The organism is Brucella anthropi (assembly GCF_046630315.1).
Taxonomy (GTDB): domain Bacteria; phylum Pseudomonadota; class Alphaproteobacteria; order Rhizobiales; family Rhizobiaceae; genus Brucella; species Brucella anthropi_A.
Genome location: NZ_LQBD01000024.1, coordinates 1 through 55238, shown reverse-complemented (window position 1 = coordinate 55238; position 55238 = coordinate 1). Strand labels below are relative to the sequence as shown.

Below are 55238 nucleotides of genomic sequence, written 5' to 3'. Positions count from 1 at the left end.
ATTCTTGAGCCTTGCGCCGGAGGAAAAGGTTGCCGGGTGCGTCTTCCATCTTGCCGAGCCGCAGCCGCGCTCCACAAGAGAGCTTGTCACAAAGCTGCGCGCCGCCCTTGGAAAGCCGCCGCGCCTTCTGCCCGTTCCGCCGGTCTTCATGCGGTTCCTGCTGTCCGCGGCAGGCAAAAGCGGCCTTTACGACCAGCTTTATGGCGATCTGGTCGCGGACAGTTCATCGCTTGTCGAGGCGGGGTTCGACTATCTGCCGGGCGACCGGCAGCTGGAAGCCATGGCGCGTGGGCAGGATTAATTTTTCTGGCCGACAGCTTTCGGCGGCTCCATGCGTGAATGCGCCGGATGCGGAGCCTGTTTGGGCGGCGTCATGGTCGCTGTTTGCGGCTTTTTGGCAATGGAGCCGGTGATCAGGCTGGCGCTGTCCGGCTTGTTGCGTCCGCCGACAAGCTGGTCTTCATGCACCCAGCCGATCATGTTGGTCTTGGGGACGATCACGCGATGCCAGCGCCCGGTCTTGCCATAGGACCGCATCTCGCGGCCCTTTTCCACCACGCCGATGGAGGGGGACTTGTCCCAGGCATTCTTGTGGATGGTGAGCCGTGTCCTGGCGTAGATCACCGAAGGCGAGCTTGCCGGTGTGTTGACGCCGCGCGGCGGCATTGCGCGCGGCGTGGCGGTGGCTGCGGATGCGACGACCTGATTTGCCGAAACCTGATTTGTGGGGCGGGGCTGGATTGCCGCCTGCTGCACCGGCTTTTGCGGGGCTGCGACGGGCGCCGACGGACGCGGCACAGGGCCGACCGCCGCGCCATAATCCTTCGATGGCGATCTGGTTTCAGACGCCTTGCCGGTGACTGTCGCCTTTGGTTCGGTTCTGGCCGCAGGCGTGTCGGGCCGGGCAGCGGGACGCTGGAACAGGGCGGTTATCGCGGCCTGCGGGCTCTTGTGCTGGGCGGTCGCCCACAGGCTGAAAGCGCCGAGCCCCAGAATTACGGCCAGCGCGAGCACGGGAGTGGACGAGCCGGAAGACTTGGCCGAACGCTTTGTGGAGCGCCTGGGCGAGCGGGTGGTGCGTTTGCGTGCAGCCATCGTCTGTCTCCTGTTCGAATCGCGATGGAGAGACGCTACCAGTTGTTCCTTCGCATTTGGTTACCGCTGCGGCCCGGATAGGGCGGGAAAACACAAACAAAAAACGCCGCTTTCGCGGCGTTTCAAGGTTCATCGGTAGAGACTTAACCGTGCCCAGACGTCTTGTCCTCGCAGGCGGTCTGGCCTGAAGCCTTTTCCTGCTGCCGTTGGTTGGCTTCGCTTGCCTCAACTGCGTTGCGCAGCTCCGCCCATTCGCGTTCATGACGACGATAAAGCTCGTCGGAAACAGTCTGGATACCCATTTCGATCCTCCGTTTTATCTGGTGCCCCAAATAACATAACGGCGCCGAAAATGCTGCATCACAAAGCGTAAGCGTTTGAAATCTTAATCGGTTTATATGTTTATAACTTCGTTTCGATCTCAGTTTTCCTGAATGGAAACGCCGTCTTCTCCGATTTTCATCTCGATGCCGGCGGGTTTGGTTTCTTCGCGATAGACATAGACCGCAAGTCCCGCAGCCACGACAATCAGCGCGCCAATAATCAGATAAAGCCCGTTTCTGTTCACATTCAGCCTCCAGCTGGTTGGTGGTGAAGTGAGAACGCGGGCACTTGCGATTTGGTTCCGCAGGACCGGATGACCACAAAATACGCCATCCTGTTTTTATTGAAGAGAAAAACACGAACTGGCAAATTTGCCTCTTGCTTTATTTCTTTCGATTATCTAGTGAAGCCGCACCGCTTGAAAGCGACGGAGCGTAGCGCAGTCTGGTAGCGCACCTGATTTGGGATCAGGGGGTCGCAGGTTCGAATCCTGCCGCTCCGACCATCTTCCCCGGAATTTGATTTGAACGATATGGGAACGCACCGGCACGGGCTGTGGCGTGCGCCTTTATCGCGTTGACATGCATTCACGTGTAAACTATTGGCTTGGTGGATTTTCAGCTCCCGCATGGGGCAAGAGAGCAATTCAGGGTTCTTCAAATGGTTGCACGTATTTATCGTCCAGCGAAGACTGCAATGCAGTCCGGTCAGGCTAAAACAGACCAGTGGCTTCTGGAATATGAGCCGGAAAGCCCGCGCATGGTCGAGCCTTTGATGGGCTACACCTCTTCCGGCGACATGAAGAGCCAGATTCGCCTGTTCTTCGCCACGCAGGAAGAAGCCATCGCCTATGCAACGCGCAACGGCATCGCCTATCGCGTGATCGAGCCGAACGAGCCGAAGCGCCGCAAGGTTTCCTATTCGGACAATTTCCGCTTCGACCGGACGATGCCCTGGACGCATTGAGCCGACTGTCCGGCCTGACACTTGCGTCAGGCCCGGTTCAGCGGTAATTCGGCGGGGCTTTGCTGGCAAAGCCCTGCTTTCATTGAAATATCTTCGACTTTTTCGAAAGGCGAGGTCCCGTAGCTCAGCTGGATAGAGCACCGGCCTTCTAAGCCGATGGTCACAGGTTCGAATCCTGTCGGGATCGCCATTTTTCAATCACTTAGTTAGTTTTGGAACCTGACCGGTTTACAGGGTTTTTGTGGGTGGTTTACAGAACTGTTCACTTTTCGCCTCGTTCCATTTTCAAGATCACCCCATTTTCAAGATCACCGCATCATTCATCTCTTCAATGCTCGTCTCATTTCGCTGCGCTATTCTTGTGGTGCGGCGAAAAGCTACACGATCTTGCAACCTGAAATATGCTTCATTCCCGAAATTAGGGGGCAGGCATGGACGACTTATCAAATCCAGCGGTTCATACGCGCAAGAAAAGAGTGATCGTCATCGATACGGAAACGACGGGGCTATTCCCGTATGACAGGATCGTGACGATCGGAGCGGTCAAGATTGAAGGACACGAGCTCCTTCGCCAATCTCTCTATCTGATATTTGATCCACGGAAAGACAGTCATCCGCAGGCCGAGGCTGTTCACGGATACGATAACTGGATGACGAGATATCAGGATTTGTTCGCTGATCTCGCAGTGCCGTTGCGCCAATGGTTCGACTGGGCTGACGAGATTGTGGCGCACAATGCCGAATTCGACATGCGGTATGTTCAAAGGGAGTTTCGCAAGGCGGAAGTGGAAATGCTGCCGCATCCGGTGTTCTGCACCATGGAGCGTTCAAGGGAAATTTGGTTGGGCCAATCTGCCCGGCTTGATGATTGCCTGGCCAGAATAGGATTGTCGCGGGTAGGGCCACGGCACGGCGCATTGGAGGATGCATACTTGACGGCTGGCCTTTACCTTCATCAGCAAGGTGTGAAAAGTGCGCTCCCGAAGGTTAATTCATGGCCACTGCCCAAAAATCTAAAACCCTATCCGCCTCGGCCGGCTGGTGAGTTGCCAAGGCGGGCTCTGAAGCGGAAACAGGCAAGCTGAAGAAATGGCAGCCCTATGTCCGGGCGTGATCCTCTTTGAGTTTCACTGCTGTTCCATTTGCTGCAACGAATAGAATTCCCCCAGAGCTTGACGTGGCAATCAGGGCATTGCTGTCGTCCCGCCCGCACTCAATCACGAGAAATTCGCGCCGTTAAGTGAGTTGACCGCTGCCGGAGGAACCGTCAGGGGGACTGTTGGTTAATCCCCACGGCGGGGCGCGAAGCAAAGGTGGATGAAGGCCATGTACAAGTTTTCTGCAATTGCGGCGGTCGTGTTGGCGTCGCTGATTTCAGTTGCTCCCGCAAATGCGCAAAGCATCGAGATTGGTCCGAACGGCATTCAGGTCAACCCGGACGGGGATCGCGATCACAGGCCGATGCGCCGCCATGAAATCAGCGAGAGACAGGCCGCGCGCATAGCCTATCGGGAAGGAATGCGTGACGTTGACGACGTGTCTCGGCGCAGAAACGTAATCGTCGTGCGCGGCGCAGACAGGCGCGGCGACGATATGCGCGTGGTTATCGACCGTCGCACCGGCGACGTGCTGGAAGTGGAATAAAACGCCAGATGGGCCCTCGCCAAATCGGCGCGGGGGCTTTTCTGCGGGACACCGCCTGCGCCTGCTGCCGGAAACGCGCACCCTGTTTTCGGTGTAACTCTTCCCGTCCTTCATGATGATTGCCAGCGTCTGGCCTGGATATGGCGGGGCCCGATTGACGGTCAGTCGGATCGAAATATGCCCTGAAGAGGAAAATGAAAGAACGCCGCGAAACATTCCGCGGCGTTTTGGGTTTTCGGCGATTACTGTCCGTGCGGACCATCCGGAACACGGTGTCTCATATGGACCCGTGGCCGATAATAGCCGGGGCGGTCGCGCCATCCACCGCGGTTCCAGTGCCGGTGCCGGTAGTACCGGTCGCGACGCCAGTGATCGTCACGGTCGTTGAGTGCGGCGCCAATCGCAACGCCAGCGATCAGCGGAATGCCGATCAGCGCGGCGTTGCGGCCGAAATCATCGGAATAACCGCGGGATCCGCCCTCCCGGAATGCCAGATAACGCGACGATGCCCAGCCGAAGGTTGGGCCATAGCTGACCTGGCACCAGCCATAGCCGGATGTGCAGCCGCGCACGGTGACGGGCGCGCCGCTGGGAATAGAGCCCAGCGTAGCATAGCGCGTGCCGGGGCCGGTGCGGATGTTGAGGTTGGCGGTGGATATGGCGTTCGCTGCCTGCGCCGCGCCCGCCGCAAATACGCCCAAGGCTACGAGGGCGGCTTTGAGAGCAAGCTTCATCGGAGTTCTCCCTGAATTGTCCCTATTGCTTCCAAAACGAAATCGGCGAATGAAGGTTCCAGCCGGGGCAGGCCGGGCGAGGGGGCGAACACGAAAAAGCGCCGGAGAACCGGCGCTTTCTTCAGGCTTCATCCGGGGCTATCGCCTGCAACGGGCCACATAGATGCGGCCATGGCGATCGCGATATTGGCAATTGCCGTTGCGCAGCTCACGCACGAGCAGGCCACCCAAGGCGCCCGCACCCGCGCCGATCAGCGCGCCGCGTCCACCGCCTGCGATGCCGCCGATGATGGCGCCGGCGCCTGTGCCGATGGAAAGGTCCTTTTCCGTCGTCGTACAACCGGTGACCGCGAGCAAGGCCACCAGTCCAAGTGCTACTTTCCTCATCCCTGTCTCCTCTCCCTGGTAATGTGCGATAAGGCTTAAACGATTGGTTCCAAATTCGGTTGCGTCGACCCCGGCCCAATTCTGCAAAAATATCGCAGGGCCGGGACAGCGTCAGTGACGGCGGTGACGCAGGATGACCGCAACGGCAAGCACAGCCAGGCCGACTGCGATAACGCCTTGCAGAATGAATACCCAGTTCATCATGATCTCGTCCTCTGGCATTGCCCGGCTTCGGGGAAATTCGGCTCTTCCTAGCGCATTTTAGCCCGAGGGGAAATGCATGTGCGCCGTTTCCGGCTATGGCGCTGAAAGCATTACAATTATTTAATGGGAGCATTCACTTGGCATTCATATGGGCGGGCGCATTGTTGCCGCATCGAACATGACAAAGGAAGTCGATATGAAGCCGATCGTTATTGCGCTTACCGCCTTTTCCCTTCTTGCGGCGTCGGCTGCGATGGCGCAGCCCTATCCCGCGCATCAGGGCAAGCCGTCGCATGGCCAGATGCACAAGGGCGGCCCGAAATATGACGCGCGCAAATATGACAATCGCCGTCACCAGAGCTGGAAGAAGGGCAATCGCCTGCCGCCGAACTATCGCGGTCATGTGGTAAACAACTATTCGAGCTACCGGCTGCGCAAGCCGCCACGCGGCTATCACTGGGTCAAGGTCAACAATGATTATATGCTGATCGGCATCGCCACCGGCATCATCTCGTCCATCGTGGCGGGCCGGTAGAATCATACGCAGATAAAAAGGCGACCGGTGGCCGCCTTTTTTCATCTTTTCCGCGTCTGGCGCATCAGTTTTCGGGGCCGAAATATCTGGCTTTCAGCCGGGCGATCTCTTCATCCTCGTGCGCGCTGAGAATGGCGACCGAGGCGGGTTTGACAAGCTCGCTCTGGCGTGGAAAGGCAAAGCCATATTTATCGGGGCTGAATATATTGCCGACCAGATCGACCGGCTGGTCGGCGTGCTGGTGGGCATAATATTCCAGAACCGGCCCATCGCCGACGATGGCTGCAATCTCATCATTGACGAGCGCGCCGACGGCTTCCGGCATATGGTCGAAGGGAACCGTCGCGATGGAGCGGGATTTCAGGAACTGTTCGGCGACGCTGCCCGCGCGCACGCCGACGGATTTTCCTTGCAGGTCGGACAGGTTCGAAATGTTGTTGCTGATATGCGCGGCGGTCATGACGCTTGTGATCGACGAGGTCAGGTAGGCGATGATCGCAATGCCGAACACCATCCAGAATGTCTGCCAGATGCGCCCCATCCAGCCGAACAGGTTCTTGCGCGAGGTCTTGCCTGAGGTGGCAATCGAGACGACGTGATAGAAGTTCTCCGCCAGCCCCTCGCGCCAGCGCTTCGGAAAAGCCTCGTCGAACCGTCTGTCGAAAATGGTCAGCACAATGGTGGAGGCAAGGAGAATGCCCAGAATCCAGGCATAAGTCACCAGATGCCCGGCATCGTCGAGACGGTTGATAAGGTCGTCCCAGCCGGTTCCGGCCTGTGTGTGCACCATGATGCGCAGGCCCGCATCGAACCAGGGATGGGTGAAATCCACGATCTGGGCGCGCTGTTCCGTGATCGTCAGGTTGGTGACGGCGGCATCCACCTTGTTTTCCGAAACGGCTTTCACCAGTTCGGCATAGTTGGGATACTCCACATATTGCGAGGCCAGGTTCATGCGCGCGGCAATATCCTGCCAGATATCGATCGCCATGCCGGAATAGGCATCGCCCTGCTTGTTGACGAATGGCTCGCTGACATAGACGCCCACCTGCACGGGCCGGGGCGTTTGCTGGGCATGTGCGACGGATGCAACCGCCACCAGAAGGAGAGCGAGGACAGATGCGCATAATCTGCGATTGATGAAGTTTTTTACTGGCGTCAAAGACAAGGCCGTTCCCCATGAATTCCAGTCTTTACCGTGATCGAAACAGTGTAGCTATTTCGATTATATTAATAATTACTTCCATGGGGCTTAAATATTGGCGGCAATATTATTATTAGTATTTTCTAATTATAACATGATCCGGCCTGCGTGAAACGGGGCCGGCCGGACCATGCCGAAAGTAAAGGTCTTCAGAGCCTGAATCAAAAAGCGGCATGTGTGTGCGAAAATGGTGATTTTCGAGTACCGGAGCGCAACGTACTTCCAAGCATAGTCCCGAAAAGTTGCAGACTTTTCGGATAAGACTATGCGTCTGAGAAAGCTACATGAGCACCGGAACGCAAAAAATTGCCATTTGCAGCCACACAGGGCGACTTTTGGAACAGGCTCTCAGATTGCGGCAAAGCCTTTTTCGAGGTCGGCGATCAGGTCCGCCACGTCTTCCAGGCCGATCTGGAGCCGGATCACAGGTCCGGGATAGTCGCCCTTGGCGACGGTCCGGTCATCGAGGCGGACATGGACCGCGAGGCTCTCATAACCGCCCCAGGAATAGCCAAGGCCGAAAATCTCCAGCGCATCGAGGAAGGCATGGGCTTCCTTCTGCCCGCCGCCTGCGAGCACGATGGAGAAAATGCCCGACGAGCCGGAGAAATCCCGCTTCCAGATTGCATGGCCCGGATGGCTTTCCAGTGCCGGATGCAGAACGCGGCCGACGGCCGGATGGCTTTCCAGCCAGCGGGCGATTTCCAGCGCGCTTTTGCGGTGATGCTCCAGCCGCACGCCCATGGTGCGCAGGCCGCGCAGGATCTGGTATGTGTCGTCAGCCGAGGTGCACAGGCCAAGCGTGCCGTGCGTTTCCAGAAGCTGCGGCCAGCATTTTTCATTGGCCGAAACCGTGCCGAACAGAATATCGGCGTGGCCGGACGGATATTTGGTCGCGGCATGGATGGAAATATCCACGCCGAAATCGAGCGCCCTGAAGTAAAGCGGCGTCGCCCAGGTATTGTCCATCATGACGATGGCGCCACCCTTGTGCGCTTCTTCGGCAATGGCCGGAATATCCTGCATCTCGAATGTGTTCGACGCTGGCGATTCCGTGAACACGACCCTGGTGTTCGGGCGCATCAGCGCCGCGATGCCGGAGCCGATCTCGGGATCGTAATATTCCACCTCCACGCCCATGCGCTTGAGGATCGTATCGGCAAAATGGCGGGTGGGATTATAGATCGAATCGACGAACAGCGCATGATCGCCCGGCGACAGGAAGGCGAGCAGCGGAACCGTGACCGCCGCAAGCCCGGACGGCACGCAGACCGTTCCCGCAGAGCCTTCCAGCGCATCGATGGCCTTGCAAAGCGCATCGCTGGTCGGCGTGCCGCGCGTGCCATAGGTGTATTTCTGGTTGCCGGTCGCCATCGTTTCCGCATCCGGGAAAAGCACGGTCGAGGCGCGCACAACCGGCGGATTGACGAAACCATGATAATCGCGCGGCTGATAACCGTCGTGAGCGAGCCGTGTGTTCATGCCCAGCTCCCCCTGCTGCGTCTTGCCCTGCTGCTTAGTCACGAAAATGCCTCCAGATCATGTTGCATGCTATCCCACTGATTCTCGTCCGCCGCTTCTCGAAAGAGGGGATTTTGCCCGGTCGCGCCAAGGTCGGCTGCGGCAAAAAGATCTGCGATTCCGTTTGCGGCGAAAACTTTGAATAATTGGATAGGATGCGCGCGTGCCGGATGCAACCTCGCGCGATCCGGGATGTTTGTGAAGGGATATTTCCATTATGGCGGCGTCAAATACGGGAAGCATTCTTCTTTATCCCTTTCGCGCCGCGCTGGAACTCCTGCGGGCGCTCCTGCGCCCGGCCTGCAAGGGCGCGCCATCCTCCTGGACGCTGGAAATGACGGCAATCGTCGTGCTTTTGCCATTCGTCCTTCTGGTGCTGCATCTGTGGGATGCCGATATCGTTCGCGTCACGGCTAAGAGCACCAGTTTCATCATGGAATTCCTGCGCACGGTGACGGATGCGATTCGCACCGTGGTCTGGCTGGCAATCGGCCTGCTCGTCTGGCTCGTCACCGCGATATTGCTCTCGCCGCAATTGCGCGCCCGTGCCCGATCATGGTGCGTGACGCTGCATGGCTGGGCGACGCTCGTGCTGACCTCGATCGTTGTCGCAAGCATCCCGGTCGAAATCGGCAAGCTTGCCATAGGCCGTGCGCGTCCGTTTCTCCTCGATGCGGTGGGCGCGGCTTCGTTCTCGCCCTTCAAGGGCGAGTTCCTTTATGAAAGCTTCCCGTCCGGCCATTCCATGATGGCGGGCATCATGATGGTCTCGCTGTGGATATTCCTGCCGCGCTGGCGCATCCTGACAGTCCTCATCGGCCTTCTCTTCGGCATCAGCAGGCTTGCCGCCGGCGCGCATTATCCGACCGACGTGGTTGCGGGGCTGACCATCGGTATCGTGGTGACATGGTGGGTCGCCCGCTACATGGCGACGCGAAATATTATTTTTTCTTTGGATGAAGAAAGCGCTATGCCCCGCATTTGATTTCCATCAACGGTTGTCTTCAGCTGTACATATCTGGTATGGTAGTATGGCGTAAATCATTGTATTAATTGAATTATATTCATTTTCCCGCCTGGTCCGTCCCATAGGCGGCGCGAAAGATAATCGCTACCCAGAAATCGGGAAACCGTGTAAATTTTTGAATATTTCTCCCTCATCCTTTGGAAAAGCCTGTTTGCCGGGCTGCGTTAAAGCCTTGACCAAAGGCAAAAATTCGCCTTCGATAAGACGTGTGAAGGCGACAGGTTGTCACTGTGCTCAAAAAACAATCGAAGACCGGCTTCAAGGTCTCGGGCGAGGGGCAGCCTGCTGTACGGCATGGGCTTGGGAGGTCACGCGGCTTTTCCAACGGGTTTATGCAAAAACAAAGCAACAAGAGGCGCTGCGGGCCGACGGCTCCGCGCTCTCCAGGGAACAAAAAAGGTTGCAGGCCAGATGAAAAAAACTCTTATGACGGGTGTATTGGGTGCGGCGGCGCTGTTTGGCGTCGCTTCGGGAGCATCCGCAGACACGCTTTCGGATGTGAAGGCGAAAGGTTTTCTGCAATGCGGCGTGAATACGGGCCTGCTGGGCTTTGCTTCGCCGAACGACAAGGGGGAGTGGTCCGGCTTCGACGTGGATTATTGCCGCGCCGTGGCGTCTGCGATTTTCGGCGATCCGACCAAGGTGAAGTTCACCCCGCTGAACGCCAAGGAGCGTTTTACGGCGCTTCAGTCCGGTGAAGTGGATGTCCTCATCCGCAACACGACCTGGACCATCAGCCGCGATACCGCGCTCGGCCTCGATTTTGCCGGCATCAACTATTTCGACGGCCAGGGCTTCATGATCAATTCGAAGAAGCTGTCGGGCATCAATTCCGCATTGCAGCTTTCCGGCGCATCCATCTGCGTTCAGGCCGGCACGACGACCGAGCTGAACATGGCCGACTATTTCCGCGCCAACAAGATGGAGTACAATCCGGTCGTCTTCGAGAAGATCGAGGAAGCCAATGCCGCATATGATTCCGGCCGTTGCGATGCCTATACGACCGACCAGTCCAGCCTCTACGGGGTTCGTCTGGCGCTTGCCAACCCGGATGACCACGTCATCCTGCCGGAAATCATCTCCAAGGAGCCGTTTGGTCTGACCGTTCGCCAGGGCGACGCCAAATGGGCGGATGTCGTCCGCTGGACGCACAATGCGCTGCTCAATGCCGAGGAATACGGCATCACGCAGGCCAATGTCGACGAGATGAAGAAGTCCGACAATCCGGACATCAAGCGTCTTCTCGGCGTGGAAGCGGACACCAAGATCGGCACCGATCTCGGCCTCGACAAGGACTGGGTGGTGAAGATCGTCAAGGGCGTCGGCAATTACGGTGAAATTTTCGAGCGCAATATCGGCTCCGGCAGCCCGCTCAAGATTGCACGCGGCCTCAACGCCCAATGGAACAAGGGCGGCCTGCAATATGGCATCCCCGTGCGTTAACGGGCCTTGCTCTTCAGACTGACTATCGGGCGGGTGCAGCAGCATCCGCCGGATTTGTCGACTCCGCAGTTTGTCCGTTTACCGCCGACCCTGCATTCGGGTCTTGTCGCTGGCAGGCTGCTCTTTGGAATTCACCCGCGTCTTGCAGGCCGCAGGCTCGAAACGAGCCCGAACAGGCCGACAGCAGGACCGAACGGTTCGGCATCCGATGCCACGCTTTCAGAAAATGCCTCGCCATGCGGGCCGCTTTTTCTGTTCGGGGACGATGGCGCCAGCCGAGAGGCACAGGAAACATATGGCTTCCTATTCTGCAACTGAACGTCGCCAGGACAGCGGCGGAACTTCGCTCCTGTACGATCCGCGTGTTCGCGGCATCTTTTATCAGGTGATTGTCTTTGGCGCGGTCATTGCCGCAATCTACTGGATCGTGGGCAATACGATCACCAATCTGCAGCGCGCGAATATCGCGTCCGGCTTCGGCTTCCTCAATGGGCGCGCCGGGTTTGACATCAGCCAGACGCTCATTCAGTACAACAGCGATTCAACCTATGGCCGGGCCTTTCTGGTCGGGCTTCTGAATACGCTCTATGTCGCGGCACTCGGTGTCGTCACGGCGTCGATCATCGGATTTCTGGTCGGTATCGGACGGCTTTCGCGCAACTGGCTGATCCGAAAGATCTGCACGGTCTATGTGGAAGTCTTCCGCAATATCCCGCCGCTGCTCGTCATCTTCTTCTGGTATTTCGGCGTCCTGTCGGTCCTGCCGCAGGCGCGCGACAGTTTCGCACTGCCGCTTGGCACCTATCTCAACAATCGCGGCTTCTTCATGCCGAAGCCGGTATGGGGCGAGGGGGCATGGCTTCTAGCCGTGTCGCTTGTGGTCGCCATCGTGGCATCGGTCGTCATTGCGCGCTGGGCAAAACGCCGCCAGATGGCGACGGGACAGCCTTTCCACACGATACGCGCATCGGCCGCCCTGATCATCGGACTGCCGCTCTTGACGCTGATCGCGACCGGCTTTCCGGTTTCGTTCGATTTGCCGAAGCTTGGAACCTTCAATCTGACCGGCGGCGCACAGGTCAAGCCGGAATTTCTGGCCCTGTTTCTGGCGCTCTCCTTCTATACGGCGTCCTTCATTGCCGAAACCGTTCGCGCCGGTGTTCTGGGCGTCAACAAGGGGCAGACCGAGGCGGCTTATGCGGTGGGTCTGCGCTCCGGCCAGACGATGCGGCTCATCATCGTGCCGCAGGCGCTGCGCATCATCATTCCGCCGCTGTCGAGCCAATATCTCAACCTCATCAAGAACTCGTCGCTGGCCATTGCCATCGGCTATCCCGATCTTGTCGCCGTCGGCGGCACGATCCTCAACCAGACCGGCCAATCGGTCGAGGTCGTGGCAATCTGGATGGTGATCTATCTGGGCATCAGCCTGATCGTCTCCGGCCTGATGAACTGGTTCAATGCCAAGATGGCGCTGGTGGAGAGATGACAATGGAAAACGCCGATCTCCAATATGTCCGCACGCAGATGGCGGATGGTGAAGCGCCGCCGCGCTCCGTGCAGGGCATTTCCCACTGGCTGCGCGTCAACCTGTTCGCAACGCCGGTCGATGCGGCGCTGACCGTTTTCGGGCTGGCTCTGGTCGTCTGGTTTGTGCCGCCCATCTTCGAATGGCTGTTCATCAATGCAGCGTGGACGGGAACCAGCCGCGCCGCCTGCCTGACGGTCGCACAAGGGGGAACGCAGCCCGACGGCTGGTCCGGTGCCTGCTGGGCCTTCGTGAATGCGAAATATGAGCAGTTCCTCTATGGCCGCTATCCGATTTCCGAGCGCTGGCGCGTCAACCTGACGGCGCTGATCTTCGTCGTGCTGCTGGTGCCGCTTCTGATTCCGAAGGTTCCGAAGAAGGGGCTCAACGCGATCCTGTTCTTCTTCGTGTTTCCGATCGTGGCCTTCTTCCTGCTGGTTGGCGGCTGGTTCGAGCTCCCTTATGTGGAAACCCCGCTCTGGGGCGGCCTTCTGGTCACGCTGGTCCTTTCCTTCGTGGGCATCGCCGTCTCGCTACCGCTCGGCATCGTGCTGGCGCTCGGGCGCCGGTCGAGATTGCCGGTCATCAAGACATTCTCGATCATCTTCATCGAGATGGTGCGCGGCGTTCCGCTGGTGACGGTGCTGTTCATGGCCAGCGTCATGCTGCCGCTGTTCCTGCCGCCGGGCGTGACTTTCGACAAGCTGCTGCGGGCGCTGATCGGCGTGGCGCTTTTTGCCTCGGCCTATATGGCGGAAGTGGTGCGCGGCGGTTTGCAGGCCATTCCGCGCGGGCAGTATGAAGGCGCGGATGCGCTTGGCCTCAGCTACTGGCAGAAGACGGGCCTGATCATCCTGCCGCAGGCGTTGAAGCTGGTCATTCCGGGCATCGTCAACACCTTCATCGGGCTCTTCAAGGATACGAGCCTCGTCTACATCATCGGCATGTTCGACCTTCTGGGCATCGTCCGCCAGAACTTCTCCGACGCAAACTGGGCTTCTCCACAGACGCCTGCCACGGGTCTGATCTTTGCGGGCTTCGTTTTCTGGATTTTCTGTTTCGCCATGTCGCGATACTCTATATTCATGGAACGACGGCTCGACACGGGTCATAAACGATAAGAATAAAGGGAATAATGGAAATGAGTGCACAAAGCGCCCTCCCGCAATCCGAGATCGGTGTGGACGTCGATCGTTCGAAAATGCAGGTTTCCAAAACCGATGTCGCCATCGAAATCACCAACATGCACAAATGGTATGGCGAGTTCCACGTGCTGCGCGACATCAACCTCAAGGTGATGCGCGGCGAGCGCATCGTCGTGGCGGGGCCGTCCGGTTCGGGCAAGTCGACCATGATCCGCTGCATCAACCGTCTGGAAGAACACCAGAAGGGCAAGATCGTCGTCGATGGCATCGAGCTGACCAATGATCTGAAGAAGATCGATGAGGTGCGCCGCGAAGTCGGCATGGTGTTCCAGCACTTCAACCTCTTCCCGCATCTGACCATTCTGGAAAACTGCACGCTCGCGCCGATCTGGGTGCGCAAGATGCCGAAGAAGCAGGCGGAAGAAATCGCCATGCATTATCTGGCCCGCGTGAAGATCCCGGAACAGGCCAACAAATATCCGGGCCAGCTTTCCGGCGGCCAGCAGCAGCGCGTGGCGATTGCGCGCGCGCTCTGCATGAACCCGAAGGTCATGCTGTTCGATGAGCCGACCTCGGCGCTCGACCCGGAAATGGTGAAGGAAGTGCTGGATACGATGGTGAGCCTTGCCGCCGAAGGCATGACCATGATCTGCGTGACTCACGAAATGGGCTTTGCCCGCCAGGTCGCCAACCGCGTCATCTTCATGGATCAGGGCCAGATCGTCGAGCAGAACTCACCGGATCAGTTCTTCGACAATCCGCAGCACGAGCGCACGAAGCTGTTCCTCAGCCAGATCCTGCACTGATCGGCTCCGCTGCCTGAAATCAAGACACCCGCCGGTTCGCCAGCGGGTGTTTTTGTTGGAAACCGGAAGCGGCGACGTATAAGCCTTAATCTTCCACAAACCGGCGCAGGCGCTGAAGCGCGTCATCCCATTGGCTGGAAACGGCGGCGAGATAGGCGCGGGCATCGACAAGCGGGGCAGGGTGCAGGCGAAAGCGGCTTTCCCGTCCCACCTTTTCGCGTTCGACCAGCCTTGCCTGTTCCAGCACGGACAGATGTTTGGTGACGGCCTGCCGGGTGATGCTGCCTTTTTGCGACAGCGCCACAATCGAGCGGCTTTCGCCATCGCTCAAGGTTTCTATGAGCGCCAGCCGGGTCGGATCGGCAAGCGCTGCAAAAACGATGGACATGTCCGTGCCCGTGACGTCCGCTCTGCTGTTCATTTTTCGACATGTCTCTTGATATTGCCGACCTGCTCTTCCCAGCCGCCGTCATTCATGCGCAGCGCGATGGGGCGGCGTTCGGCGGGCAGGGCATCGAAACCGCTTTCAACCACCGTCAGCCGGGTTCCGGTCCCGATCGGTTCCAGCTTGAATTCCACCAGTGTCGGCGGCTCCCCGGAATAGTCGATGCTGCGGTCTATGGCATAGGGATGCCAGGTGAAGGCAAAATAATCCGGCGCGCGCATGTCCTTGATGAAGACCTCCCAAGGCTCGTGCTCGAAGCCCGGATAGGTCATGCGGCCAAGCGAACGGGTGCCGACGATGAACGGCCCGTCGATTTTCACCTGAAACCAGCTTCCGAATTCTTCGTGATCGGTCAGCGCGCGCCATACGCGGTCGACGCTTGCGCGAATATCGACGGTCTTCACGATGCGGTCAGTATTGCTTGCAACGGTCATGATATGCATCCTCCGTAATTGGCAACTTTATGGTTGCCAATATAGGCCTGCCACGAAAATACGCAACCAAAAAGTTGCGCATTCTATTCGGGCAGCGGCGCCTTGCCGGGAAGCGGAAACAGCGTCACGAATTTTTCCGCAAGGGCGCGGTCGCCGGTAATCGTGACAAGATTGGCGCTTTCCAGCGCTGCAAGCGGCTGCCCGCCATAGATGGCCGCGGCCAGCATGCGCGGGGAACTTTCAAAATAAAGATCGGCATTGGGTGCCGCGCTGCGCTCTATCCGGATTTGCCCGTCTTCGAGATGCGCGGTGAAATCTTCCCCCTCCAGCCGAAGACCGATGACGGCCCGCAAACCGTGGGACCGATCATGGTCCATCATGGTTCTGAGCGACAGGAGAAACGATGTCGTGGAAATCGGCAGGCCGGGATCATGTTTCGGCGAACGTGCGGCCCAGCGTCCGAGCGCCTGAAGGATAGGTTCGCTCTCATGGCCCCATTCGGTCAGCTCATAGACCTGCACCGAGGCGGGCGGCGGCAGTTTCGTCTTGCGAAGAATACCTGCTTCTTCCAGTCCTTCCAGCCTCTGCGTGAGGACATTGGCGCTGACGCCCGGCAGGTCGGCCCGCAGATCGCTGAAGCGTTTGGGGCCGAACATCAATTCGCGCATCACCAGAAGCGACCAGCGTTCTCCAATCAGATCAAGGGCATGGGCCGCCGCACAGGCATCGTCATAGCTGCGCTTGGCGGTTGGCTTTTCCAGTTTGGTTATTTTTTCTAACTTCATGGTTGCTAATTATAACTTATATGGCATTATCTACAAGCGAACTTTGAGTTCTTCCCATGCCAATTGCGTGATTTGCTTCACGCCGGAAGGCTCGACCTTATCGCCGGGGGAGCCGGGCAGGCGATGGATATTCGGAAAACAAGATCGGGCCGCTTTGCCCGCCAATGGAGGAAATCTGATGCCGAAAATGATTTTCGTGAACCTGCCGGTGAAGAATGTCGAAAAGTCGACCAGCTTCTATGAAGCCATCGGCGCCACCAGGAACCCCATGTTCTCGGACGACACCGCTTCCGGCATGGTCATTTCGGATACGATCCACGTGATGATCCTCGACCACGAAAAGTTCAGCCAGTTCACGCCGAAGAAGATTGCCGATGCCAGCACGGTCAGCGAAGTGCTGATCTGCCTGTCGGCGGAAAGCAAGGCTGAGGTGGATACCACCGTCGAGAAGGCGGTGAATGCGGGCGGAAAGGCCGATCCGGGTCCGAAGCAGGATTATGGCTTCATGTATGGACGCAGCTTTGAAGATCTCGACGGCCATATATGGGAGATCATGTGGATGGACATGGAAGAAGCCAAAAAGGTCATGGGCTAGCACTGCTGTACCACGACAAAGGAGGAGAAAATGTCAGGACTGACAATCTGTCTCTGGTTCGACGGCAAGGCTGAAGAAGCCGCGAACCACTACGTCTCGATCTTCCGCGCCTGCGGAAGACCGGCTTCGATCGATGGCGCCATCCGTTTCGGGCATGGCCACCAGCAGAACAAGGATCAGCCGGTCGCCGTGAACTTCACGCTCGACGGGCAGAAAATATGCGGCCTGAATGGCGGTCCCCAGTTCAAGTTTTCACCGGCAAGCTCGCTGATCGTCCGATGCAGGGATCAGGCGGAGGTGGATGCCTTCTGGGAAAAACTGCTGGAAGGCGGCTCGCCGATGGAATGCAGCTGGCTGACCGACAAATACGGCTTTTCCTGGCAGATCGTGCCCAACATGCTGCTGGACACCTTGCAGAATGGCGCACCGGATGTGCGGCAGCGCGTTGCCGATGCCATGATGAAGATGGTCAAGATCGATCTTGCAACGCTGGAGGCGGCGCGCGACGCGGCTTAGAGCATTTTCGAGCCAAAAGTGTGAAACGGTTTTGCGTGAGGCAAATGCGGCAAAACAAATAGTTAGAGCGGTTCCGGCGATTCCGTTAAAACAGGAACTGCTCTAGTTCCGCACGGCCGCAACGGCGTCATAGCCATAAAGCCAGTCCAGATCTTTCAGGAAAGTTTCCGGGCTGCGTATGGCAAAGAGCGTGTTGCGGCCAAGCGCGAAAATGCCGGTCGCGTGATAGGCAAACCTGTTCAGCTGGCCGCGTTTGGCAACCGCTGCAATCCGCTCCTTGCGGACGCTATCGAACCGTTTCAGCCCTGCTTCGGGGTCGTCACCATCCAGCGCTTGCGCAAGCGCCGCCGCATCCTCGATCGCCATGGCGGCGCCCTGTGCCGCAAATGGCGTGACGGCGTGCGATGCGTCGCCAAGAAAAATCGTCCGATCCCGCCCGACGAACCGGGCGTCCGCCATTTCGAAAAGCGGCCAGTAGGTCCATTGATCCGCAGCCGCGAGTACCGCGCGAACCGGCTTGCCCCAATCCGCATAAATGGATTGCAAACGCGCCTGATCGCCGGTTCCGGACCAGATTTCGCCGGGGTTTTCGCCCGTGGTGATGGCGACGAAATTGAAGAACCTGCCGCCCTTGACCGGATAGGCGATGAAATGCGCCTTTTTGCCAAGCCATGCGGAAACGGCCTTGCGCTCCGGCATCGCATTCAGGAAAGAGGCGGGGAGGGCATCGGCGTCAAGGGTTGTCCGCCAGGCAATGTGCCCGCTGAACCGGGCCTTGCTGTAACCGGCCTTGGCGCGCTCTGCCGACCACACGCCGTCGCAGGCGATCAGATAGGCGGCGTCAACGGCTTCCTCGGTATCGCCATGGCGGATGGTGGCCGCAACGGCCCCGTTTTCAACGCGATGGTTTGCGATTTCCGCGCCGAGGCTGATTTCGATCCCCGGCCTGTCGCGGCAGGCATCGAGCAAAGCGGATTGCAGGTCGGCGCGATGGCAAACGACGTAAGCGTGGTGCCAGCGCTCACGAGCCTTGTCGCCGAGCTTCATTTCCATCAGCGGACGAGCCTTGCGCCCATCCATGAGATAGAGCGCTTCTGGCGTTACAGCCTGCGCGGAGAGGCGGTCGGCAACGCCGAGCCGTTCCAGATGGCGCATGGCATTGGGCGCAAGTTGCAGGCCCGCCCCGACTTCCGAAAGCTTTTCAGCCTTTTCGACAAGGCGGATATGCCAGCCGCGCGCCGCCAGTTCCAGCGCTGCCGACAGGCCGGCAACGCCGGCCCCGGCAATCAATATGCTTCCTTTGGCCAAGGCGGAACCGCTTGCGCGCGCCGGAAGGATCAGGCTGCCCTGTCAGCGGTCTTGCCGGCAGGCGCTTCGTAGACGCAGCCAGCCGGAATGGTTTCGTCGGCATGGAGCTTGGCATTGTGGCGATAGAGCGTCGAGCAATAGGGGCAAACGACTTCGCTCTCATCCCCCATGTCGAGAAACACATGCGGGTGATCGAAGGGCGGGTTTGCACCGACGCACATGAATTCCTTCACGCCGATTTCGATGGCCGCATGGCCGGCGTCGTTCTGAAAGTGAGGAATGATGTGATCGGACATAACATGCTCCGGTTCTGGTCGATGGGCGGTATGGCATGGCCCTGAACCGTGTGCCGGACAGGATCATGCATAAACATTGCCATGCATGTACCGCGAAAGTCTTGTTTCCGGAAGCGTTTTCATCAATTCTGGAGACATTTCAAGCCAATTGCTATCAAACTGTCATATGACAGCCATAGGTTTAAGGCAGGGCCGGAATGTTCCGGCGGTAGTCGGGACAGAAAAAATGAACGAAAACAGTGTTATGGCGAGCGAAACCCCCAACGCACTCCAAGGCGGAACACACGAAATGACAGCCGGACAGGCCTCCACTCCACCCATCGTTCCCGACATGGATGCAGCCCCCGACATTCACAAAGCTTTGAATGGCGAGCTGATGGAAAGTGCCGACCGCTTCGTCAATCGCGAGTTTTCCTGGCTGCAATTCAACCGGCGCGTTCTTGAGGAAGCCGCGAATATGCGCCAGCCCCTGCTTGAGCGCCTGCGCTTCCTGTCGATTTCCGCCGCCAATCTCGATGAATTCTTCATGGTCCGCATTGCCGGTCTTGCCGCGCAGGTCCGCGCCGGGGTGGCGCTGCGCAGCGCCGATGGACGCACGCCGCAGGAACAGCTTGATTTCGTTCTGGACGAAGTGGGCCGCTTGCAGGAAGAACAGCAGCAGCGCCTGCGCGCGCTGCGCAAGGAGCTGGAACGGGAAAGCATCGAGATCGTGCGCCCGTCCGCGCTTTCAAAGCCGGAAAAGGAATGGCTTGAAAATCACTTCCTCGAAACGATTTTCCCGGTCCTGACGCCGCTTTCCATCGATCCGGCGCATCCGTTCCCGTTCATTCCGAATCTCGGCTTCTCCATCGCCTTGCAGCTTGCGCGGCGCGCCGACAATCATCCGATGACGGCGCTGCTGCGCATTCCGGTTGCGCTGAAGCGCTTTATCCAGTTGCCGACCGATCAGGTGAATGTCTATCGCTTCATCACCATCGAGGATGCGGTGAGCCTGTTCATCGGGCGGCTTTTCCCCGGTTATGAAGTGCGCGGCGCCGGCACGTTCCGCATCATCCGCGACAGCGACATCGAAGTGGAGGAAGAGGCGGAAGACCTCGTTCGCCTGTTTGAGACGGCGCTGAAGCGCCGCCGCCGCGGCCAGGTGATCCGCATCGAGTTCGACGGTGAAATGCCGGAGGCGCTGCGCATCTTCGTGGCGACGGAACTGGGCGTTTCGGAAAACCGCATCAGCGTGCATGAGGGGCTGCTGGCGCTGAACATGATTTCGGAGATCGTGTCGATCCCGCGTGAAGACCTCAAATTCGTGTCCTACAATCCGCGTTTTCCCGAGCGCATCCGCGAACATGGCGGCGATTGCTTCGCCGCGATTCGCGAAAAGGATATCGTGGTCCACCATCCTTATGAATCCTTCGACGTGGTGGTGCAGTTCCTGCGCCAGGCGGCAGCCGACCCGGATGTGCTGGCGATCAAGCAGACGCTTTACCGCACCTCCAATGACAGCCCGATCGTGCGCGCGCTGGTGGATGCGGCGGAAGCGGGCAAGTCGGTGACGGCGCTGGTGGAATTGAAGGCCCGCTTCGACGAGGAAGCCAATATTCGCTGGGCGCGCGATCTGGAACGCGCGGGCGTTCAGGTGGTGTTCGGCTTTATCGAATTGAAAACCCACGCGAAAATGTCGCTAGTGGTGCGCCGCGAAGACCAGAGGCTGCGCTCCTATGTGCATCTTGGCACCGGCAATTATCACCCGATCACGGCGCGCATCTATACAGATCTTTCCTTCTTCACGTCGGATGCCGATATTGCCCGCGATGTGGCGCATATCTTCAATTTCATCACCGGCTATGCCCAGCCCGCCGAAGAGATGAAGATCGCGATTTCACCCTTTACGCTGCGCGCGCGCATCCTCAGGCACATCGAGGACGAGGTTGCCCATGCGAAGGCCGGAAAACCTGCGGCGATCTGGATGAAGATGAACTCACTGGTCGATCCACAGATCATTGACGCGCTCTATATGGCGAGCCAGGCGGGTGTGCAGATCGATCTCGTCGTGCGCGGCATCTGCTGCCTGCGCCCCGGTGTTCCGGGGCTTTCCGACAATATTCGCGCCAAGTCGATTGTCGGGCGTTTTCTGGAGCATAGCCGCATTTTCTGCTTCGGAAACGGGCATGACCTGCCGTCCGACAAGGCGATCGTCTATATCGGCTCGGCCGACATGATGCCGCGCAATCTGGATCGCCGCGTGGAGACCCTCGTTCCGATCACAAATGCCACAGTGCATCAGCAAATCCTGTCGCAAATCATGTTTGCCAACATAATTGATAACCAACAGAGCTATCAGCTACTTGCGGACGGCACCTCTCGCCGGATAGAAAAGGAAGAAGGAGAGGAAGCTTTCAACGCGCAGGAATATTTCATGACCAATCCTAGCCTGTCGGGTCGCGGAAAGTCGCTGAAGTCTTCGGCCCCCCGCCTTATCGCGCATCGCAAGCGCGCGCAGGCGGAAAGAAAAACGACTGCATGAGTCCAGCTTTAGCACAAGGCCGCCTGAAGGGACTGAAACCCGTCGCGGTCATCGACATTGGCTCGAACTCGATCCGTGTCGTCATCTATGAAGGCATCGTGCGTTCGCCGACGGTGCTTTTCAACGAAAAAATTCTCTGCGGCCTCGGAAAGGGGCTGGCGAAAACCGGCAAGCTCAACGAGAAATCCGTTGAGGCGGCGCTTCGTGCGCTGAAGCGTTTTCGCGCTCTGGCGGAACAGGCCGGTGCGGTTTCGATCCACGCGCTGGCGACCGCTGCGGCGCGCGAGGCGAAAAACGGGCCGGACTTCATCGCGCAGGCGGAAGCCATTCTCGGTCGCCATATCGAAGTGCTCTCCGGCAAGGAGGAGGCCTATTATTCGGCGCTCGGCATCATTTCCGGCTTTTACAAGCCGAAGGGCATAACGGGCGACCTTGGCGGCGGCAGTCTGGAACTGGTCGCCGTGGACGATCATGAGGTGGGCGAGGGGATCACCCTGCCGCTGGGTGGCCTGCGCTTGCAGGACATGTCCAACGAGAAACTGCCCGAGGCGACGAAGATTGCGCGCACGGAACTTGCCAAGGCGACGCTTCTGAAGGCGCATCAGGGCCAGGTCTTCTATGCGGTGGGCGGCACGTGGCGAAACCTTGCCAAGCTGCACATGACGGCGAAGAACTATCCGCTGCATGTCATGCACGGCTATGAAATGGACCCGGTGGAAGCGCAAAGCTTCCTGAAGCGTGTCGCCAAGGGCAATCTGGACACGATGCGGGGCATCGAGGCGGTTTCGAAAAACCGCCGCCAGCTTCTCGCCTATGGCGCAACGGTGCTTCTGGAAACAATTCGGCTGATGCAGCCTTCGAAGATCGTCTTCTCGGCGCTTGGCGTGCGCGAGGGTTATCTCTATTCGCTTTTGCCGAAGAACGAGCAGCGGCTCGACCCGCTGCTGGCCTCGGCGGACGAATTGTCCATCCTGCGCTCGCGTTCGCCGCGCCATGCCCGCGAACTGGCAAGCTGGACGACCTTGTCCCTGCCGGTTCTCGGCTTCGATGAAACCGAGAACGAGGTGCGCTACAGGCAGGCTGCCTGCCTTGTGGCCGATATAAGCTGGCGCGCGCATCCAGACTATCGTGGCTCGCAGGCACTGAACATCATCGCCCATGGCTCGTTCGGCGGGATCGACCATGCCGGACGCTCCTTCATGGCGCTTGCCAATTATTATCGCCATGAAGGGCTGATCGAGGACGAGATCGCGCCGGAAATCGTGCAGCTTGCCACGCCGCGCCTGCGCGAAAGGGCAAAGCTGCTCGGCGCCTTGCTGCGCGTGGTCTATCTTCTGTCGGCTTCGATGCCCGGCGTCATTCCGCGCCTTGTGTGGCGCGAGGAGGAAAACGGCATTGCGCTGGTGGTTCCCGGCGATCTTGCCGATCTGATTTCGGACCGCCCTGAGGGCCGCCTGCAACAACTTTCGAAGCTGACGGGAAAGACCATCTATTTCGCGGTTGGCGATGCGGCGATTGAGGGGACGAGGGAATAAGGCAGTAGGGCAATAGGGCAGTAAGGCAGTATGTTCATGCTCGCGTTAAACATACTGCCTTACTGCCCTACTCACTTACTGCCCTAACTCAACCGCCCTGATCCGCCGGTTCTCGAACTTGATGCCGATCTTGCCGTCGATGAGATCGAGTGCCTTCTGGCCGAAGACCTCGCGGCGCCAGCCATGCAGGGCAGGCACATTGGCCTTGTCGCCTTCGGAAGCGATCTTGTCGATATCGTCGGAGCTTGCCACGATCTTCGCCGCGACGCCGTGCTCTTCCGTCACAAGCTTGAGCAGGACCTTGAGAATATCCGCCGCCGCCGCGCTGCCTTCCGACGAATGGGACGGCTTCGGCAATTTCGGCAGGTCTTCCTTGGGGATTTCAAGCGCGGACTGGATCGCCGCGACGAGGCCCGCCGCCTGTGCCGAACGTTCCCAGCCCTTGGGGATGGAACGAAGGCGGCCGAGCGCTTCCGCATCACGCGGCTGCTGCTGTGCGATTTCGGCAATCGTGTCGTCCTTGATGATGCGGCCGCGCGGCACATTGCGCTCGCGCGCTTCGCGCTCGCGCCAGGCGGCAACGGCCTGCACGATGGCAAGCTCCAGCGGCTTGCGCACGCGCGCCTTCACACGCCGCCATGCATCGTCGGGATGCAGGTCGTAGGTTTCGCGGGCGGTGAGCACCGCCATTTCCTCATTCACCCACTCGCTGCGCCCTTCTTTGCGAAGCTCTTCCTTCAGATAGAGGTAGATGTCGCGCAGATAGGTGACGTCGGCCAGCGCGTAGTCGAGCTGCTTGTCGGACAGCGGGCGGCGGCGCCAGTCGGTGAAGCGCGACGACTTGTCGATATGCTTGCCTGTGACCTTCTGCACAAGCTGGTCATAGGAAATGGCATCGCCAAACCCGCAGACCATCGCCGCCACCTGACTGTCGAAGACCGGCGAGGGGATGAGGCCGCCGAGATGGAAGACGATTTCGATGTCCTGTCGCGCGGCGTGGAAAACCTTGACGATCTTTTCATCCGCCATCAGGCGAAAGAAGGGCGCAAGGTCCAGCCCCGGCGCGAGCGCGTCCACCAGTGCGGTGTGGTCGGGCGACGCCATCTGGATCAGGCACAATTCCGGCCAGAACGTCGTTTCACGGATGAACTCCGTGTCGACCGTGACGAAATCGGATTTGGCAAGGGCGGATACGGCCTCTTCGAGGGCCTCTGTCGTCGTGATGAGATGCATGTCTACCTTTTAGAGAAAGCGCGGCCGCTTGTCGCGAAAGAATGCGCAAAATGCGCCGTATAACAAGTGCAAATAGTGTTTTTTGTCGTCACCTTATGTCATGGAGCGCCGTTGCACAGCCTTGTCGGGAATGCAGGCTTGACAAAACCCGGTCAAAATGCGCTTTTCCGCCCAGAATTGCAGCGCTTTGCCTGCACTGACTTATCCTATTCCAAAAGGCAGAAATCATGCACCGTTACCGCAGCCATACCTGCGCAGCCCTTCGCAAGACGGACGTTGGTTCGACTGTCCGTCTGTCCGGCTGGGTTCATCGCGTCCGTGACCATGGCGGCATTCTCTTCATCGATCTCCGCGATCATTACGGCATTACCCAGATCGTGGCCGATCCCGATTCGCCCGCCTTCAAGGTTGCCGAAACCGTTCGCGGCGAGTGGGTCATCCGCGTCGATGGTGAAGTGAAGGCCCGTGCCGACGATGCGGTCAATGCGAATCTGCCGACCGGCGAAGTCGAGATTTTCGCAACCGAAATCGAAGTGCTGGCCGCCGCCAAGGAATTGCCGCTGCCGGTCTTCGGCGAGCCGGACTATCCGGAAGATATCCGCCTGAAATACCGCTTCCTCGATCTGCGCCGCGAAACGCTGCACAAGAACATCATGAGCCGCACGAAGATCATTGCCGCGATGCGTCGCCGCATGACCGAAATCGGCTTCAACGAGTTCACCACGCCGATCCTGACGGCTTCCTCGCCGGAAGGCGCGCGCGACTTCCTCGTGCCGAGCCGTATTCATGAAGGCAAGTTCTACGCGCTGCCGCAGGCGCCGCAGCAATACAAGCAGCTTCTGATGGTGGCCGGTTTCGACCGCTATTTCCAGATCGCGCCCTGCTTCCGCGACGAAGACCCGCGTGCCGACCGCCTGCCGGGCGAGTTCTATCAGCTCGACCTTGAAATGAGCTTCGTGACCCAGGAAGAAGTCTGGGAAACGATGGAACCCGTCATGCGCGGCATCTTCGAAGAGTTCGCCGAAGGCAAGCCGGTGACGCAGAAGTTCCGCCGCATCGCCTATGATGACGCGATCCGCACCTATGGCTCGGACAAGCCGGACCTGCGCAACCCGATCGAGATGCAGGCCGTGACCGACCATTTTGCGGGCTCCGGCTTCAAGGTCTTCGCAAACATGATCGCCAACGACCCGAAGGTCGAAGTCTGGGCAATCCCCGCCAAGACGGGCGGTTCGCGCGCCTTCTGCGACCGCATGAACTCCTGGGCGCAGGGCGAGGGCCAGCCGGGCCTCGGCTATATCTTCTGGCGCAAGGAAGGCGACAAGCTCGAAGGCGCAGGCCCGATTGCCAAGAACATCGGCGAGGAACGCACCGAAGCGCTGCGCAACCAGCTTGGCCTCGGCGATGGCGATGCCTGCTTCTTCGTGGCCGGCCTGCCGTCCAAGTTCTACAAGTTCGCGGGCGATGCCCGCACGCGCGCTGGCGAGGAACTGAACCTCGTCGATCGCGACCGTTTCGAACTCGCCTGGATCATCGACTTCCCGTTCTACGAATGGGACGAGGACAACAAGAAGCTCGACTTCGCGCACAATCCGTTCTCCATGCCGCAGGGCGGTATGGACGCGCTGGAAAACCAGGATCCGCTGGAAATCAAGGCCTACCAGTACGACCTCGTCTGCAATGGCTTCGAGATTGCCTCCGGTTCGATCCGCAACCAGCTGCCGGACGTCATGGTCAAGGCCTTTGAAAAGGTCGGCCTTAGCCAGCAGGACGTGGAAGAGCGTTTCGGCGGTCTTTACCGCGCATTCCAGTATGGCGCGCCTCCGCATGGCGGCATGGCGGCGGGTATCGACCGCGTCATCATGCTTCTGGTCGGCGCGAAGAACCTGCGCGAAATCTCGCTGTTCCCGATGAACCAGCAGGCGCTCGACCTTCTGATGAACGCGCCTTCGGATGTGACGCCCGCGCAGCTGCGCGATCTGCATATCCGTCTGGCACCGGTACAGAAAAGCTAGAGCGGTTCCGGTTTAAACGGAATCGTCGGAACCGCTCTATCTATTTGTCTTCACGCATTATCCGACGCAAAACCGCTTCGCACTTTTGCTGGAAATGCTCTAAAACAGACAAAAAACCCGGCCTTGAGCCGGGTTTTCATTGCCTTTGAAAAAGCCCGGTGAGGAAACTCACCGGGCTTGTTTTTCAATTGTTGGCGTCGACGCTGACTTTCAGAAGCTGGATGATCTTCGTCGGGTCCAGCGATGCGGTGGCAACGATGGAAGCGAAGGTTACGGGCTGGTCCGGCGCGGCACTGATGGTCAGCGATTTCGGATCGTCGAAGAACTTGTCGGACGCGGCCTTGAGCTGCTGGGCGAATTCCGGGTTCTTCAGCTGCGTTGCCATCAGCGGAACCATCATCTTCATTTGCTGGCCAAGCTGCTTGCCGTCGGCACCCTGCTGCTTGCCGTAATAGTCGAGAAGCTTCTGGGCAAGCGTGTCGTTGTCGAAGCGGATCGACAGGTTCTTCAGGTTCAATTGTTCCGCCAGGCCCAGAATGGCAAGACCGGCGGCATCCTTGTCGGCGTCGGCCTTGTTCATGCTTTCCTGTGTCTTCTGGACGGCTTCGAGGAAAGCCAGGTCATATCCGCCGAGACTGCCGGTGATGTTGATCTTGCCGAGTTCGGCTGCCTGAATCTCCATCTGGTCGAGCGATGTGTCGCCGGTTTTCGGCGACCAGCTTCCCCGCGAGTTCAGCGAACCGTTGAAGCTGTTCATGCCAAGCGGGGCGAGCGGGTTCTTGTCGCCCTTTTCAAAGGTCGCGTCGATATTGGCAACCGTCCAGACATAGTCGATCTTCTCGGCCTTGTTGGAGGTGTCGAGCGACAGGTCGAACCCCTTCACCGTGGCGCCATCCGTGCCGGGCTTGCCGAACTGGATCTCGTCGATCTTCAGCTTGTCATACATGACCACGCTGCCGAGCGGGCCCTTGGCCGTTTCCGACGGGATATGCACATTCTGCATCGAGAGGCCCTTGATCTCGGCCTTGTCGTTCTTGTCCTTCTGTCCGGTAAAGGCAAGATCGGGCACAGTGACCTGCTCTATGATGTAGCCGCCATCCGGCGTATCCTGAACGTTCTGGAGCGTCACGTCGCCAAGCGCGGTTTCGTCTTCGTCCACCGTCGGCAGCTTGATCCTGGTGCCCTGAAGCACGATATCGGCGCCGTTCGCCTCGACATTGGCGAAGCTCAGTTCGCCGCCCTGTTTTGCGTAAAGCGCCTTGATGCGCTCGGCGACCGCATTGGCATCGGCTGCCATGGCCGCGCTGCCGAAAAGCAGCGAAAGTGCTGTGCCGGCTGCCAGAACACGGGCCGCTGGCTTGAGATTGACGAAAACCTGCATTCGAAGCTCCTGCCTTAATCCTTGATGTAGCGCGGCTTTCATAGGCGGAAATCATGCGCGATAACAGCATGATTTCCTCAGCCCGCGATTGCAGCCGCACAAATTTGCTTCTGGCAACTCTATAGGCCACAAATGGCGGCAGGATTGCGACTGTGGGTGACGAATGTACTGGATTGGTTCTCCTCAACCCTTGCTGACGAATCGCGCAGTTGGTACTGAGAGACATGGGAAAAAGTCTGATTCCGCCGGATGACGGCGAAGAACACATCGAGCGGGTCGATCTCAAATCGGCTCTCGAGGAACGTTACCTCGCTTATGCGCTGTCGACGATCATGCATCGTGCGCTGCCGGATGTGCGCGACGGCCTGAAGCCGGTGCACCGCCGCATCATGCACGCCATGCGTCTCTTGCGCCTCAATCCCGATCAGGCTTATGCGAAATGCGCCCGTATCGTGGGCGACGTGATGGGCAAGTTCCATCCTCATGGCGATGCCTCGATCTATGACGCGCTGGTGCGTCTGGCGCAGGATTTCGCGGTGCGTTATCCGCTCGTGGACGGGCAGGGCAATTTCGGCAATATCGACGGCGATAATGCGGCTGCCATGCGCTACACCGAAGCGCGCATGACGGAAGTGGCGACGCTGCTGCTGGAAGGTATCAACGAAAACGCCATCGATTTCCGCCCGACCTATAATGAGGAGGACGAGGAGCCCATCGTTCTGCCGGGCGCTTTCCCGAACCTGCTGGCCAATGGTTCGGCGGGCATCGCGGTCGGCATGGCCACCAATATTCCGCCGCATAATGTGGCGGAGCTTTGCTCGTCGGCGCTCTATCTCATCAATCATTTCGATGCGCCGGTGGAGGAACTTGTTACCTCGCCGGAACAATGGGCGCAGATCGAGCAGGAAGCCCAGACCGATCCGGCCGCACTTTTGAAATGCAAGGTGCGCGGCCCGGATTTCCCGACCGGCGGCATCCTTGTCGAAGAGCATGGCAATATCCTTGAGGCCTATCGCACGGGTCGCGGCGCATTTCGCGTGCGCGCCCGCTGGGAAAAGGAAGAGGGCAATCGCGGCACCTGGGTGATCGTCGTCACCGAAATTCCCTATCAGGTGCAGAAGTCGCGCCTCATCGAAAAGATCGCGGAATTGCTGCTGGCAAAGAAGCTGCCGCTGCTCGACGACATTCGCGATGAATCGGCGGAAGACATCCGCATCGTTCTGGAGCCGAAGAACCGTACCGTCGATCCTGAATTGCTGATGGAATCGCTGTTCAAGCTGACCGAACTGGAAAGCCGCGTCTCCTTGAACATGAATGTGCTGTCGCACGGCAAGGTGCCGAATGTCCTGTCGCTGGGCAGCGTTCTGCGCGAATGGCTCGACCATCGCAAGGAAGTGCTTGTCCGCCGCTCGCAGTTCCGTCTGGCGGAAATCGAAAGGCGTCTGGAGATCCTTGGCGGCTTCCTGATCGCCTATCTCAATCTGGATGAGGTGATCCGCATCATCCGCGAGGAGGATGAGCCGAAACAGGAACTGATGCGGGCTTTCGAACTGACCGACGTTCAGGCCGAGTCGATCCTCAATATGCGCCTGCGTTCCTTGCGCAAGCTTGAGGAATTCGAAATCCGCAAGGAGTTTGACAGTTTAACTGCTGAAAAAGCTGATTTGGAAGATCTGCTTAGTACAGATAGCCGTGGTGAAATCCGCCGATGGAAGAAGATCAGCGCCGAAATCAAGGCGGTACGGGAAAAGTTCGGCCCGACGACGGAACTTGGCAGGCGCCGCACGACTTTTGCCGGTGCACCGACGCATGATCTGGAAGATATCCATCACGCGATGATCGAGCGCGAGCCTGTTACCATCGTGGTGTCGGAAAAGGGCTGGCTGCGCGCGATGAAGGGGCATCTGGCCGATTTCGCGACGCTCGCTTTCAAGGAAGGCGACAAGCTCAAGCTCGCTTTCCATGCCGAGACGACGGACAAGCTTCTGTTCTTCACGACGGGCGGCAAGTTCTTCACCATCGGCGCGAACACGCTGCCGGGCGGTCGCGGCCATGGCGAACCGATCCGCATTCTGGTCGATATGGAAAACGATCAGGACATTCTGACGGCCTTCGTGCATGATCCTTCGGCCAAGCTGCTGCTCGTCAGCCACGAGGGCAACGGTTTCATCGTGCCGGAAAATGAGGCGGTCGCCAATACCCGCAAGGGCAAGCAGGTGATGAACGTGAAAGCGCCGGATGAGGCGAAGCTTTGCCAGCGTGTTTCCGGCGATCATATCGCAGTGGTGGGCGAGAACCGCAAGATGGTGGTCTTCCCGCTTTCCGACATTCCGGAAATGACCCGCGGCAAGGGCGTGCGCCTGCAGAAGTACAAGGATGGCGGTGTGTCCGACGTCCGCACCTTTGCCATTGCCGAAGGGCTTTCCTGGCAGGATTCAGCAGAACGCACCTTCAATCGCAGCAAGGAAGAGCTGGTCGAATGGATCGGCGCTCGCGCCTCTGCCGGCCGTCTGGTGCCGAAGGGGTTTCCGCGTTCGGGCAAGTTCTAACGACTAGATCATTTAAAGGGGGGCAATTATGGGTAAACGATTCTTCGGGCTCGGATTTTTGATTTTAAGTGGCGCTTTTTTGGGAGGTTGTGTGCCCGAAAAGAAACCATGTTGTCATATTGAAGTAAATGGGCCGACTCCGTTGACACGGGCACTCGCTATCCAGTCGCAGCAGATCGGATACAGTCCCCAGGATGTTCGCAGATGTTTTGGAGCTGGCGTTAAGAACGTTTATGGTTCAACAATATACATTGTTGCCGATCGGAATAATTATGGAAAACGTTACTGCCATGTCGGCTTTTTCCTTCCCGCAACAAAGAAATCGGGAAATCTGCGATTGGCGCCAGTCTCTTATGATAATTGGGACGCTACCTCGTGTGAATTACGAGCAATGTATTGCCTTCGACCGGATGCCGCTGAAAAAATTGCGTCTCAGTTCGGAATAACTATTGATAAAATGCCTATTCCACGCCCTTAACCCTCAAACCGCTGCCAGCCCCGTGGGCCCAGATGCTCCTGCGGGGTGAAGCGGATTTTATATTGCATCTTGCGTGATCCCTCGACCCAATAGCCGAGATAGACATGCGGCAGACCGGCGGCATGGGCGCGCTGGATATGATCGAGGATCATATAGGTGCCGAGCGACCGCTCATGCATATGCGGTGAGAAGAACGAATAGACCATCGAAAGCCCGTCGGCCATCACGTCGGTCAGCGCCACGGCAACCAGTTCGCCATCGCTCTTGGCGCTGATGAAGCTTTCCGGGCCGCGCTTGCGATATTCGATGATCTGCGTGTTCACATGCGTATCCTCAATCATCATCGCATAATCGAGAACGGTCATGTCCGACATGCCGCCGGAACGGTGGCGCGCGTCGAGATAGTCGCGGAAGAGCGCATATTGTTCGGTGCTGGGCTGTGCCTTGTGCACGCGCCCGATCAGATCGTTGTTCTGCGTCCAGACGCGCCGCATGTTGCGCGTCATTTCAAATTCACCGGCCAGAATGCGAACGGATATGCAGGCCCTGCACAATTCGCAGGCCGGGCGGTAGGCAATATTCTGGGAACGGCGGAAACCGCCCTGGGTCAGGAGATCGTTGATCTCGTTGGCCTTGTCGCCCACCAGATGCGTAAAGACTTTTCGCTCCATCTGACCTTCAAGATAGGGACAGGGCGATGGAGCTGTCAGAAAAAACTGCGGAGACTGTTGCGGTTGATGGGTCATTCAATATCCACGAAATGGCTTGATTTATCCGCTTTGACGCATTTTCCTACACAAAACCGCTTCGCATTTTTGCTGGAAATGCTCTCGCAAAACCATCACGATACTGGACATAAGGATTGAGCCGGCCGCGCAAAACGTCAATAGGCATTTTGCGCGGCCGGCTCTGAATTTTTTTGATCTGTCCGCTTATCGATCCGAGCGGATGACAGCCGTGCCGAGCAACAGGTCGTGCACGGTGCGCTTGCGGTCGAGAACGAGCGTCGCAAGCAGGATCAGCGGCGTCAGGACGACGTTCAGGCCCCAGAACAGGACCGTGTGCACGATTGCAAGCATGGGGTCGACCGTGCCGCCTTCAAGCCGGACGAGCTTGATGTTCATCATCTGCATGCCCTTGGTGGCCTGCTGCGGCCCGCCCAGCGTGCGCGCCACATAAAACAGCGCAACCATGGGAAACATGATGCCGTAGAGCATCCAGCCAAGGCTCAGCGTAATGATGCCGAGGATTGCAATGATGATGGCTGCGGGAATGCAGAGCAGAAAAACAATCAGGTAATCGATCAGAAAAGCCATAATACGGCGCGTGCGCACGCCTTCAAAGAATGCGCGGCTTTCATAACGCGGGCCCATGACTTCGCCGTGCAGAATATGGTCGGACATTTTTCCTTCCAGTCGTTTCCAGGGAAGCGTCCGGGGAACAAGACAACCGGCGCTGTGCCGCCACTGCGGCGGGACAGACAACAACATGGGAACCAAAACCGGCGGTTTCAAGGAAAACCGATGATTTCCCGCCGGAAGGACCGCAGCCTAACCTTGTTGCTTGAGCTTTTCGGCCACGTCGAGTGCGAAATAGGTCAGAATGCCGTCACAGCCGGCACGCTTGAAGGCGAGCAGGCTTTCCATCATCACCTTTTCCTCGTCGATCCAGCCATTGATGCCAGCGGCCTTGATCATCGCATATTCGCCCGACACCTGATAGGCATAGGTCGGCAGGCGGAACGTGCTTTTCAGGCGATGGATGATGTCGAGATAGGGCAGGCCGGGCTTGACCATCAGCATGTCCGCGCCTTCGGCAATATCCTGCTCGGCCTCGCGCACGGCTTCTTCCGGGTTGGCGGGATCGAGGTAATAGGTCTTCTTGTCGCCCTTCAACAGCCCCTGCGTGCCGATGGCATCGCGGTAGGGGCCATAGAAGGCGGATGCAAATTTGGTGGCATAGGACATGATCGGCAGATGGCTGAACCCGTGCTCGTCGAGGGCCTGGCGCACCGCGCCGACGCGGCCGTCCATCATGTCGGACGGCGCGATGATATCGGCGCCGGCTTCCGCCTGCGACAGCGCGCCGCGCACGACCATCGCGACCGATTCGTCATTGATGATCTCGCCATTGCGCAAAATGCCGTCATGGCCATGCGTGGTGAAGGGATCGAGCGCCGCATCGGTGATGATGCCGATTTCCGGCACTTCCTTCTTGATCGCGCGCACGGCGCGATTGATCAGATTGTCGGGGCTTGCGACAAAGGCGCCGTCTTCGGTCTTCACTTCCAGCTTTTCGCGCGGGAAGGGGGCGATGGCGGGAATGCCGAGCCTTGCAGCCTTTTCCGCCATGCGCACGGCCATGTCGACCGAATAGCGTTCGACGCCCGGCATCGCCTCCACAGGCTCTGCCACGCCGGTGCCATAGGTGAGGAAGAAAGGCAGGATGAGATCGTCCACCGTCAGCCGGGTTTCCTGCACCAGCCTGCGCGACCAGTCGGCCTTGCGCATGCGGCGCAGGCGTCTGCTGCCGGTGACCTCATCGACATGCTGGCTGATATTGGCGGGCGGATATTTGGACTGGCGGTCGGTCATGAAACTGTTCCCGAGAATTGACGCCTTGGAGCGGGACGCCCCAGGGCCGGTACCGGATAGGCACCGTTTATCATGGGAAAAGCGGTGAAACCAAGAACATTGACCTGTGCAGGATTGACGCGGGGCGCGTCACTTTCTACCCATTTGGGTGAACGGGAGACACGATATGCAGATTGACTTCGGTGGTGGCAGCGAAATCAGCTTTGAACGCAGGGGAAAAGCGGGGCTTGTGAAGCTCACGCGGACCGAGGCCCTCAATGCGCTGACGCATAATATGATTCTGGCGCTCGACCGCGCCTTGCAGGCCTGGGAGACCGATCCTGAGGTGGCCTGCGTGATTCTTGAAGGCGAGGGGCGGGCGTTTTGTGCGGGCGGCGATGTGGTCGCCGCCTATAAGGCCGGACAGGCCGGAACGCCTGCCTATGAATTCTTCCACGACGAATATCGGCTCAATGCCCGGATCGGACGTTTTCCGAAGCCTTATATCTCGCTGATCAACGGCATCGTCATGGGCGGCGGCGCGGGCATTTCCGTGCATGGGTCGCACCGCATTGTGACCGAGAACACCATGTTCGCCATGCCGGAAACCGGCATCGGCTTTTTCCCCGACGTGGGCGGCAGCGCTTTCCTGCCGCATCTGCACGACAATTTCGGCTACTATCTGGCGCTGACCGGCAATCGCATCCGCTGGGGCGACTGCCTGCAAAGCGGCATTGCGACACATGCGCTCGCCGCAAGCGATCTGCACGATGTGCGCGAAGACATCATCGCAACCGCCGATATCGATGCGGCATTGACGCGCAGCCAGTATCCCGATTTTGAAACCCCGGTCGAAACGCGCCAGATCATCGCTGAATGCTTTTCGGGCACAACGCTTGGCGACTGCATGGCGGCGCTCGAAAAAGCAGCCGAAGCGGGCAGCAAGGCTGCAATGGACATTGTGAAGGTGATCGCCACCCGCTCGCCAACCAGCGTCGCGGTGACGTTCCGCCAGATTGCCGATGGCCGTCCGCTCGATCTCGACGATTGCATGCGCATGGAATACCGCATTGCCAACCGCATGCTGGAAGGGCACGATTTCTATGAAGGCGTTCGCGCATTGCTCATCGACAAGGACGGCGCGCCGACATGGCAACCGGCAAACCCCGATGAGGTGAAGCCCGAACAGGTCAATGCCTATTTTGCCACTCTGGGTGAAAAGGAACTGACCTTCACATGAGGATTGGCTGATGCATATGAACGAGCTGCGCCAGCATAGCCAGCCCGGCGGGACCGAATGGGCCTTTACATGGTTCATCCGGATACTCGCCCTCGTGGCGCTGGCCAGCGGTGTTTTCTACTGGATCAGGCTGATCGGTATTCACCCCGGACTTTTATGGCGTTTCGATCTGATGCCCTGGCTGTGGCAGACGGCCGTTGTCGCGCTGGCGGTGCTGATGCCCGTTGCCGCGACTGGTCTGTGGATGCGGGCGCCCTGGGGGGCTGTGCTATGGTTTGTGGCGGCGCTTGGCGAGATCGCCATTTATTCCGTCTTTTCGAGGCATTTCGAATACAGGCCGCTGACGGTCGGGTTCAACCTGGCCTGTATCGGCATCTATATCGTGTTTCGTGTCCTGCTCTTTTTGGAGAAGAGACGGCAGGCCCGCGCGAGCCTGCCGGTCTGACTTTCAGAGCGCCTGCGTGCCTTCATAGCGGGCGAAGGGCTTTGTCATCTGCCCCTTGAAAAGCAGGACATCGTAGGTGTCGGCCTTGCTGCCCGGCATTTCCATGCCCGGCGATCCCATCGGCATGCCGGGCGCGGTCAGCCCCGTTGCCTGCGGGCGTTCCGCCAGCAGGCGCTTGACCGCACCGGCCGGAACATGACCCTCGACGACATAGCCATCGACGACCGCCGTGTGGCACGAGGCGAGATTGGCGCCGACGCCATATTTTGCCTTTACGCTGTCCATCGTGTCCACGACCTTGACGCTGACATTGAAGCCCGCCGCCTTCATATGGTCCGCCCAGCCGTCGCAGCATCCGCAATAGGGGTCTTTATACATCGTCACCTGGGGCACACGGGACATCTGCGGTGCGGCTGCCGGTTCGGCATGTGCGAGGCCGGTAAAGCTCAACAGGCCGCCGACAATGAAAAAACGAGCAAGGGGAAGTGCCATGATCTCTCCGGAAGGTTGTGGGCAGACCCGTATCTAGTCATTCCGCGGCGCATTCTCAAATGAAGAAAGTTTAATCCGGGCGCGCGCCAACTGCCCGGAAAACCGGGCTTTTCGCGGGGTTGACGCCTTTTGACGGGACAGCCTGCAATGGCCGGCAGGTAAGCAAACATTAAGCCTGAATGACCAATCTCGCCGGTAAGTTACTGTTAAGGCTGACTTTTAAGTCGAATTTTATGCATCTCCCCTAAATTCCTCTCCAGACAAGGTGAAAAACAATACACCGCATAAACAGGAAGAGAGCTGCATCATGGTTTCATGAAATGCGGCTCCGGCAGAGAGGCAAAAGACATGATCAACGCACAGCGCAAGACGGACATATCCGCACCGCTCACGACCCCGGAAACTGCACTTCGCTCGCTTTATCTGGAAGCGCTCCAGCTGGTCGAGCGCCTGCATCGCCGCCTGCTCGACGTCGTCAAGGACGAGTTCGACCGCAACGGCCAGAACGACATCAACGCGACGCAGGCGCTTTTGCTGTTCAACATCGGTAATTCCGAACTGACCGCCGGTGAACTGCGCTCACGCGGTTATTATCTCGGCTCCAATGTTTCGTACAATCTGAAGAAGCTGGTCGATATGGGCTTCATCCATCATCAGCGCTCGCGCGTCGACCGCCGTTCGGTGCGCGTCAGCCTGACCGACAAGGGCAATGAGATCGCCAGCCAGGTGGCCTCGCTCTATGAGCGCCATATTGCCTCGATCGAGCAGGTCGGCGGCATCCAGGCTGACGAATTCATGGCGATGAACAAGTCGTTGCAGCGCCTTGACCGCTTCTGGAACGACAGCATCGCCTATCGCCTTTAAGGTCAGGGGTCGGTGTCTGTTGCAGAACTGTCACAGCAGGCCGCCATTGAGAAGAACAGGACGCCGCGAAGCTCCCAATCGTGACGCGCATGGCTTGAAATTCGGGCCATGCGACATGATTAAGCCATAAAAAGTGACATAAGCGTTATGGAACGGCACGGGCAATAATGCATGTCTCCCAAAAGTGGGAACCGGTTCTGGGATAAAGACATGCATGAAAGCAAAAGCTTAAAGCGTGTTGCAACCGTACGATAAAACGCGACGCGCTTTAGTGTGCCAGCTTCAGGAATAGGCCCGAAAACGAAAGTCGGAAACGAAACATCGGATGGGCGAGCGGATATGCAGGTTTGCAGACCGGATATCGCCTTGTTGACCTATTGCTGATATTCTTCTGGGAAGATCCCGCGCGAGCGGTTAGCCTTTTGGGACCAAGCAAAATGACCAAGACCGACAGACCAGCCGATGCCTTCAGGGCCGACCGCCGCCGTTTCCTGCGTGGCGCGGCAACCGCCGGCCTTTCCGTGGCAGCCTCCGCCATGGTGTCCTCGGCCTATGCCCAGCAGGTGCTGACCGACGTTATTTCGGCCCCGCGCCGCGGCAACTGGGCCGACCAGTTCGACGCCCGCGCGACGGGCGGCCAGCGGGTCGCGACCAATCAGCCGGTTCTGAGCCCCCAGACCATCGGCAATCTCCAGACCGCTATCGCGCAATATACCGATATTGCCGGGCGCGGCGGCTGGCCGAATGTGCCGGGCAACGCAAAGCTCCAGATCGGCGTGACCGATCCGGCGGTGCAATATCTGCGCAAGCGCCTGATGATTTCCGGCGATCTGCCGCAGGAAGCAGGATTGTCCAACGCTTTCGACACCTATGTCGATGCGGCGCTCAAGCGGTTCCAGTCCCGTCATGGCCTGCCGGCCGATGGCGTCATGGGGCAGTTCACCTATGCGGCCATGAATGTGGACGTCAACACGCGCCTCGGCCAGCTCCAGACCAATCTGCAACGCCTGGCGCCGCTGGCCAACGAGGCCATGCAGGAGCAGCGCTTCGTGATGGTCAACATTCCGGCGGCGCGCATCGAGGCCGTGGAAGGCGGCAGCGTCGTGCAGCGCCACACGGCTGTTGTGGGCAAGATCGACCGCCAGACGCCGATCCTCAACTCGAAGATTCACGAAGTCATTCTCAATCCTTACTGGACGGCGCCGAAGTCGATCATCCAGAAGGACATCATTCCGCTGATGCGGAAGGACCCGCAATATCTGACGAAGAACAAGATTCGTCTTTACGACCAGTCCGGCCAGGAAGTCGCGCCTGAAAGCGTGGACTGGAACACGGATGACGCGGTGAAGCTGATGTTCCGTCAGGACCCCGGCAAGATCAACGCCATGTCCTCGACCAAGATCAACTTTCATAATCCTTATGCGGTCTATATGCACGATACGCCGCAGAAGAGCTATTTCAACAAGCTCATGCGCTTCGACTCGTCGGGCTGCGTCCGCGTACAGAATGTGCGCGATCTCGATGTCTGGCTGCTCAAGAACACCGCCGGCTGGGACCGCCAGAATATCGAAGCCACCATCAAGTCCGGCGTCAACACGCCGATCCAGCTTGCCGATCCGGTTCCGCTGCACTTTGTCTACATTTCCGCCTGGTCGACGGGCGACGGCGTGGTGCAGTTCCGCGACGACATCTACAAGATGGACGGCGCAACCGAACTGGCGCTTGGCACGGACACCTGATTCCGGCAAAAAATCCCCTTGTTGAAAGCCGCCCGGATGCCATTCCGGGCGGCTTTTTGGTGATCGAGCATTTATCAAATCGGTTTGCCGCATTTTGGACTAAGCTTTTCGCTTTGCGGCCATTGGCCTTGTGCGTTCAAGTGTGATAATGCGCCTCAACCAGATAGATTTTGCAGGCGAGGGCGGCTCCTGTTTGAACAGGTTCGTCGGAACCGCTCCCACTGTTTGCCTTGTCGCATTATCCCACGCAAAACCGCTTCGCACTTTTGCTGGAAATGCTCTAACCCGGAGGGTGTGAAACATGTCTCAAGCCAACGCCGCCGCCAGGAATTCGTCTTCAGACGTTTTCTTCAATGCAAGCCTCGAGGACATCGATCCAGAGATTTTCGGTGCGATCCGCAACGAACTCGGTCGCCAGCGCCATGAAATCGAGCTGATCGCCTCGGAAAACATCGTTTCGCGCGCTGTTCTGGAAGCGCAGGGTTCCATCCTCACCAACAAATATGCCGAAGGCTATCCGGGCAAGCGCTATTATGGCGGCTGCCAATATGTCGACGTGGTGGAAGAACTGGCCATCGAACGCGCCAAGAAGCTCTTCGGCTGTGAATTCGCCAATGTCCAGCCGAATTCCGGCAGCCAGATGAACCAGGCCGTGTTCCTCGCGCTGCTCCAGCCGGGCGATACGTTCATGGGCCTCGATCTCAATTCGGGCGGCCACCTGACGCATGGTTCGCCGGTCAACATGTCCGGCAAATGGTTCAATGTCGTGTCCTATGGCGTGCGCAAGGACGACCATCTGCTCGATATGGACGAAGTGGCCCGCCTCGCGCGCGAAAACAAGCCGAAGCTGATCCTCGCAGGCGGCACGGCCTATTCGCGCATCTGGGACTGGAAGCGCTTCCGCGAGATCGCCGACGAAGTGGGCGCCTATCTCATGGTCGATATGGCGCATATTGCCGGTCTCGTGGCCGGTGGTCAGCATCCGTCGCCGGTTCCCCATGCCCATGTCTGCACCACGACGACGCACAAGTCGCTTCGCGGCCCGCGCGGCGGCATGATCCTCACCAACGACGCCGACATTGCCAAGAAGATCAATTCGGCGGTCTTCCCCGGCCTTCAGGGCGGCCCGCTGATGCATGTCATCGCCGGCAAGGCTGTCGCCTTCGCAGAGGCGCTGAAGCCGGAGTTCAAGCTCTATGCGAAGAACGTGGTGGACAATGCCCGCGCGCTTGCCGAAGAGTTGAAGTCGCATGGCCTCGACATCGTTTCGGGCGGCACCGACAACCATCTGATGCTGGTCGATCTGCGTCCGAAGAACGCAACCGGCAAGCGGGCGGAAGCCGCTCTCGGCCGCGCCAACATCACCTGCAACAAGAACGGCATTCCGTTCGACCCTGAAAAGCCATTCGTCACCTCCGGCGTTCGTCTTGGCACGCCCGCCGGCACGACGCGCGGCTTCGGCGTGACGGAATTCAAGGAAATCGGTTCGCTGATCGCCGAGGTTCTCGATGGTCTGAAGGTTGCCAATTCCGATGAAGGCAATGCCGCCGTCGAACAGGCCGTGAAGGAAAAGGTCATCGCCCTGACCGACCGTTTCCCGATGTACGGCTATCAGGGATAAGTCCGCTTCCGTGATCCCGAGAAAACCCCGTTCAACGCTGTTGGGCGGGGTTTTTTACACCGCTTTGTGATTGTCGCATCCGGTAGGTGGAATGCCGCTTATAGGCTATGATTGCCGGGAATCGGTTGCGGGGACAAGGCTGTGGGGACAAGGTTGCGGGGACAAGGCTCTTGCGTTTGTATCGGGGGCGATCCCACATAGGAGCAGTCCGTCGCCGGTGTTGAAGTTGCCGATATTGAAATCGCCGAAATTGAAAGAGTTCCATGCGTTGTCCCTATTGCCAGTCTGAAGATACGCAAGTGAAGGATTCCCGCCCGGCGGAAGACGGCGCCGTCATTCGCAGGCGCCGCGTCTGTTCGGTGTGCGGCGGTCGTTTCACGACGTTCGAGCGCGTGCAGTTGCGCGACCTGATGGTCGTGAAGAAGAGCGGGCGTCGCGTTCCCTTCGATCGCGACAAGCTGACGAGATCCATTGAAGTGGCGCTGCGCAAGCGCGATGTCGACAATGACCGGGTGGAGCGCGCCATTTCCGGCATTGTCCGCCAGCTGGAGAGTTCCGGCGAGGCGGAGGTGACGTCCGATGAAATCGGGCGGCTCGCCATGGACGCGCTGAAGGGCATCGACGATATCGCCTATATCCGCTTTGCATCGGTCTATCGCAATTTCAGCAAGGCCGTCGATTTCCACAATGTCATCGATGAACTGACGGTTGCCGAAACCGGGGACGATCTGGACGCTTGACTATGGGTGGCATCACGTTTCCGCATTCGAACGCAATCTCGGATGATGTGCGCTTCATGGAAGCGGCGATCCGCCATGCGCGTCGTCACAAGGGCCTGACCGGCACCAATCCATCGGTCGGCACGGTTCTCGTCAAGGATGGCGTCATCGTCGGGCGCGGCGTGACCGCATTGGGCGGCAGGCCCCATGCCGAGCCGCAGGCGCTGGCCGATGCAGGCGAAGCCGCGCGCGGCGCGACCGCCTATGTGACGCTGGAACCATGCGCGCATCACGGGCGCACGCCGCCTTGCGCGGAGGCGCTGGTGCGGGCAGGGGTGGCGCGGGTGGTGGTTGCCGCGACCGACCCGGACGAGCGCGTCAGCGGAAAGGGTTTTGCCATCCTGCGTGCGGCGGGGATTGAGGTCGTGCCCGGCATACTTGCCGAACAGGCGGCCGACGATCTGGCCGGTTATCTCAATCGATCCGCGAAGAAGCGCCCGGAAGTGATTCTGAAACTGGCACTTTCCGCCGATGGCATGATCGGCCGCCGGGGTGAAGGACAGCTTGCGATAACGGGACCGGTTGCGCGCGCGCAGTCGCATATTCTGCGCGCCCAGACCGATGTGATCCTGATCGGCATCGAAACAGCCCTTGCCGACGATCCGGTGCTGAACTGCCGTCTGCCGGGGCTGGAACAGCGTTCGCCCGTTCGTGTGGTGCTGGATGGCGGATTGCGCCTGCCGCTATCCTCGAAGCTCGTGCAGACTGCGAATGCCCAGCCCTTGTGGATCGCTTGCGGCGAGGAGGCATCGCCCGAACGGCGCCATGCATTGCAGGCAGCCGGTTGCCGCATTCTCGCAACCGAAGCCCATGATTGCCGCATCGCCTTGCCTGAACTGATGGACGATCTTGCCGCGCAGGGCATTTCCTCGGTTCTGGTCGAAGGCGGAGCAGGTGTTGCGAAAAGCTTTCTGGAGGAACGACTGGTGGATCGGCTTGCCATCTTCCGCTCGCCGGTGGAAATCGGTCGTGAAGACGGGATTGCAGTCGTCAGGCTCGAAACCCATATCGCAGACGAATTCAAAATTCTGAGGCAGGCCCGCTATGGTGACGATGCCTATGCGGAATATGTAAGTACCTGAATTTGAAAGCGTCAGGCCGTGGTGAAGACGGCGGCTCTTGGATCAGGCGCGAAGGAGACTGGATGTTTACAGGCATTATAACCGATATCGGCAAGGTTGAACGGATAAAGCCGCTGAATGAAGGCGTTCTTCTGCGGATCGAAACTGCCTATGATCCCGAAACGATCGAGCTTGGCGCATCGATTGCCTGTTCCGGCGTCTGCCTGACGGTCGTTGCCCTGCCCGAAAAGGGCAGCAATGCCCGCTGGTTCGAGGTTGAGGCGTGGGAAGAGGCGCTGCGCCTGACGACGATCGCCAACTGGCAGGGCGGACGCAACATCAATCTGGAACGCTCGCTGAAGCTTGGCGATGAAATGGGCGGACACCTCGTTTCCGGCCATGTCGACGGACTGGCTGAAATCATCGAGCGCAAGGATGAGGGCGACGCCGTGCGCTTCACCCTGCGCGCGCCGGAGGAACTGGCGCCCTTCATCGCCCAGAAGGGGTCTGTCGCGCTCGACGGAACTTCGCTCACGGTCAATGGCGTCAACGGAAACGAGTTCGATGTGCTCCTGATCCGCCATTCGCTGGCAGTCACCACATGGGGCGAGCGGAAAGCGGGCGACAAGGTGAATATCGAGATCGACCAGCTGGCACGTTACGCAGCAAGGCTTGCGCAATATCAGAAATAGGCTTACAGCCTAAATTCCCAGGCTGTAAAAGCATATCCCGATTTTGAGCGTTGACCGCAATCGTTGCGATCCGCAAAATTTGTCATGGAGTTTCTCATGTCCAAGCACGAGGCGCATGCGCCGCATTTGCTTATTGTCGAAGCGCGTTTCTACGATGATCTCGCCGACGCGCTTCTGGATGGCGCAAAGGCAGCCTTGGATGAGGTAGGGGCAACCTATGATGTGGTGACGGTTCCCGGTGCGCTGGAAGTTCCGGCGGTCATTTCCTTCGCGCTCGATGGCGAAGACAATGGCGGCACGGAATATGACGGCTTTGTCGCGCTGGGCACGGTGATCCGTGGCGAAACCTATCATTTCGACATCGTGTCCAATGAATCCTGCCGGGCGCTGACCGATCTTGCGGTCGAGGAAAGCATTGCCATCGGCAATGGCATCCTGACGGTCGAAAATGAAGAGCAGGCATGGGTCCGCGCCCGCCGCGAAGACAAGGACAAGGGCGGCTTTGCTGCCCGCGCCGCGCTGACCATGATCGATCTGCGCAAGAAGTTCGGAGTCTGACCATTATGAATTCTTCTACCGAAGGACGCCCGACCCCCAATCTGCCGCGCACGGCCAACAAGCGCGGCGTGGCCCGTCTTGCTGCGGTCCAGGCGCTCTATCAGATGGATGTTGCCGGTACGGGCGTGCTGGAAGTGGTGGCCGAATACGAGGCTTTCCGTCTCGGCAAGGAAGTCGACGGCACGCAATATCTCGATGCCGACCCGCAATGGTTCCGCGCCATCGTGGCCGGTGTGGTCGAGGACCAGCTGAAACTCGATCCGATGATCCATCAGGCGCTGACGGAAGACTGGCCGCTGTCGCGTCTCGATTCGACGCTGCGCGCCATTCTGCGCGCCGGCGCATGGGAATTGCAGACGCGCAAGGACGTGCCGACGGCGGTGATCGTGTCGGAATATGTCGATATCGCCAAGGCCTTCTATACCGAGGATGAGCCGAAGCTGGTCAATGCCGTGCTTGATCGCCTCGCATTCGTCATTCGCGGCGAAAGCCGCGGTGTGAAGCCGCGCCATAAAGGCTGACTTTCGACTATCGGAACAGGTTGGAAGGGCTGTGAGAAATCGCGGCCCTTCTTTCATTGTATGCTGGCAAAGAACGACTTGACGTTTGTGAAACCGTTTCGCATGTTGGTCGCGCGGCATTGAGAATGCTGAAATGCAGGGAATCGCGCCAATTGATTGATTCCAAGGCGTAAGTTCCCCAATAAACATACCGTTGAAGCCCGGTATCTCTTGTTCGGCTTCAGGCACTTCCATGCCGCTCAATCGGGTCCGGGGAGGGGTTTCGGGCCTATCCTGCGCATGTGCCTGCCGATGGCCGCGGATTGCGGTCTGGCGGCAGCAGGCGCAAACTATGGAGCGCGTTTCGATCTGCTTGCACCGGATCGGCGCTCCAATTGTCTGATTGGCCGCGCATTTTTCCCGAAAACCGTTTCACATTTTTCGGAATGCGCTCAATGGGAGTTGGCCTTTATGCAAATGGGAGTGGCAGTCTTAGTTCTCGTCATTGCCTGCGGCGTGCTTTCCGTTCTTTTCGCCATATGGGCGATCCGTTCGGTTCTTGCAGCCGACCAGGGGACGCAGCGCATGCAGGAAATCGCTGAAGCCATCCGCGAGGGTGCCTCAGCCTATCTCACAAGACAATATTCGACGATTGCCATCGTTGGCGTCGTGGTCTTTCTGGCAGCCTGGTATCTGCTCTCGCTCAGTGCCGCGATCGGCTTCCTGATCGGCGCGGTTCTGTCGGGCGTCACGGGTTTCATCGGCATGCATGTGTCGGTTCGCGCCAATGTGCGCACCGCGCAGGCGGCATCGCTCAGCCTTGCCGGCGGGCTTGAGCTGGCCTTCAAGTCCGGGGCCATCACCGGCCTTCTGGTGGCCGGGCTGGCGCTGCTCGGCGTGTCCGTCTATTATTTCATTCTCACCGTCTGGCTGGGCTATTCGCCTTCCGACCGCACCGTCATCGATGCACTGGTGTCGCTCGGTTTCGGCGCTTCGCTGATCTCGATCTTCGCGCGTCTTGGCGGCGGCATCTTCACCAAGGGCGCCGATGTCGGCGGCGATCTTGTCGGCAAGGTGGAAGCAGGTATCCCCGAGGACGATCCGCGCAACCCTGCGACCATCGCGGATAATGTCGGCGACAATGTCGGCGATTGCGCGGGCATGGCCGCCGACCTGTTCGAGACCTATGCGGTGACGGTCGTTGCCACCATGGTTCTCGGCGCGATCTTTTTCAACGGATCGGACGTTCTTTCCAGTGTCATGCTCTATCCGCTGATGATCTGCGGCGCCTGCGTGATTACGTCGATTATCGGCACTTTCTTCGTCAAGCTCAGCGTGGACGGCTCCATCATGGGCGCGCTCTACAAGGGCCTGATCGCGACGGGCCTGCTGTCCATCGTCGGTCTTGCCGTTGCCAATATGCTGACCGTCGGCTGGGGCGAGATCGGAACGGTGGCCGGCAAAAGCATCACCGGCACCAATCTCTTCATCTGCGGGCTGATCGGCCTCATCGTCACCGGCCTGATCGTGGTGATCACGGAATATTATACCGGCACCAACAAGCGCCCGGTCAATTCCATCGCGCAGGCTTCCGTCACGGGCCACGGCACCAATGTCATTCAGGGACTTGCCGTCTCGCTTGAATCGACCGCCCTGCCTGCAATCGTGATCGTCGGCGGCATCATCTCGACCTACCAGCTTGCGGGCCTGTTCGGCACCGCCATTGCCGTTACCGCCATGCTCGGCATTGCGGGCATGATCGTGGCGCTCGATGCCTTCGGTCCGGTGACGGACAATGCGGGCGGCATTGCCGAAATGGCCGGGCTCGACCCGGAAGTGCGCAAGGCCACCGATGCGCTCGATGCCGTCGGCAATACCACCAAGGCCGTCACCAAGGGCTATGCCATCGGCTCGGCGGGCCTCGGCGCGCTGGTGCTGTTTGCGGCCTATTCCAACGATCTGGCCTATTTTGCCGCCAACGGGCAGACCTATCCCTATTTCGCCGATATGGGGCCGGTCTCCTTCGATCTCTCCAACCCTTATGTGGTTGCGGGGCTGATCTTCGGCGGCCTGATCCCCTATCTGTTCGGCGGCATGGCCATGACGGCCGTGGGCCGGGCAGGCGGCGCGGTGGTGCAGGAAGTGCGCCGCCAGTTCCGCGAAAAGCCGGGGATCATGACTGGCAAGGAGCGTCCGGATTATGCCCGCGCGGTCGATCTTCTGACCAGGGCGGCGATCCGCGAAATGATTATCCCGTCGCTCCTGCCGGTGCTGGCGCCGATTGTCGTCTATTTCGGCGTGCTGCTCATCTCGGGCTCGAAGGCTGCGGCCTTTGCGGCACTTGGCGCATCGCTTCTGGGCGTCATCATCAACGGCCTGTTCGTGGCGATTTCCATGACATCGGGCGGCGGCGCATGGGACAATGCCAAGAAGAGCTTCGAGGATGGATTTACCGATGCCGACGGCGTGAAACACCTGAAAGGGTCGGAAGCGCACAAGGCATCCGTGACCGGCGATACGGTGGGCGATCCCTACAAGGATACGGCCGGTCCCGCCGTCAATCCGGCCATCAAGATCACCAACATCGTGGCGCTTCTGCTGCTGGCTGTGCTGGCGCACATGTCCTGACGGATTGCACGTCAAACAAGGAAAACCCGCCGTGAAGGCGGGTTTTCTGCTTGTCTATATCCGTTCGGATCAGTTGTTGCCGCCGCCTGCTGCACCCGGCAGCGATGTCGGGGCCTTGGAAACACCCTGGATGATCTGGCCGAGGAAGGTCTGGTCCTTGCCGCCTGTCGGCGTGGTGCGCGACACGAAGTCGAACAGCTTGCCGTCCTTCAGGCCGTAATTGGCGATATGCTCGACCTTGCCGTCCTTGTCGAAATAGATGGCAAGGATCTGGCGCTCGATGATCTTCGGCTTCATGAACTGCGCGGCGCGATAACGCTTCTGCGAAATGTAGTAGAACACTTCATTGTCGAAGGTCGCGGTGGTGGATGGTGTGCCGAGCGCCAGAAGCACCTGCTCGCGGCTGGAGCCGACAGGAACCGAATCAAGCGCGCCCTGATCGAGCACATAACCCTCTGTCAGCGTTTCGGACGGATTGAGCGTGGATGCAGTGTTGCACCCCGCAAGAGCCACTGAGACGAGAATTGCCGTGCCTGCGAGAAGAGCACGCTGCTTGCGTACACTTGGAAAAATTCCCTGCAACAAAGACCTCTCCATACATTCTAAATCAGCGCGGCACTTTCGCCGTCGGGAGAACTTCGGTAAACCACCTTGCTTATTTATGCAACTGGAACGGTCGTACGGACATGATTCTCCAACTTTTCCGCCGCAAATCGAAAGCAAACGAGGCTGTTATGCTTCGCGTTTACGAGACGATCGTGGCGGCGGCGCGGCAAAAACGGTTCTATGCACAGTTTCAGGTGCCGGATACGCCGCTTGGCCGTTATGAAATGCTTTCGCTGCATGTTTTTCTGGCGCTTCATCGCATGAAGGGGGAAAGCAAGGCGCTTGGCGACCTGGCACAGGACATCGCGGACGAGTTTTTCAAGGATGTCGATCATTCGCTGCGCGAACTGGGTATCGGCGATCAGGGCGTGCCGAAACGCATGAAGAAGCTTGCGCGCATGTTCTATGGCCGTGTCGCGGCTTATGGTGCGGCGCTGGACGCAAATGATGCGGATGCGCTGGCGGCAGCGCTTACGCGAAATATCCGCCCGGACCTCGAATTCTGGCCGCATGCCCACCATTTAAGTGAATATGTTCTGGCCTGTCGCGACCGTTTGCAAAAAATTTCGGACGACGCTTTGGCGGCTGGCGACATTTCCTATATGGATGCGGATAAGAGCGCATCCCGAAAAGTGTGAAGCGGTTTTCGGGACAAGATGCGCGTCGAAGATGGCCTTGGGCCAATGAGCAATGCTGAAAAGGCCAATGAGAATGACTGATAAACCGGCGCTCACCTATCCTGTTCCGGTTCTTCACCTGCCGCAAAAGGGCGTAACGGTGAAAATAGGCACGGATGAGAAGGAGCGCAGAGCGCTCGCGGCAGACCATGGGCTTGAGGCCGTGAATGCCTTTAGCGCGGAATTTCTGATTACGCCCTGGAAAAAGGACGGTATCCGGGTGCGTGGCCGCATCGATGCGGAAATCGTGCAAGCCTGCGTCGTGACGCTGGAGCCGCTGACCAACAGCATTGCTGAAGAAGTCGACACGATCTTCGTGCCGGAAAATTCACGGCTTGCGCGAATTCAGCTTGATGAAAGCGGCGAAATGCTGCTCGATGCGGAAGGTGCCGACAGTCCGGAAGTCTTTGCCGGTGACAGGATCGATATGGGTGCGATTGCGGAGGAGTTTTTCGATCTCGCCATCGATCCATATCCCCGCAAGCCGGGCTTGCCGGAAGACGGCGAGCCGCAGGTTTTCGGAGACGATGAGGGGGACGACAAGCCCGTTTCGCCGTTTGCGAAGCTTTCGGAATGGCAGAAGAAGCCGTAATTCACAGTGGGTTTGATAGAATTTGGTTGTGCGGAAACGCAAAAACACTATTTTCGCCGAAAACCTGTCTGCTGCAAATGCAGGGCAGGGGCAGGGATCGCACAGGAATAATCAAGAGTGATCAAAATTTCGATTGACGCTATGGGCGGTGATTTTGGCCCTGAAGTGGTCATCCCCGGCGCAGCGAAGGCGCTTGAGCGTCATCCTGACATCCGCTTCATCTTCTTCGGCCTCCCCGCACAGGTGGAGCCGGTGCTGGCGCGCTATCCGAAGCTGAAGGCGGCATCCGAGTTCCGCGCGAGCGAGGTCGCCATCAGCATGGATGACAAGCCGAGCCAGGCCCTGCGCGCCGGCCGGGGCAAGTCATCCATGTGGCAGGCCATCGAGGCTGTAAAGACCGGCGATGCGCAAGCCTGCATCTCCGCCGGGAACACCGGCGCGCTGATGGCCATGTCCAAATTCTGCCTGCGCATGATGTCGGATGTCGAGCGCCCGGCCATTGCAGGCATCTGGCCGACGCTGCGCGGCGAAAGCATCGTGCTGGACGTCGGTGCCACCATTGGCGCCGATGCCCGCCAGCTTGTCGATTATGCCGTTATGGGGGCCGGTATGGCGCGTGCCCTGTTCGAGGTGCGCAAGCCGACCGTGGGCCTTCTCAATGTCGGCACGGAAGAGGTCAAGGGTCTCGACGAGATCAAGGAAGCAGGCCAGATCCTGCGCGACACGCCGCTGGAAGGGCTTGCCTATGCCGGTTTCGTCGAAGGCAACGACATCGGCAAGGGCACGGTGGATGTGGTCGTGACCGAAGGGTTCACCGGCAATATCGCACTGAAGGCCGCGGAAGGCACGGCCCGCCAGATGGCGGAACTGCTGCGCCAGGCCATGAGCCGCACGCTGCTGGCCAAGATCGGCTATGTCTTCGCCAAGGGCGCGTTTGATCGCCTGCGTGAAAAGATGGACCCCAACAAGGTCAATGGCGGCGTTTTCCTGGGCTTGAGCGGGATAGTCATCAAAAGTCATGGCAGCGCGAATGCAGAAGGCTTCTGCTCGGCGGTGGAAGTCGGCTATGACATGGTGAGAAACCGTCTTCTGGAAAAGATCGAGGCCGATCTGGCGCATTTCCACCACAGTCATCCGCATGTTTCGTCCGGTGAGGGCGGGGAAGCGGCGAAATAAGCTTTGCCCGTCATATAGGGCCAGAATTCTCGACCGTTCAGGCGGGCATGTTTCGCCCCGGTCGCTTTTGAGGACAGGAAACAAGAGATGATAAGATCTGTCGTGCGGGGTATCGGTTCGGCATTGCCGAAGCGGGTCATGAAGAATACCGATTTCGAAGGTATTATCGAAACCTCGGACGAGTGGATCGTGCAGCGCACGGGTATCCGTGCGCGTCATATCGCAGGCGAGGGCGAAACCACGGTTTCGCTCGGGACAGCGGCAGCGCGCGCGGCAATCGAAAATGCCGGTTTGCAGCCGACGGATATCGATCTCGTTCTTCTGGCCACCTCGACCCCCAACCACACCTTCCCGGCAAGTGCCGTCGAAATCCAGCGCGAGCTTGGTATCACCAGCGGTTTTGCATTCGATATGCAGGCCGTTTGCAGCGGCTTCATCTATGCCATCACGACCGCGGACCTCTATATCCGTGGCAGCATGGCCAAGCGGGTGCTGGTCATTGGCGCGGAAACCTTTTCGCGCATCCTGGACTGGACCGACCGCACGACCTGCGTTCTCTTCGGCGACGGCGCGGGCGCGCTCGTTCTGGAAGCCGCAGAAGGGCATGGCCTGACCTCGGATCGCGGTGTTCTCGCCGCCAATCTGCGCTCGGACGGCAACCACCGGGAAAAGCTCTATGTCGATGGCGGTCCCTCGACGACGAAGACCGTCGGCCACCTGCGCATGGAAGGTCGCGAAGTCTTCAAACATGCCGTCGGCATGATTACGGACGTTATCGAAGCGTCCTTCGCGCAAACCGGCCTGACGGCCGAGGATATCGACTGGTTCGTCCCGCACCAGGCCAACAAGCGAATCATCGACGCTTCCGCCAAGAAGCTGAATATTGCTGAAAACAAGGTGGTCATCACCGTGGATCGTCACGGCAACACCTCTGCGGCATCGGTTCCGCTGGCGCTTGCGACCGCCGTTGCGGACGGTCGCATCAAGAAGGGCGACCTCGTTCTTCTGGAGGCGATGGGCGGCGGATTCACCTGGGGCGCGGTTCTGTTGCGCTGGTAAGCGCAAAATTGATCCGCCGTGAGGGAACTCGCGGCTTGACCGTTGCGCTTTAATTTGTGTAACGTCCTGTCACGTAAGGATATTATCTGTTCAAACGCTAACCAGGCAGGTTCGGTCATGGGAGGTAAGACGGTCACGCGAGCTGATCTGGCAGAGGCTGTTTACCGGAAGGTAGGCCTTTCCAGAACGGAGTCGGCGGCTCTTGTCGAGATGATCCTCGATGAAGTCTGTGACGCTATCGTCAACGGTGAAACGGTGAAATTGTCGTCTTTCGCGACATTTCAGGTTCGCGACAAGAACGAGCGCATTGGCCGTAATCCGAAAACAGGCGAGGAGGTTCCAATTCTTCCCCGCCGCGTGATGACTTTCAAGGCTTCCAATGTTCTCAAGCAGCGTATTCTGCAAGAACACCAGAAGCGCGAAGCCAAAAGCCAGAAATAAAGGCATTTCCGGCAAAAGTGCGAAGCGGTTTTGCGCTGGATGATGCGTCAAGGCAAAACCAAATCGCGCTTGCCTTAAGATGCGACACGGCTTTGGATGCTGCCCGGCGGGCAGCATTTTGTTTTTGGCACTGACATTGCAAGGCTTGCCGTTACCGTGTCTGGCCCGTGGTCCGCGCGCAGAGTTGATTTTGCAAGGCGGCGACAATTTCGGTTGCCATGAGCGCCTGTCGTCACGAACAAGCCCCGCCGCCTTCCGCTTCGCGTGAAGGGATGCTTATAAAGCTCTGATATTATATAATGGATTGAACGGGGCGAATCGCTTCGCTAATATTGGATTTTGAAAGGCGACAGGCTTTTCAAAACGAGTTTTGTGTTGCGCGTCGTCCGGTTTTGAGTGACGTTTGGGTTGTGTCTTTATCTGCACGCCGGAGATTGTTAACTCCCGTCGCTTGGAATCCGATGGTGGCGAGCGCCATTCGTGAAGCAGGCGCGCTCGCATCGGCAGCGCGTCGAACTGTCTGGATCGGCAAGGTTGCGCTGTGCTGGCGAAACCCGAACCACTGGAAAGGGCAAGTGGAATGGACAAGAGCCCTGATGCATTCAGGACGATCAGCGAAGTGGCGGAGGATCTCGATCTTCCGCAGCATGTGCTGCGTTTCTGGGAAACGCGCTTTACCCAGATCAAGCCCATGAAGCGCGGCGGCGGTCGCCGCTATTACCGGCCGCTTGATGTGGAACTGCTGAAGGGCATCCGCCATCTGCTCTACGATCAGGGCTACACGATCAAGGGCGTGCAGCGTCTTTTGCGCGAGAACAACGCGCAGTTCATCATCGCGCTTGGCAATGGCGATGTTCAGGCCATTGAGGCGATCACCCGCCAGAAGCAGGCCGCGGCCGACAAGCGGGCTGCCGAAGAGGCGGCGGACAACGAAATGGCCCTGCCGAGCGGCATCAAGGCGCCGCAGCCCGCCCGCAAGCTCTTCGGCCTGTTGAAGGGCGAGGAAGACGGCCCCATCGGCGCCGACGGAAAGCGGCCTTCGAAGGACAATCGCTCGCTCTTGCAGGAGGCGCTGTTCGATCTGCTGGAATGCAAGCGCCTTCTCGATCAGGTGCGCTGACCTGTCTCGAATGGCCTGAGGGAGGCTTTTGCCTCCCTTTTTGTAAGGGCTGCGGTCAGCTGGATGAAAGTTTCAGGCCGATGATGCCCGCAAAGATCAGCATCACGCTTGCGATGCGGAAGAAGGTTGCGGCCTCGCCCAGAATGAAGATGCCGACCAGAAACGCGCCCACCGCACCGATGCCGGTCCAGATTGCATAGGCCGTGCCGAGCGGCAGGCTGCGCATGGCGATGGACAGCAGAACGAAACTGCCGATCATCGTCACGATGGTGATGACGCTTGGCGTCAGCAGGGAAAAGCCTTCCGACTTTTTCATGAAATACGCCCAGACGACTTCCAGAATTCCGGCCAGTACCAGAAAAATCCATGCCATTTTAATGCTCCGAGGGTTCTGAACGGGTCGTGTACACCATCCGCGCCATGATGCATGCGGAAGGAGGGGCCGTAACCGGCTGTTCGCCGATTTCGCCAGTTCAACGATGCGCTTGATTGCAAGGTGTTCGATCATCTGCCCTGCCATAGGATACTCCTATGGGGCCGTCCCCGATGCGAACACAGGCGCGGGTCGTCCCGCACGGCCTGTACATAATGATTCGCGCCTCGTGAGGCAAGATCGCCGCCATGTTGCGCGCACAAACAAAAACTTGATTGCCAACCGCATGTATTAATGCATGTCTCCCAAAAGTGGGAACCGCCTTCGCGGGGAAATCAGTCCACTGGACTGATTTCTGATCCCGCTACGATGGGATAAAGACATGCAGGAAAACAAAAACTTAAAGCGTGTCGTATGACTACGATAAAATGCGACACGCTTTAGAAGGCATTTTCGGGTATTCTGATATTCTTTCTCATAGATTATGCCGGGAGATCGATCGATGACCATCTCAAGACGTAATTTCATTGTTGCAGCATCTGCTGCCGGAGCCGGATTGGCCATGTCGCCTCGGGAGCCCGCCGCAGCAGCAGCCGAAACAGGCAGTTCCAAAGTGCAAACCCCTTCACAGGTAGAAAATCCGGGCTTCCATCGTTTCCAGTTCGGTGAATTCGAGATCACCACGCTTTCCGATGGGCGCAGGCCCGGCGAAGCGCCCGAAAAGACCTATGCAGTCGACCAGGACCCGAAAGTTGTTGCCGCGCTTCTTGAGGAAAATCTTCTGCCTGCCGATCGCTTCGTCAACAGCTTCACGCCGGTGCTCATCAATACGGGCAAGGAACTCGTCCTGTTCGATACCGGTATGGGAGCCGGTGCCCGTGGCGCGGGATTGGGCCGGCTCACCAGTGCGCTTGAGGCTTCGGGCTACAAGGCCGATGACGTGTCTCTGGTGGTGCTCAGCCATTTCCACCCCGATCATATTGGCGGCCTGATGGACGACGGAAAGCCGGCCTTCGCCAATGCGCGCTATGCCGCCGGACAGAAGGAATTCGACTTCTGGACCGATCCAGCCCGGCTCGACAGCCCGGCAAGGACCGTTGCCGAGCTGGTGGCAAAAAACGTCAAGCCGCTGGCCGGGAAGATGACGTTTCTGGGCGATGACAGCGAGGTCGTTTCCGGCATTCATTCAGTGGCGGCCTATGGCCATACGCCGGGCCATCTGGCGTTTCGGGTCGAAACGGGCGGGAAGTCGCTGATGCTGGTCTCGGATACGGCGAACCATTTCGTCATGACCTTGCAGCGGCCCGAATGGCATGTTTCCTTCGATATAGACAAGGAGGCTGCGGTCCAGACCCGCAAGCGCATGTTCGACATGATCGCGACCGACCGGCTTCCGTTCATCGGCTATCATATGCCGTTTCCGGCGCTGGCCTATCTCAAGCGGGAGGGCGAGGGCTATCGCTACATTGCGGAAACCTATCAGCTGCGCGAAGAATAGAAGCAGAGCGCAACTCCACGCCCACCGGCAACATCGATGAATGTGCCGGTCCATAGACGGGGGCGTCGTTGAGAGGCCAGAATATGGCCTCCGCGACGGCCTCCCGTGACGGGTGATCTGATTCCGACATTTGCTCAGCGCGCATATTCAAGGGATGCAAATGACGGAGCCGATCCGATTTGCACGTTGCGTGCAAAGGAAACAGCGTATGAAAATAAAGGTTTGGGGAAGGAAAATGGTCGGAGCGGCGGGATTCGAACCCACGACCCCTTGACCCCCAGTCAAGTGCGCTACCGGGCTGCGCTACGCTCCGAGCCGGGGAAATCCTTAGAATATAAAGGATTTTCCCGCAAGCTCTAAAAACCTCAAAAAAGAACAAAATGCACACAGATGCACGGTGCGGGATGGTTCAGCACCAAAAGTCCCACGGAAATCCCCACGGATTTTCACGTTCTGTTCCGATGCCGTTTGCATCATTCTGCTTTCCGTTTTTTCTGTTTGGTTGACGATTCGTCGTCTGCCGGTTTCATTGCGTCCATGGCCGAACGGATAGCCGGCGCTTACAGGTAGTGGAAGAAAAACTGAGTCATCCGCTTAAGCCGTGGCGGTCTTTAGCGAACGCCTTTTATCTGCGCTGGCCTTGATGGATTTACGGAACCCGTCAATGCGATAATCGACGCAAATCACGATAACCGTACTCGCGGCGATTGTTGCCGTTGCCCCGATCCAGAAAACAATCCATCCCCGATGTTCGTTCAAACCAAGTATCTGCAGGGATGCGAAAGCAAAGACGTAATGTCCGAGGAACATCGGATATGCCAAGTCACCTAGAAATTTGTCGACTTTTGCAGACCGTCCAGTGAACCTTCGACGGTTCACAAGCAGAACCAGAATGAAGGCCAATCCAGTATTGAAGTAAAACTGTATGCTGGAGAAAATGTCTGGGGAGTTCATGGAACTCCACCAGTTGATTGCGAAAACGAACGCTACGCCTAACAAAATGGCAGACAGTGGGACGCCCTTGGCCAAGGAAAATCGCGCACTGATGAAGTAAGCAAGGCATCCGAGGCCAAATGACAGTGCGGCAGCAGGTACTGGTCCGTATCGTAGCGTTGGTAATCCGCCAGTAACAAAAACGTACACGTGCCATAGAACGCCAAATGTCGTTAGTGCGATTGCGCCTTTGATCGACCGTGCACCGACAAGTCAAACCAGAAAATAGCAGACCAGTTCCACAGCAACAGACCATGTTGACGGGATTACACGGAAGTAGAAGTCTTCGCTTATGAATGGCGTAACATGCACTGTCGGATCGGACAGGAATGCCCACGGCACAATGAACACATTGCCCATCCAAGAACTGAAATCCGCTTGACCGTTCCAAGATGGATGAAAGTTCGAGTATGACGGGTACACAGCGAAAACGACGAGCGCACAGAACGCAATTACCGCGTAGCTCGGATACAGCCGTAAAAATCGGTTTGTCGCAAACCGTTTCCCGTCAAACTGATACGATTCCTGAAGGACAAGTGTCATCAAGAATCCGCTGATTACATAGAAGAAATTAACCGCGAACAGGCCGACATTAGGAACAATCGCTGTCAAATGAAAGACGACGACACATAACGACAAAAAGAACCGCGTAATTCCCAATGCTCTGGCCTCAAATGTTTTGCAGGGCAGATATACAGCGCGCTTCCCTTCATCACAACAGCCGTCCACCGAGGCGGCTTTTTCTTTGCCCGAAAGGAAATCACCAATGGCCAAGGGAACCTTTGCCAAAACGACGCCGCATGTCTTCTCGGAAGAGGGCGGGTATGTGGATGATGTTGACGATCCGGGCGGCGCAA

56 protein-coding genes, 3 tRNA genes and 2 pseudogenes (1 of these 61 running past the window's edge) are annotated in these 55238 nt (G+C 58.5%); 37 read left to right on the top strand and 24 right to left on the bottom strand.

Features of this window, described 5'->3' with window-relative positions; all coding sequences use genetic code 11:
• Positions 1–301 carry the final stretch of an NAD-dependent epimerase/dehydratase family protein gene (locus AVM02_RS12655; protein ID WP_411507292.1) on the top strand. 563 nt of this gene lie to the left of the window's left edge, so the window shows 301 of its 864 coding nt (coding positions 564–864); its start codon lies off the left edge, out of view; the stop codon is at positions 299–301.
• Here AVM02_RS12655 and AVM02_RS12650 read toward each other — a convergent pair.
• From AVM02_RS12650 to AVM02_RS12640, 3 genes are all read right to left on the bottom strand, one after another.
• On the bottom strand, positions 298–1095 hold the full coding sequence (locus tag AVM02_RS12650) for a hypothetical protein (protein WP_411507291.1): 798 nt from the start codon (positions 1093–1095) through the stop codon (positions 298–300). The two genes, AVM02_RS12655 and AVM02_RS12650, sit on opposite strands and share 4 nt — an antisense overlap.
• A gap of 143 nt (positions 1096–1238) precedes the next feature.
• Positions 1239–1397: a hypothetical protein gene (locus AVM02_RS12645; RefSeq protein ID WP_411507290.1), complete on the bottom strand. Its 159-nt coding sequence runs from the start codon at positions 1395–1397 to the stop codon at positions 1239–1241.
• A gap of 119 nt (positions 1398–1516) precedes the next feature.
• Positions 1517–1663: a hypothetical protein gene (locus AVM02_RS12640; RefSeq protein ID WP_104753803.1), complete on the bottom strand. Its 147-nt coding sequence runs from the start codon at positions 1661–1663 to the stop codon at positions 1517–1519.
• A gap of 184 nt (positions 1664–1847) precedes the next feature.
• Between AVM02_RS12640 and AVM02_RS12635 the strand changes: the two genes are divergently transcribed.
• The 5 genes from AVM02_RS12635 (at position 1848) to AVM02_RS12615 (ending at position 4029) form a co-directional block, all read left to right on the top strand.
• Positions 1848–1924 (top strand) — tRNA-Pro (locus AVM02_RS12635).
• 155 nt (positions 1925–2079) lie between these two features.
• Positions 2080–2385: an ETC complex I subunit gene (locus AVM02_RS12630; protein ID WP_411507289.1), complete on the top strand. Its 306-nt coding sequence runs from the start codon at positions 2080–2082 to the stop codon at positions 2383–2385.
• A gap of 113 nt (positions 2386–2498) precedes the next feature.
• Positions 2499–2575: transfer RNA gene (locus tag AVM02_RS12625), tRNA-Arg, on the top strand.
• Positions 2576–2816: 241 nt separating this feature from the next.
• The gene (locus tag AVM02_RS12620; RefSeq protein ID WP_411507288.1) at positions 2817–3470 is read left to right on the top strand and encodes an exonuclease domain-containing protein; all 654 of its coding nucleotides are present in this window, start codon (positions 2817–2819) and stop codon (positions 3468–3470) included.
• 241 nt (positions 3471–3711) lie between these two features.
• Complete coding sequence (locus tag AVM02_RS12615) at positions 3712–4029, top strand: PepSY domain-containing protein (RefSeq protein ID WP_411507287.1); 318 nt, start codon at positions 3712–3714, stop codon at positions 4027–4029.
• A gap of 242 nt (positions 4030–4271) precedes the next feature.
• Here the strand turns inward: AVM02_RS12615 and AVM02_RS12610 are convergent, their stop codons facing one another.
• Entirely contained in the window at positions 4272–4763 is a 492-nt protein-coding gene (locus tag AVM02_RS12610; RefSeq protein ID WP_411507286.1) for an SH3 domain-containing protein, read from the bottom strand.
• Between the two features lie 138 nt (positions 4764–4901).
• Positions 4902–5150 (bottom strand): YMGG-like glycine zipper-containing protein, encoded by a 249-nt coding sequence (locus tag AVM02_RS12605; protein WP_411507285.1) that lies wholly within the window; start codon positions 5148–5150, stop codon positions 4902–4904.
• A 400-nt stretch (positions 5151–5550) separates the two neighbouring features.
• Between AVM02_RS12605 and AVM02_RS12600 the strand changes: the two genes are divergently transcribed.
• Positions 5551–5889: an RcnB family protein gene (locus tag AVM02_RS12600; protein ID WP_411507284.1), complete on the top strand. Its 339-nt coding sequence runs from the start codon at positions 5551–5553 to the stop codon at positions 5887–5889.
• A gap of 64 nt (positions 5890–5953) precedes the next feature.
• On the opposite strand, the gene AVM02_RS12595 is transcribed toward AVM02_RS12600, so the two are convergent.
• The 3 genes and pseudogenes from AVM02_RS12595 to AVM02_RS12585 all read right to left on the bottom strand — a co-directional run bounded on the left by AVM02_RS12595 (position 5954) and on the right by AVM02_RS12585 (position 8617).
• The gene (locus tag AVM02_RS12595) at positions 5954–7057 is read right to left on the bottom strand and encodes a transporter substrate-binding domain-containing protein (RefSeq protein ID WP_411507283.1); all 1104 of its coding nucleotides are present in this window, start codon (positions 7055–7057) and stop codon (positions 5954–5956) included.
• Positions 7058–7240: 183 nt separating this feature from the next.
• Positions 7241–7445, bottom strand: a pseudogene (locus tag AVM02_RS12590) (hypothetical protein); the annotation flags it as partial.
• The gene (locus AVM02_RS12585; RefSeq protein WP_411507282.1) at positions 7442–8617 is read right to left on the bottom strand and encodes a cystathionine beta-lyase; all 1176 of its coding nucleotides are present in this window, start codon (positions 8615–8617) and stop codon (positions 7442–7444) included. The pseudogene AVM02_RS12590 and the gene AVM02_RS12585, both read right to left, overlap by 4 nt.
• 214 nt (positions 8618–8831) lie before the next feature.
• Here AVM02_RS12585 and lpxE point away from each other — a divergent pair, with 214 nt between their 5' ends.
• From lpxE to AVM02_RS12560, 5 genes are all read left to right on the top strand, one after another.
• The gene (gene lpxE, locus AVM02_RS12580) at positions 8832–9599 is read left to right on the top strand and encodes a lipid A 1-phosphatase LpxE (RefSeq protein ID WP_411507281.1); all 768 of its coding nucleotides are present in this window, start codon (positions 8832–8834) and stop codon (positions 9597–9599) included.
• A gap of 453 nt (positions 9600–10052) precedes the next feature.
• A complete protein-coding gene (locus AVM02_RS12575) occupies positions 10053–11084 on the top strand; it encodes an amino acid ABC transporter substrate-binding protein (RefSeq protein ID WP_411507280.1) in 1032 nt (343 codons plus the stop codon).
• 295 nt (positions 11085–11379) lie between these two features.
• Positions 11380–12573 (top strand): amino acid ABC transporter permease, encoded by a 1194-nt coding sequence (locus tag AVM02_RS12570; protein WP_411507279.1) that lies wholly within the window; start codon positions 11380–11382, stop codon positions 12571–12573.
• 2 nt (positions 12574–12575) lie between these two features.
• Positions 12576–13733, top strand: coding sequence for an amino acid ABC transporter permease (locus tag AVM02_RS12565; RefSeq protein WP_411507459.1), 1158 nt, complete (start codon positions 12576–12578; stop codon positions 13731–13733).
• A gap of 20 nt (positions 13734–13753) precedes the next feature.
• The gene (locus AVM02_RS12560) at positions 13754–14563 is read left to right on the top strand and encodes an amino acid ABC transporter ATP-binding protein (protein ID WP_411507278.1); all 810 of its coding nucleotides are present in this window, start codon (positions 13754–13756) and stop codon (positions 14561–14563) included.
• A gap of 85 nt (positions 14564–14648) precedes the next feature.
• Here AVM02_RS12560 and AVM02_RS12555 read toward each other — a convergent pair whose 3' ends face one another.
• The 3 genes from AVM02_RS12555 to AVM02_RS12545 all read right to left on the bottom strand — a co-directional run bounded on the left by AVM02_RS12555 (position 14649) and on the right by AVM02_RS12545 (position 16227).
• A complete protein-coding gene (locus AVM02_RS12555; RefSeq protein ID WP_411507277.1) occupies positions 14649–14984 on the bottom strand; it encodes an ArsR/SmtB family transcription factor in 336 nt (111 codons plus the stop codon).
• The gene (locus tag AVM02_RS12550; protein WP_411507276.1) at positions 14981–15442 is read right to left on the bottom strand and encodes an SRPBCC family protein; all 462 of its coding nucleotides are present in this window, start codon (positions 15440–15442) and stop codon (positions 14981–14983) included. The genes AVM02_RS12555 and AVM02_RS12550 overlap by 4 nt, the downstream gene beginning before the upstream one ends.
• A gap of 83 nt (positions 15443–15525) precedes the next feature.
• Positions 15526–16227, bottom strand: a complete 702-nt coding sequence (locus AVM02_RS12545) for a winged helix-turn-helix transcriptional regulator (protein ID WP_411507275.1) — start codon at positions 16225–16227, stop codon at positions 15526–15528.
• Positions 16228–16405: 178 nt separating this feature from the next.
• Here AVM02_RS12545 and AVM02_RS12540 point away from each other — a divergent pair, with 178 nt between their 5' ends.
• Both AVM02_RS12540 and AVM02_RS12535 read left to right on the top strand, forming a co-directional pair.
• A complete protein-coding gene (locus AVM02_RS12540; RefSeq protein WP_411507274.1) occupies positions 16406–16822 on the top strand; it encodes a VOC family protein in 417 nt (138 codons plus the stop codon).
• Positions 16823–16852: 30 nt separating this feature from the next.
• The gene (locus AVM02_RS12535) at positions 16853–17338 is read left to right on the top strand and encodes a VOC family protein (protein WP_411507273.1); all 486 of its coding nucleotides are present in this window, start codon (positions 16853–16855) and stop codon (positions 17336–17338) included.
• 102 nt (positions 17339–17440) lie between these two features.
• Here AVM02_RS12535 and AVM02_RS12530 read toward each other — a convergent pair whose 3' ends face one another.
• Positions 17441–18646 (bottom strand): FAD-binding protein, encoded by a 1206-nt coding sequence (locus tag AVM02_RS12530; protein WP_411507272.1) that lies wholly within the window; start codon positions 18644–18646, stop codon positions 17441–17443.
• A 29-nt stretch (positions 18647–18675) separates the two neighbouring features.
• A complete protein-coding gene (locus tag AVM02_RS12525; RefSeq protein ID WP_411507271.1) occupies positions 18676–18942 on the bottom strand; it encodes a zinc-finger domain-containing protein in 267 nt (88 codons plus the stop codon).
• 289 nt (positions 18943–19231) lie between these two features.
• Between AVM02_RS12525 and AVM02_RS12520 the strand changes: the two genes are divergently transcribed.
• Together AVM02_RS12520 and ppx are read left to right on the top strand one after the other, a co-directional pair.
• A complete protein-coding gene (locus AVM02_RS12520; RefSeq protein WP_411507270.1) occupies positions 19232–21463 on the top strand; it encodes an RNA degradosome polyphosphate kinase in 2232 nt (743 codons plus the stop codon).
• Positions 21460–22998, top strand: a complete 1539-nt coding sequence (gene ppx, locus AVM02_RS12515) for an exopolyphosphatase (RefSeq protein WP_411507269.1) — start codon at positions 21460–21462, stop codon at positions 22996–22998. The genes AVM02_RS12520 and ppx overlap by 4 nt, the downstream gene beginning before the upstream one ends.
• Before the next feature lie 75 nt (positions 22999–23073).
• Here ppx and rnd read toward each other — a convergent pair whose 3' ends face one another.
• A complete protein-coding gene (rnd, locus tag AVM02_RS12510; RefSeq protein WP_411507268.1) occupies positions 23074–24231 on the bottom strand; it encodes a ribonuclease D in 1158 nt (385 codons plus the stop codon).
• A 227-nt stretch (positions 24232–24458) separates the two neighbouring features.
• On the opposite strand from rnd, the gene aspS reads away from it, so the two are divergent.
• A complete protein-coding gene (gene aspS, locus AVM02_RS12505) occupies positions 24459–26246 on the top strand; it encodes an aspartate--tRNA ligase (RefSeq protein ID WP_411507267.1) in 1788 nt (595 codons plus the stop codon).
• Positions 26247–26430: 184 nt separating this feature from the next.
• On the opposite strand, the gene AVM02_RS12500 is transcribed toward aspS, so the two are convergent.
• On the bottom strand, positions 26431–27627 hold the full coding sequence (locus AVM02_RS12500) for a hypothetical protein (protein ID WP_411507266.1): 1197 nt from the start codon (positions 27625–27627) through the stop codon (positions 26431–26433).
• Positions 27628–27851: 224 nt separating this feature from the next.
• On the opposite strand from AVM02_RS12500, the gene parC reads away from it, so the two are divergent.
• Positions 27852–30176 (top strand): DNA topoisomerase IV subunit A, encoded by a 2325-nt coding sequence (parC, locus tag AVM02_RS12495; protein ID WP_411507265.1) that lies wholly within the window; start codon positions 27852–27854, stop codon positions 30174–30176.
• Between the two features lie 474 nt (positions 30177–30650).
• Here the strand turns inward: parC and AVM02_RS12490 are convergent, their stop codons facing one another.
• From AVM02_RS12490 to hemB, 3 genes are all read right to left on the bottom strand, one after another.
• On the bottom strand, positions 30651–31400 hold the full coding sequence (locus AVM02_RS12490) for an arginyltransferase (protein WP_411507264.1): 750 nt from the start codon (positions 31398–31400) through the stop codon (positions 30651–30653).
• A gap of 186 nt (positions 31401–31586) precedes the next feature.
• Positions 31587–32057, bottom strand: coding sequence for an RDD family protein (locus AVM02_RS12485; protein ID WP_104753952.1), 471 nt, complete (start codon positions 32055–32057; stop codon positions 31587–31589).
• Between the two features lie 147 nt (positions 32058–32204).
• Positions 32205–33248, bottom strand: coding sequence for a porphobilinogen synthase (gene hemB, locus AVM02_RS12480; protein ID WP_411507263.1), 1044 nt, complete (start codon positions 33246–33248; stop codon positions 32205–32207).
• A gap of 166 nt (positions 33249–33414) precedes the next feature.
• Here hemB and AVM02_RS12475 point away from each other — a divergent pair, with 166 nt between their 5' ends.
• Together AVM02_RS12475 and AVM02_RS12470 are read left to right on the top strand one after the other, a co-directional pair.
• Positions 33415–34467, top strand: coding sequence for an enoyl-CoA hydratase/isomerase family protein (locus AVM02_RS12475; protein ID WP_411507262.1), 1053 nt, complete (start codon positions 33415–33417; stop codon positions 34465–34467).
• Between the two features lie 10 nt (positions 34468–34477).
• Positions 34478–34912: a DUF6163 family protein gene (locus tag AVM02_RS12470; protein WP_411507261.1), complete on the top strand. Its 435-nt coding sequence runs from the start codon at positions 34478–34480 to the stop codon at positions 34910–34912.
• 3 nt (positions 34913–34915) lie between these two features.
• Here the strand turns inward: AVM02_RS12470 and AVM02_RS12465 are convergent, their stop codons facing one another.
• Positions 34916–35404 (bottom strand): DUF411 domain-containing protein, encoded by a 489-nt coding sequence (locus tag AVM02_RS12465; protein WP_411507260.1) that lies wholly within the window; start codon positions 35402–35404, stop codon positions 34916–34918.
• Positions 35405–35752: 348 nt separating this feature from the next.
• Between AVM02_RS12465 and ldtR the strand changes: the two genes are divergently transcribed.
• The 9 genes from ldtR (at position 35753) to AVM02_RS12420 (ending at position 45846) form a co-directional block, all read left to right on the top strand.
• Positions 35753–36268 (top strand): transcriptional regulator LdtR, encoded by a 516-nt coding sequence (gene ldtR, locus AVM02_RS12460; RefSeq protein ID WP_411507259.1) that lies wholly within the window; start codon positions 35753–35755, stop codon positions 36266–36268.
• 437 nt (positions 36269–36705) lie between these two features.
• Entirely contained in the window at positions 36706–38007 is a 1302-nt protein-coding gene (locus tag AVM02_RS12455) for a L,D-transpeptidase family protein (protein WP_411507258.1), read from the top strand.
• A 301-nt stretch (positions 38008–38308) separates the two neighbouring features.
• On the top strand, positions 38309–39628 hold the full coding sequence (gene glyA, locus AVM02_RS12450) for a serine hydroxymethyltransferase (RefSeq protein WP_411507257.1): 1320 nt from the start codon (positions 38309–38311) through the stop codon (positions 39626–39628).
• 263 nt (positions 39629–39891) lie between these two features.
• The gene (gene nrdR / locus AVM02_RS12445; protein WP_411507256.1) at positions 39892–40368 is read left to right on the top strand and encodes a transcriptional regulator NrdR; all 477 of its coding nucleotides are present in this window, start codon (positions 39892–39894) and stop codon (positions 40366–40368) included.
• 2 nt (positions 40369–40370) lie between these two features.
• Positions 40371–41489: a bifunctional diaminohydroxyphosphoribosylaminopyrimidine deaminase/5-amino-6-(5-phosphoribosylamino)uracil reductase RibD gene (gene ribD / locus AVM02_RS12440; RefSeq protein ID WP_411507255.1), complete on the top strand. Its 1119-nt coding sequence runs from the start codon at positions 40371–40373 to the stop codon at positions 41487–41489.
• Between the two features lie 62 nt (positions 41490–41551).
• Entirely contained in the window at positions 41552–42160 is a 609-nt protein-coding gene (locus AVM02_RS12435) for a riboflavin synthase (protein ID WP_411507254.1), read from the top strand.
• Between the two features lie 96 nt (positions 42161–42256).
• A complete protein-coding gene (locus AVM02_RS12430) occupies positions 42257–42718 on the top strand; it encodes a 6,7-dimethyl-8-ribityllumazine synthase (protein ID WP_411507253.1) in 462 nt (153 codons plus the stop codon).
• 5 nt (positions 42719–42723) lie between these two features.
• Entirely contained in the window at positions 42724–43239 is a 516-nt protein-coding gene (gene nusB / locus AVM02_RS12425) for a transcription antitermination factor NusB (protein ID WP_411507252.1), read from the top strand.
• A 450-nt stretch (positions 43240–43689) separates the two neighbouring features.
• Complete coding sequence (locus tag AVM02_RS12420) at positions 43690–45846, top strand: sodium-translocating pyrophosphatase (protein ID WP_411507251.1); 2157 nt, start codon at positions 43690–43692, stop codon at positions 45844–45846.
• Between the two features lie 69 nt (positions 45847–45915).
• Here AVM02_RS12420 and AVM02_RS12415 read toward each other — a convergent pair whose 3' ends face one another.
• Positions 45916–46431 (bottom strand): outer membrane protein assembly factor BamE, encoded by a 516-nt coding sequence (locus AVM02_RS12415; protein WP_411507250.1) that lies wholly within the window; start codon positions 46429–46431, stop codon positions 45916–45918.
• 101 nt (positions 46432–46532) lie between these two features.
• Here AVM02_RS12415 and AVM02_RS12410 point away from each other — a divergent pair, with 101 nt between their 5' ends.
• From AVM02_RS12410 to AVM02_RS12385, 6 genes are all read left to right on the top strand, one after another.
• Positions 46533–47090, top strand: coding sequence for a ubiquinol-cytochrome C chaperone family protein (locus AVM02_RS12410; RefSeq protein WP_411507249.1), 558 nt, complete (start codon positions 46533–46535; stop codon positions 47088–47090).
• Positions 47091–47163: 73 nt separating this feature from the next.
• Positions 47164–47721 (top strand): YceD family protein, encoded by a 558-nt coding sequence (locus AVM02_RS12405; protein WP_411507248.1) that lies wholly within the window; start codon positions 47164–47166, stop codon positions 47719–47721.
• A gap of 117 nt (positions 47722–47838) precedes the next feature.
• Complete coding sequence (gene plsX / locus AVM02_RS12400) at positions 47839–48897, top strand: phosphate acyltransferase PlsX (protein ID WP_411507247.1); 1059 nt, start codon at positions 47839–47841, stop codon at positions 48895–48897.
• 87 nt (positions 48898–48984) lie between these two features.
• A complete protein-coding gene (locus tag AVM02_RS12395) occupies positions 48985–49956 on the top strand; it encodes a beta-ketoacyl-ACP synthase III (protein WP_411507246.1) in 972 nt (323 codons plus the stop codon).
• A gap of 117 nt (positions 49957–50073) precedes the next feature.
• Entirely contained in the window at positions 50074–50397 is a 324-nt protein-coding gene (locus tag AVM02_RS12390) for an integration host factor subunit alpha (protein ID WP_006472791.1), read from the top strand.
• A 580-nt stretch (positions 50398–50977) separates the two neighbouring features.
• Complete coding sequence (locus AVM02_RS12385) at positions 50978–51517, top strand: MerR family transcriptional regulator (RefSeq protein ID WP_121982684.1); 540 nt, start codon at positions 50978–50980, stop codon at positions 51515–51517.
• Positions 51518–51572: 55 nt separating this feature from the next.
• Here AVM02_RS12385 and sugE read toward each other — a convergent pair whose 3' ends face one another.
• A complete protein-coding gene (sugE, locus tag AVM02_RS12380) occupies positions 51573–51890 on the bottom strand; it encodes a quaternary ammonium compound efflux SMR transporter SugE (RefSeq protein ID WP_411507245.1) in 318 nt (105 codons plus the stop codon).
• Positions 51891–52392: 502 nt separating this feature from the next.
• On the opposite strand from sugE, the gene AVM02_RS12375 reads away from it, so the two are divergent.
• Positions 52393–53388 (top strand): MBL fold metallo-hydrolase, encoded by a 996-nt coding sequence (locus AVM02_RS12375; RefSeq protein WP_411507244.1) that lies wholly within the window; start codon positions 52393–52395, stop codon positions 53386–53388.
• Positions 53389–53624: 236 nt separating this feature from the next.
• On the opposite strand, the gene AVM02_RS12370 is transcribed toward AVM02_RS12375, so the two are convergent.
• The 3 genes from AVM02_RS12370 to AVM02_RS12360 all read right to left on the bottom strand — a co-directional run bounded on the left by AVM02_RS12370 (position 53625) and on the right by AVM02_RS12360 (position 55155).
• Positions 53625–53701 (bottom strand) — tRNA-Pro (locus AVM02_RS12370).
• Positions 53702–53982: 281 nt separating this feature from the next.
• Positions 53983–54342: a hypothetical protein gene (locus tag AVM02_RS12365; protein WP_411507243.1), complete on the bottom strand. Its 360-nt coding sequence runs from the start codon at positions 54340–54342 to the stop codon at positions 53983–53985.
• 252 nt (positions 54343–54594) lie between these two features.
• Positions 54595–55155 carry an acyltransferase family protein gene (locus tag AVM02_RS12360; protein ID WP_411507242.1) on the bottom strand — a complete coding sequence of 187 codons (561 nt, stop codon included), beginning with the start codon at positions 55153–55155 and terminating at the stop codon, positions 54595–54597.
• Between AVM02_RS12360 and AVM02_RS12355 the strand changes: the two are divergent.
• Positions 55148–55238, top strand: a pseudogene (locus AVM02_RS12355) (acetylmuramidase); the annotation flags it as partial. The gene AVM02_RS12360 and the pseudogene AVM02_RS12355 sit on opposite strands and share 8 nt — an antisense overlap.

Excerpts from the sequence above, each read along its gene's own strand:
- AVM02_RS12600 (WP_411507284.1), top strand. The coding sequence starts at position 5,551 with ATGAAGCCGATCGTTATTGCGCTTACCGCCTTTTCCCTTCTTGCGGCG.
- AVM02_RS12645 (WP_411507290.1), bottom strand. The coding sequence starts at position 1,397 with ATGGGTATCCAGACTGTTTCCGACGAGCTTTATCGTCGTCATGAACGC.
- AVM02_RS12620 (WP_411507288.1), top strand. The coding sequence starts at position 2,817 with ATGGACGACTTATCAAATCCAGCGGTTCATACGCGCAAGAAAAGAGTG.
- AVM02_RS12470 (WP_411507261.1), top strand. The coding sequence starts at position 34,478 with ATGCATATGAACGAGCTGCGCCAGCATAGCCAGCCCGGCGGGACCGAA.
- AVM02_RS12490 (WP_411507264.1), bottom strand. The coding sequence starts at position 31,400 with ATGACCCATCAACCGCAACAGTCTCCGCAGTTTTTTCTGACAGCTCCA.
- AVM02_RS12395 (WP_411507246.1), top strand. The coding sequence starts at position 48,985 with ATGATAAGATCTGTCGTGCGGGGTATCGGTTCGGCATTGCCGAAGCGG.
- AVM02_RS12365 (WP_411507243.1), bottom strand. The coding sequence starts at position 54,342 with ATGAACTCCCCAGACATTTTCTCCAGCATACAGTTTTACTTCAATACT.
- AVM02_RS12420 (WP_411507251.1), top strand. The coding sequence starts at position 43,690 with ATGCAAATGGGAGTGGCAGTCTTAGTTCTCGTCATTGCCTGCGGCGTG.
- AVM02_RS12560 (WP_411507278.1), top strand. The coding sequence starts at position 13,754 with ATGAGTGCACAAAGCGCCCTCCCGCAATCCGAGATCGGTGTGGACGTC.
- AVM02_RS12525 (WP_411507271.1), bottom strand. The coding sequence starts at position 18,942 with ATGTCCGATCACATCATTCCTCACTTTCAGAACGACGCCGGCCATGCG.
- aspS (WP_411507267.1), top strand. The coding sequence starts at position 24,459 with ATGCACCGTTACCGCAGCCATACCTGCGCAGCCCTTCGCAAGACGGAC.
- AVM02_RS12375 (WP_411507244.1), top strand. The coding sequence starts at position 52,393 with ATGACCATCTCAAGACGTAATTTCATTGTTGCAGCATCTGCTGCCGGA.
- hemB (WP_411507263.1), bottom strand. The coding sequence starts at position 33,248 with ATGACCGACCGCCAGTCCAAATATCCGCCCGCCAATATCAGCCAGCAT.
- rnd (WP_411507268.1), bottom strand. The coding sequence starts at position 24,231 with ATGCATCTCATCACGACGACAGAGGCCCTCGAAGAGGCCGTATCCGCC.
- AVM02_RS12390 (WP_006472791.1), top strand. The coding sequence starts at position 50,074 with ATGGGAGGTAAGACGGTCACGCGAGCTGATCTGGCAGAGGCTGTTTAC.
- AVM02_RS12535 (WP_411507273.1), top strand. The coding sequence starts at position 16,853 with ATGTCAGGACTGACAATCTGTCTCTGGTTCGACGGCAAGGCTGAAGAA.
- AVM02_RS12475 (WP_411507262.1), top strand. The coding sequence starts at position 33,415 with ATGCAGATTGACTTCGGTGGTGGCAGCGAAATCAGCTTTGAACGCAGG.
- AVM02_RS12545 (WP_411507275.1), bottom strand. The coding sequence starts at position 16,227 with ATGAAGTTAGAAAAAATAACCAAACTGGAAAAGCCAACCGCCAAGCGC.
- AVM02_RS12430 (WP_411507253.1), top strand. The coding sequence starts at position 42,257 with ATGTCCAAGCACGAGGCGCATGCGCCGCATTTGCTTATTGTCGAAGCG.
- AVM02_RS12465 (WP_411507260.1), bottom strand. The coding sequence starts at position 35,404 with ATGGCACTTCCCCTTGCTCGTTTTTTCATTGTCGGCGGCCTGTTGAGC.
- AVM02_RS12385 (WP_121982684.1), top strand. The coding sequence starts at position 50,978 with ATGGACAAGAGCCCTGATGCATTCAGGACGATCAGCGAAGTGGCGGAG.
- ribD (WP_411507255.1), top strand. The coding sequence starts at position 40,371 with ATGGGTGGCATCACGTTTCCGCATTCGAACGCAATCTCGGATGATGTG.
- sugE (WP_411507245.1), bottom strand. The coding sequence starts at position 51,890 with ATGGCATGGATTTTTCTGGTACTGGCCGGAATTCTGGAAGTCGTCTGG.
- AVM02_RS12500 (WP_411507266.1), bottom strand. The coding sequence starts at position 27,627 with ATGCAGGTTTTCGTCAATCTCAAGCCAGCGGCCCGTGTTCTGGCAGCC.
- nrdR (WP_411507256.1), top strand. The coding sequence starts at position 39,892 with ATGCGTTGTCCCTATTGCCAGTCTGAAGATACGCAAGTGAAGGATTCC.
- AVM02_RS12455 (WP_411507258.1), top strand. The coding sequence starts at position 36,706 with ATGACCAAGACCGACAGACCAGCCGATGCCTTCAGGGCCGACCGCCGC.
- AVM02_RS12610 (WP_411507286.1), bottom strand. The coding sequence starts at position 4,763 with ATGAAGCTTGCTCTCAAAGCCGCCCTCGTAGCCTTGGGCGTATTTGCG.
- parC (WP_411507265.1), top strand. The coding sequence starts at position 27,852 with ATGGGAAAAAGTCTGATTCCGCCGGATGACGGCGAAGAACACATCGAG.
- nusB (WP_411507252.1), top strand. The coding sequence starts at position 42,724 with ATGAATTCTTCTACCGAAGGACGCCCGACCCCCAATCTGCCGCGCACG.
- AVM02_RS12550 (WP_411507276.1), bottom strand. The coding sequence starts at position 15,442 with ATGACCGTTGCAAGCAATACTGACCGCATCGTGAAGACCGTCGATATT.
- AVM02_RS12575 (WP_411507280.1), top strand. The coding sequence starts at position 10,053 with ATGAAAAAAACTCTTATGACGGGTGTATTGGGTGCGGCGGCGCTGTTT.
- ldtR (WP_411507259.1), top strand. The coding sequence starts at position 35,753 with ATGATCAACGCACAGCGCAAGACGGACATATCCGCACCGCTCACGACC.
- AVM02_RS12650 (WP_411507291.1), bottom strand. The coding sequence starts at position 1,095 with ATGGCTGCACGCAAACGCACCACCCGCTCGCCCAGGCGCTCCACAAAG.
- AVM02_RS12605 (WP_411507285.1), bottom strand. The coding sequence starts at position 5,150 with ATGAGGAAAGTAGCACTTGGACTGGTGGCCTTGCTCGCGGTCACCGGT.
- AVM02_RS12570 (WP_411507279.1), top strand. The coding sequence starts at position 11,380 with ATGGCTTCCTATTCTGCAACTGAACGTCGCCAGGACAGCGGCGGAACT.
- glyA (WP_411507257.1), top strand. The coding sequence starts at position 38,309 with ATGTCTCAAGCCAACGCCGCCGCCAGGAATTCGTCTTCAGACGTTTTC.
- AVM02_RS12405 (WP_411507248.1), top strand. The coding sequence starts at position 47,164 with ATGACTGATAAACCGGCGCTCACCTATCCTGTTCCGGTTCTTCACCTG.
- AVM02_RS12410 (WP_411507249.1), top strand. The coding sequence starts at position 46,533 with ATGATTCTCCAACTTTTCCGCCGCAAATCGAAAGCAAACGAGGCTGTT.
- AVM02_RS12435 (WP_411507254.1), top strand. The coding sequence starts at position 41,552 with ATGTTTACAGGCATTATAACCGATATCGGCAAGGTTGAACGGATAAAG.
- AVM02_RS12630 (WP_411507289.1), top strand. The coding sequence starts at position 2,080 with ATGGTTGCACGTATTTATCGTCCAGCGAAGACTGCAATGCAGTCCGGT.
- lpxE (WP_411507281.1), top strand. The coding sequence starts at position 8,832 with ATGGCGGCGTCAAATACGGGAAGCATTCTTCTTTATCCCTTTCGCGCC.
- AVM02_RS12565 (WP_411507459.1), top strand. The coding sequence starts at position 12,576 with ATGGAAAACGCCGATCTCCAATATGTCCGCACGCAGATGGCGGATGGT.
- AVM02_RS12615 (WP_411507287.1), top strand. The coding sequence starts at position 3,712 with ATGTACAAGTTTTCTGCAATTGCGGCGGTCGTGTTGGCGTCGCTGATT.
- AVM02_RS12540 (WP_411507274.1), top strand. The coding sequence starts at position 16,406 with ATGCCGAAAATGATTTTCGTGAACCTGCCGGTGAAGAATGTCGAAAAG.
- AVM02_RS12520 (WP_411507270.1), top strand. The coding sequence starts at position 19,232 with ATGACAGCCGGACAGGCCTCCACTCCACCCATCGTTCCCGACATGGAT.
- ppx (WP_411507269.1), top strand. The coding sequence starts at position 21,460 with ATGAGTCCAGCTTTAGCACAAGGCCGCCTGAAGGGACTGAAACCCGTC.
- AVM02_RS12485 (WP_104753952.1), bottom strand. The coding sequence starts at position 32,057 with ATGTCCGACCATATTCTGCACGGCGAAGTCATGGGCCCGCGTTATGAA.
- AVM02_RS12555 (WP_411507277.1), bottom strand. The coding sequence starts at position 14,984 with ATGAACAGCAGAGCGGACGTCACGGGCACGGACATGTCCATCGTTTTT.